Source organism: Leptolyngbya sp. AN02str (genome assembly GCF_050565595.1).
Classification (GTDB): domain Bacteria; phylum Cyanobacteriota; class Cyanobacteriia; order Elainellales; family Elainellaceae; genus Kaiparowitsia.
In genome coordinates this window covers 1-57,671 of the sequence record NZ_JBNXVR010000036.1, presented here as the reverse complement: position 1 = coordinate 57,671, position 57,671 = coordinate 1, and the positions used below count along the sequence as shown (strand labels likewise).

Below are 57,671 nucleotides of genomic sequence, written 5' to 3'. Positions count from 1 at the left end.
TGGAATAGATAAACAAACCCTTGGTGGATCTTGTGAGGGATGTACAGGGTGATTCCATTGAGGCGCATAGGTCAAGCGCACAAGTTAAGCACACAGGTGTAAAGCGTCCATGGATAGCCCCATGAACAGTGCAATGCATCTGGATGGGGCTATCAAGTCAACGCCTAGTTAAGCAAACACCAGCGATCGCTCAAATGGCAGCAAGGCCACCTTGACGTTTAGTGCTAAGGTTTTGAACAATTCTGCGGTGGTGCGGCTAATGGGTTCCTTTGAGAACAAGATCACCGCCATGAGATTGCCGGATGGCATCATTCCGCCAAAACCCAAAACCGACTCAATCCCAAACGTCTCTACAAAATCTTGGGCTGGTACATAGGGGCTGCCCAGCGCACTAGGAACATGAAATACATTAAAAGTGGTTTGCTCTAAATCCATGACGATGGCTGGATTGGGCGACAGCACAGTATCAATTTCCAACCCAAATTGGTGAATGAGTTGGGAAATCATCGGAATTTGAGACACCATGTGCTGGTCAATGAGAGGAATTGCCTGATGACCTCGTGAGCCTGTGCGGGTGCACCATTCGGGGCGATCGCCTGCGGTTCCCATGAGGGTCAGGCATTTCATGCTGGGATTGGGTTCTTGGTGCATGGTCTGCACAAACTGCTGTAGGTCTGGAGTCAGTTCACCATAATTGTGAGTTTTGAACAACCGGGCCAACGCAAGCGATCGCGCACCTGTCTCATCATTGCCAAATTGCTCGTAGAAATAGTGAACAATTCGGTTGGCGGCATCTTCCATCGTTTGGGCATGTTGACCCAATTTGCGCAGAGTTGAACCGCACTCGGTCATATCCTTCAGCGTGAACCGGGCCAAATCGTACATGGGCTTGTTCCCCACTCGTTAGCCTTCAAGATACCCGGAGGGCTTTTCGCTATAACACTTCCATATCGGCAATTGCTGACAATTCTCTCCCCACTTCTTTTAACGTCAGTTTTGGTTAAGAGCTTTTCTGAGGGTTGCGCGACGCGCAACCCTCAGAAAAGCCCAATTTTGCGTGCGCGTCGCGCACGCAAAATTGGGCTTTTCAGCTTATCCAAAACTTAGGTTCTTTTAAAACCCGATCGGGTAAACGTTTGTGGGTTTGTGCGCAAACATGAGCTTTCGGCTGATTCAGAACGAATGTCAGTGGGTGAAAGTTCGTGGTTTCTGGTTTCTCAGTCAACTTTGGGAATACTAAATGCGATAGCACTCATCGCTCAGAGTTCTGGCGTTGCTTTATGGATCAGCTGGATGCATTGACATTGGCCATGGTTAGCGGCAAGGGCGGTGTGGGAAAAACCACCCTATCTTGCGGGTTTGCGCGGCGCTGGGCGCATCAGTTTCCGGGCGATCGCGTCCTGCTGCTCTCGACCGATCCGGCTCATTCGTTGGGAGATGTGCTGAACATTTTGGTGCATGATACGCCGCAGCCCATGCCCGATCTGCCAAACCTACAGGTGCGATCGCTCGATGCTCAGGCGTTGCTTCAAGCCTTCAAAACCCGCTACGGACAAACCTTAGAGCTGTTGGTGGAGCGCGGCAGCTTTGTGCAGGGCGAAGACCTGACTCCGGTGTGGAATTTGAACTGGCCAGGCTTGGATGAGCTGATGAGCCTGCTGGAAATTCAGCGCATTTTGCGAGATGGCGAGGCCGATCGGGTGGTGGTCGATATGGCTCCTAGTGGACATACCCTCAGCTTGTTTCGGCTAATGGACTTTTTGGAAGAGTTGCTGCAAGCGCTGGAGTTGTTTCAGGAAAACCACCGTGTAATTCAGCGCAGCCTAACGGGACGCTACACGCCCGATGAGGCGGACGCGACTCTGGCCGAAATGACCGCCGATTTGCACGCCGGACGCCATCTTCTGCAAGATGCAACCCAAACAGCCTGCTTGGTCGTGGCGATTCCTGAACCCATGAGTTTGATGGAAACTGAGCGATTGTTGCGATCGCTCGCGGAACTTCACATTTCCTGTCGTGCGCTGTTTGTAAACCACAGTTTGTCGGCAACTGCGGCAGATCCCAACGATGAGATCGGCGCAACTCGCCTCTTAGAACAGCAGCACTTACTCAGCAAATTCCAATTTTTTGCAGGCGACAAGCCTGTATTTTTGATGCCACAGCAGCGCATCGAACCCATTGGCGGCTCTGCGTTAGATGCGCTCATTCAGCAAGTGGTTCCGTTAATGGTGTCCCCTAGCTCGCCAGCACCCAGGGTGACTACTATTGCCCTGCCGAAAAAAATATCGCCCAGCTTCGAGGATTTTATTGCAGCGGGCCGTCGCTTGGTCATTGTGGGGGGCAAGGGGGGCGTGGGAAAAACGACTGTGGCGGGGGCGATCGCCTGGGGAATGGCCCAGCGCCATCCCGAAGCCGCAGTGCGTGTCATTTCGATTGATCCGGCGCATTCCTTGGGCGATGCACTGGCCTATCAACTAGGGCATCAGCCCACGGCGATTACTGCAAATCTCAGCGCTCAAGAGGTGAGTGCCACCCACATGTTGGACCAGTTTCGTAACGATTACCTGTGGGAACTGGCAGCAATGATGAGCGGCGAAACGGCACCAGACGATGCCCTGCAGATTGCCTATCGCCCCGAGGCTTGGCGGCGCATTGTGGCCCAAGCCTTGCCGGGAATTGATGAGATGCTGGCCCTCATTTCTGTCATGGAACTGTTGGAGTCAGGCGAACAACAGTTGATTGTGTTGGATACTGCCCCAACGGGCCATTTGCTGCGGTTTTTGGAAATGCCGGTGGCGTTGGGCGATTGGTTGGGGTGGATCTTTAAACTGTGGATTAAGTATCAGGATGTGGCGGGCCGGGTGGACTTGATGGGAAGACTGCGATCGCTGCGCCAGCGAGTGATGCAAGCCCAGAAGAAGCTGACCGATCCAACCTACACCGAGTTTGTAGGAGTCACACTGGCCCAGGCTGCGGTTGCGGCCGAGTCGGCTCGGTTGTTGCACTCATTAACGGATAAGGGCGTCATTCAACGGTATATTGTTCACAATTGCTATGAGCCAGGGCAAAACCTGGTTGAGCCTGCGTTCGATGCATTAACCTTGATTCGGCTCGCTCGTTTACCCCGTGTGTTTCCTTCAGATTGTCGGTATTCCCCTGCGCCGTTGGGTCAAGTTCAACTGGCGGCAGATTTAATCTTCTTGTAGGTCATTTACACAAACGATGACTCCACCTTAGTCATGGAACTTGAGTTCCCTAGCAACTTACCAGATCATGAGTTTGGGCCTTACAACGGCTGTGTTCTGGTTCTGACTGCTGATTGGGCAGCCAGGATGCCAGAGGGTGGCTGAGAAGTCCCCAGTATTGCCGCTTGATCGAACCCTGTAACCTTTCCCAATTTGGGAGAATTTAGCTTGGAAGTCCTCACAACGAAGGGATTGAAGGAAGTCATTGACTGATGCAAGGTTTCAGATGCAAGTGCAAGGTTTCTGATGTCAGGTTTCTGAAATGCTTGCAACCCAGCAAGAACGGCAGTGTTGGCAAAGGCGTGGAGATATTGCCTGAGGATTGTCCGATGTCTGTCCTGAAGATCGAGTTTTAATCAACATGTCCCCCAACGTTGGATCACAACCTACGTCTATTTTGTGGCGACAGGTTTGGGGATTGGCTGCACTGTTGGCAGCGATCGCCTTTAGTTTAATGATGTGTCTCACGCAACAGCCGCAGACCTTACAAGACCTTGGGTTTAACCGATTGGTGTATATCTTGGGGCTAGCGCAGGGTGGGGCCAGTGTCGTGTTGGAGCCACTAATTGGTGTTTGCTCTGACTATTTGGCCCGTCGCACGGGGCATCGGTTTTCGCTGATGACCGTTGGGTTGGTGCTGACGCTGCTGGCGACGCTGGCGATCGCCCTGGGTTTGGCGTGGGTTGGCCGAGCATCCACCCAACCGCTGGCAGAGGCCGCAACAACGGTCTCTGCTGCACCATGGCTGATTCCTAGCCTGTTGTCATTTTGGTTGTTTGCCATCATGCTGCTGCGTGTGCCAGCGATCGCCCTTATGGTGCAGTTTGCTCCGCAGCGATCACTGCCGCTCATTACCACGTGGCTCATTGCTGTTGTGAGCCTAGTGGGTGCGGTGGTGCCCCTCATTCAGCCCGCGTTGCATACCGGAAACGCGATTGTCTGCTTTGCCATCGGGGCGATTTGCGTGCTCATGGGAGCCGGTTGCTTGTTTGCCTCGCGCCCTCGAAGCGGTATCTTTCCAGTGGTGGAGCATATGACTACGGTTTCGCCTGGGGTTGGCTGGGCAATTCTAGGGCTGGGAATTGGCGCAGGCATTGAAGCGACGACCCTGGTACAGGCATTCCCCATCGCCCTGCAAATCGAACTACCCAACATTCGCGCTGACTACATGATGTCTAGTCTGCTCTTAATTGGGGCGATCGCCGCCTTCCCCATTCATCGCACCACCCGACGATATAGTGAAAAACGCATGATGTTTTTGGCGCTGGCAGGCATTCCCACTCTCATGGGTATGGTGCTCATGACCACGGACTATCGGCTGGCGATCGCCTCCATGCCGCTGTTTGGAAGTGCCCTAGCCTTACTGTTTATTACTCAAATTCCTTACGTTTTCACCCAATTGCCCTTTAGCCGAGCGGGATTGTGCTCTGGACTGTACTTTGGCGGGTTAAGAGCTGGCACGGCCGTTGCTTCCGTATTTTCGGTCTACGTCAGTGGTATTGACCTCACCTCAGAACTTCTGTTAGCAGCGGTTGGCTTTCTCTTTAGCTCAATTTGCCTATTTCATATTCAGCCGTCGTCACCTCCTCCATCTGCTTGAGCGATCGCGCTCCCGGCCGTTAGAATACATCAATGCCCAAATGCTTATGAAATCTGGCTTTTGAAGATTTTGGGCTCTGTCTAGCCAGATAATTCTTCTCCCATACAATTAAGGGATTAAATCTTCTGCATGAAGGATGGCGCGGCGAACTGACGCAATCATTCATGCTTCAAACAGCGATTTGGGCAAAAGGTCTATGCTGAACCCAGTTTAGTCAGGGCTTACGCAGTTGAATGATGTTTGGAGCGATTAGCGCTCCAAACATCATTCAACCCCCTGGTTTTTCGGATGAAGGCGTAAGCCTGATTGGTAAAGACTTGGCAAATTTCATTCTTTTGGGTTGGTGGTTCACCAATGCCAGGGAATATAATTGAAATATTACAGATGTGGCCGTGTAGAGGCGCAGGCTCCTGAGAGATCCTGGACTCTTTTTCGGGAATACTGTATATAGTGTTAGAGAACTAGAATATGGAGGGCGTGTAGCTGGCCGCGCGAATTTTTATCGCTAGGGCAGCCTCCCGATAGTCTTTAGTTTCTACGTATCCCTTGCTAGCTCTTTAAGAGAGTCAGTTGGCCTTCTAAACGGTTCTGTTGAGTTTTGGTAACCCTTATGTTGCAGTCAGATCGCTATGGGGATGAGGTACGAGGCGATGGATTTAGCTTTCATGCTCATTCAGCCACTTACCCCGAAGACTGCAATTCATCTTTAGGTACCGATAACTCAGAGCTGGAATCACTACTTTCGGCCTGTCTTAGCCCCAACAAGCGAGCGGTTATTGCCACTCTGCTAGCAGCTTGGAACACCACTCCACAGGTACATCTGAAACAAACAGGTTGAAGCGTGCCCGATGAAAAATCTCTTCAAAGATTGCTAGAGCTTATTCGGCAACGCGTTGGAGATAATCAGCTGGAAATTGTGAAGAAGATTATCCTGGCAGAAACGGATGACTTCTTGCAACTAACAAGAATTGCTGGCCTAAGTCCACTAGAAGGCTACGCTGGAGCTAACTTAACCGCTGCAAAGCTAGCCAAGAGCGACCTAAGTGGGGCCGATTTAACCCAAACGCTATTGATTCGTGCGGATCTATCTGCAGCGGATTTGAGCAGTACGGATTGCACAAGAGCCAATCTGGCAAGTGCCGTTTTGAGCAAAGCTTTTTTCATTAGCGCAACCTTGAGTGGGGCAAACTTAACCAGTGCAGATGCTTCAGGTGCCAACTTTACCGGCGCTAAGCTGCTAAATGCTGTGCTCATGGGTGCCGATTTAAGTGATGCCAACTTCTTTTGCGCAGACTTGCGCTATTCAAACTTTACGGGGGCTTCGCTAAATCGAGCCAAGCTCCGAGAAGCAAATTTAATCTCAACCAATTTTCAGCGGGCAAACTTGACCAGTGCCGACTTGCGAGGTGCAACTTTGTTTGGCACGAATTTTTGTGGCTCAATTTTGTATCGCATTGATTTCACCGAAAGCGCGCTAGATAGCGTAGAGGTACGGGGTGCCAGGTTTCGCTACAATCTCGGAATTCCTGCAGAGCAAAAGCGATCGCTCATTCGCCGTGGTGCCATTTTTGAAGATTGATGGGGAGGAGCAGGGCGATCGCTTCTGCCGATACTCTAGCGACGTTCCACCACCACGATGGGATCAGCATCGGCCAGCTTTTGGGCCAGCGATTTGGGCTAGCTACAGTTCTGCTGCAAAGTGGTAGGGCGGTAGCGGGGTGTTAACCTCGACAGACCAGTGAGTTGCCTCGCGTGACCAGTTGGTTAGCAATGATTGGAGAATGCCCTCTTGGCTGGTGGGTAGCAGCACGTACAGGCGTTCCATCCCTTCTTTCGGTTCCCCAATCCGGCAGTCTGGAAAATGCTGGGCGATCGCACTCAGGAGAATTTGAAAACTCTCTTGCCGCTGCTGCTGTTGTTCTTGCTGAAGTTGGTAATGCTGCTTTTTGGCCAAGAAATAGCTTCTGCCAGATTCAGATCTGGCTGCTGAGGGTGGAGCCAAATCGATCGGCGTAAGCTGAACGGTGTACTCAGCTTTTCCTGCGAGTGCTTGTAGCTTGGCCAAATAGCGATCGCCCTGGCCCTGCAAATGATGCACCAATGCCTCGCGCGATACAAAGTAAGTGCCAAACCGCAGCGGCAATACCGTGGTTTGCGCAAACAGCGTTTGAATGACGTAATCATGTTTGATGACGGCTTGAAGCAGCACATCATCATCGTTTTGCAATGTATCCAGGTTGAGTGTTGGCTCTACCACTGCGGCGATCGCCCCTTCCACGATACATTCCACGGGCTTGGCGATTCCCATGGGCAGTGTTAAGGACTCGATCGACTGCACAAATGCAAACGCATACATAGCGAGTTTCGCAACGCGATATCTTCTCTATGGTATAGCGCTGCCTCGACTGATTGGCAGAGGATTGGTTTTCAGAACCCTGACTGAGCAAAGGTTCTTAGAAGGACATGTTCTGGCCGAAGGGCGATCGCCATGGAACAACCTGAGTTTTGGATAAGCCGAAGTGCCCATTTTTGCGTGCGCAACGCGCACGCAAAAATGGGCTTTTCTGAAGTTTGCGCGCCGCGCAAACTTCAGAAAAGCCCTTAACCGAAACTGACGTTGGAACAGCACAAGAAAGACCTGGCATGGCGAATCCCATCTTCCCTGCTGCCCCCAACGGAGACTAGGACTGACGCACTTCATCCGAAAAATCATTCCACTGCGTAAGTCCTGAACAACTAAGCCCGTTGAAAACCCACAACTGCTTTTTTCTTGCTCTTGGACTTTTGCTTGCCCTTCTCTAGGTTCACGACCACTTCTTGAAACAGGTTGTGCAAGTGAAGCGGAACGCTGGCCGTCTCTGGTAGTTCTGGCTCCACTGGCTTGCCATATTCTTCCAAAAGCGCAGTTAGATCTGTCGTTACCTGAAAATCGGGCCGCTGAAAGATCTTTTGAATCAAGGCTTCCACCGCCGTAGGATAACGCTCTGCCAACTGCTGCACCACAAACGATTTGATATCAGGATCTTTGATCAACTGCCGCAGCAAATCTTGAGCTTCCAGGGAGGTTTGCCATGTTTCACTGCTGAGCAAGGTGCTGAGCAGTTGAAAGGTGGGCACAAAAACCACACCCCACCGAGGATGGGACATGACAGTCACACTTTCGGCCCGCTTGAGATGGACTGGTAGCTCTACTTGGGGCAAGGCCATGCCAGTTGTTCCGGTTTTGGCGATCGCCTGATTAAGGACATTGGCATTGGCCCCCATCGATTGGGCGGCGGTTTCTAGCTCCTCGCTCGAAATGCCCGCTTCGGCTGCAAGGTCACTCAAAGACTTGGAGCCATCCAGCCCAGCCTGCTGGAGTTTTGCCTGCATGGTTTGCTGCTGAAACTCGCTTAGCTTGTGGCTCAGCTCTTCGCCTGACATAGAGACAACATCGCCGCCAAAAAATTCAATAAACTCTTGGTGATAGTCCTCCACCGATTGCCACGCAGCATCGAGCAAGTCAGGCGCATCGCCATACAGATAGGGCTTGTAGTTTTCTTTGAAGCTGCCGATCGCAACGGCGAGTTTGGGTTTGCCCAATTTGCCCAACGTAACCCACGGTGCCAAAAACAACCACTCTGTCTCTGAAACAGGAGCTAACTGAGCCAGCAAAATTTCGCTAGTTTTTAAGCGGGCGGCTTGTTGAGCTTCGGTGTTGCTGGTGAGCTGCACGGTATAGCGCTTTTCGGTTAACCAGTTGGTGAGGTGTAGGGTTTCTCCATCGATTGAGTCGATGGCAAACAAGCCCATAAAGCTGTGGTGCCACCGTTGCAGCAGAGCGCGATCGCCATCATCTGTCGTTTCAGCGTCGATAAAGTGCTGGAGCGGTGTTTTGCGATTGACCTGCCCCTCGGTGACAAAACGGCTAATCACAAAGTGACGCTTGTTCATATCGGCGTGCTTGGAAGGAGCAAGCTGCTTGGCGCTGTACGCTTCCAACGCGGCGGCTAAATCGCCTTCTGCTTCCAAGACAAAATTCATTAAATTCTCTTTTAGCTCGCTGGCTCTTTGCTTGGCGCTCACGTGCGTCCCTCATTGCTTCCCTCTCAATTTAAGGGTAGTCGCAAACTCCGGCAAAACCGGAGGGTTAGATTTTTATTAAGAAAGAAATCCGTCTCAAGAGAGAGAAATCCAAAGTTCCCATTTCATCCACGCAATGGATGTCTATTCGATCCCCAGGAGGAATGGCTTATTGACACACGAATTGTTTGTGGCTCCACCGTGAACGATGCAAGTAAGGAGGCCGATTGAGTCACCAAGCCTTGACTTGATGAGCGGTTACCCGTGGCTGTTTGCGAGGCTGGTTGGGCTTATGAGTTGTACGAGTGGGTGTGGTTAAGTTTGGCTGCTGGGTACCGATCGCCTTCAACTCTCCCCATCCTGGAGGCATGAATGATAATGGGGGTGTTCCCACGCGCTGTAAATTGGGAGCGAATGAATCAACGATGGAATCGACGGCTGAATATTACTGTGCGTATTGTGGCGAACCCAGCACCACCTTTGTGGACTTGAGTGCAGGTGGCACCCAGTCCTATGTGGAAGATTGCCAGGTGTGTTGTCGCCCCAACATTCTGTATATCCACATTGATGAAGAGACGCTAGAGATTGAAATCAACACCGAGTACGAGGGGTAGGCCAATGGTGATTGCGTTAAGTGCTGTCATTTTGTTAACGGCCATTGTTTTGATGAGTGGGTTGGCGCTGGTTCCGCTCTATCTGCTGAGTTTGCTGCACCTGCCTGCATGGATTGGTTTTGGGGTTGTAGTGACTCTGTTTTTCTGGTGCATGCACGATGAGTCTGCCGATGGCCTGTAATGCGTTTGTGGGTAGAACTCGTTGAGTCTCAAGTTTTGGGACACAACAAATTAGCAGAAGGGCGATCGCCCTTCTGCTGGCTACTGATTTGGTTGAACAAGGCGCAATCGAGGGAAATCGTCGTGGAGCGATCGCCCCCGATTGTTTAGGGTTTTGTTAGTCCGCAACCAGACTCACCGTTTCAGCCGACACACCCAACTGCTTGAGCAAGCGCTCGGCAATTTGAGAACTGGTCAGGCCCAACTCCACCATCGACTGCTCAGGAGTGGCATGATCCACTAGCACATCGGGCACCCCAATGCGGGTGACGGGTACAGCAACTTCGGCATCGAGCAACGCCTCTGCGACCGCAGAGCCAAAGCCACCGGGTAAGCAGCCTTCTTCTAGAGTGACCACACGCCCAATCTGCTTGGCTAAGGGAACGATTAGCTCTGTATCCAGCGGTTTGGCAAAGCGAGCGTTGACGACCGTTGCTTCCACCCCATGCTCACTCAAAATTTCAGCCGTCTGCATGGCCGTATGCACCATGGTGCCGTAAGCCACCATCAGCAAATGATCGCCCTGGCGCAAAATTTCGCCTTTGCCAATGGGTAGCGGTTCCCAGCCTTCCTCCATCAATGGTGCGCCAATGCCGCTACCGCGAGGGTATCGTAGGGCGATCGGGCCATCGGTGTGGTTTACGCCAGTAACGATCATGCGCTGGAACTCGGCCTCATCTTTGGGGGCCATGAGCACCATGTTGGGAATACAGCGCAGGTAGGCAATGTCATATAAGCCTTGGTGGGTTGGCCCATCCGCTCCTACAATTCCAGCGCGATCGAGACAGAAGAACACCGGGAGCTTTTGGATACCAACGTCGTGGACGATCTGGTCAAAGGCGCGCTGTAGAAACGTTGAATAAATTGCGGCAATCGGGCGCATGCCTTCGCAGGCCATACCGGCTGCTAGGGTAACGGCGTGCTGTTCGGCAATACCAACATCAATGTATTGGTTAGGAACGCGTTTTTGAAAAATATCGAGCCCCGTTCCGGTGGCCATGGCGGCGGTGATACCCACAATGCGGGAGTCATTTTCTGCCAGGGTCGATAGGGTTTCGCCAAACACTTTGGAGTAGCTGGGTGGCTTGGGCTTGCTGGAGGGCTTAGCCTTGCCAGACGCCAGATCAAATGGGCTTTGAGCATGGTAGCCGACCTGATCTTTCTCGGCGATCGCATATCCCTTGCCTTTGGTTGTGGCCACATGCACCAGCACCGGGCCAGGAAGCTGGTGAGCATGGTTAAAGGTGCTAATTAGCTCCTCCAGGTTGTGACCATCCACCGGACCCATATAGGTAAATCCCAACTCCTCAAACACTGCACCTACCTTGGGCACGGCAAGGCGCTTCATTCCCTCTTTGACCCGAGCGAGTTCGGGTGTGAGAGAACTGCCCACGAATGGAAGATGCTTGAAGTCTTCTTCCAGCCGATCGGTGAGGAATTGCATCGGTGGGCTGAGGCGCATCTTGTTGAGGTAGCGCGGAATAGCCCCAACGTTGGGCGAAATCGACATTTCGTTGTCGTTGAGCACTACCAGAAGCTTGGTATTGGGCAAGTGGCCTGCGTGGTTGATAGCCTCTAGCGCCATGCCTCCGGTGAGGGCTCCATCGCCAATGACAGCAGCTACTTTGTAGTTTTTGCCTTGGGCATCGCGGGCAAGCGCCATGCCGAGCGCAGCGGAAATACTGGTGGACGCATGGCCTGCACCAAAGTGATCAAACTGGCTTTCGCAGCGCTTGAGGTATCCTGCGACTCCGTCTTTTTGCCGTAGCGTGTGGAAGTTATCGTAGCGTCCGGTAATCAGTTTGTGGGGATACGCTTGGTGCCCGACATCCCAGACAACCTTGTCATGGTCTAGATCGAGCGTTTGATAGAGTGCCAGCGTTAGTTCCACGACCCCCAATCCAGGCCCTAAATGCCCACCCGAAGCGGCAACCGTTTGCAGGTGTTTTTCACGAATTTGGCGGGCAATATTCTGAAGCTGATGGATCGATAGACCATGCAACTGGTTGGGGTGGGTAACTTCACTCAGATGCATAAAACGATACCTTTCGAATTTTTTAGTAAAGCCGGGTTACTCTTCTCAGAGTAAAGCAATTCGGCGATTGATTAGCTTTACTTTGATCAGCATTAAGATTTCCCTATATAAACCATCGTGGATCTGATAGCGATGGCCCTGGCTCCAAAGTTCTATCTCGTTGCCTAGCGCTGAACAGAGCCTGACTCTGGGCAAAACGGATGGTTCTTTGGCGCATAACCCGCTCTCGGATTTGCTGGCTTATGTAGGATCAACCCCGAACTTCATTATTCTGACAGATGGGAGTGCTGTAAATTGTCTAGAAATAACTTCATGATGATTTGTAACTGCGATCGCTCCCCACAGGTTTCCTCGCTTCATTCTGCGATGGGCCTGTGAACTTTTGGACTGGTGCATGTGGGGTGTGTTGCGTGGCGGGTGTTCGTGCTGGACTTGTGAGGGGCGATCGCAGTTAATGACCAGCATCAGGAATCTCAATTTCGACAACTTTGTTGCGGGAACTCAAGCCCAGCTTGATGGTGATGTTGGCCTTTGGCACGCCATAGGTTTTGGCCAAAAGCTGAATCAACTCTTGATTGGCCTTGCCATCAGTCGGTGGCGATTTTAGCTGAATGCTTAAGCTGCCGTCAGCTTCCTCGCTGAAGTTCTGCTGTTTGGCATTGGGCTTGACTCTAACCTGTTTTTTAAGCACGGCCATGAAACGTACGTCCTGCGGGCAAGAATGTTAGCGAAGAGCCGTACGGCAAAACCTCCACAAGCCGCACGTTTTGATGTGCTTAAAATCCATCTTGCCAGGTGATGGGATCAGCTTGAACAATGGTGAGGCTTGAGCCGGGCCCAGTGGAATGGGTTGCAGAAAGCTGTCTTTAGAGGCATTTAGCTTGGCTACTGTGGTTTATCAGTATCGGTAGATTCTGTAGACCTGTGTTGTAAACCTGTAAGGAAAGCGAAAGATGATGCGTTCTGTTTTATCTATGTCGTTGGGGCTGTCGCTGCTAGGGTTGGTGTCATGCACTCAGTCGCCAGCACCAGAATCAACGACGCAAGCTGCCGATGGGGAAGCTGCTGAAACGATGGTGGCCGCCGAACCGGATTCAATGGCGACAGCAGAGGGTCAAGATTTGACCCAGCTCTTTAGCCGAGTGTGGCAATCGACGGATGAAAGTGCGGCACCGGGCAGCATTTATGTCTTCATGGCCAATGGCACTTTCTTGCAAACATCGTGTGTGGAGACTTATGCCATTTCGGGTTGGACGATCGACAAGGCAACGCCTAATGTGTTGCAGGTGAGCGAGAACGGAGAGGTGGCCTACACCGCCGAAATTGTGGAGCTAACGGATGTAACGTTGCAGCTGAAGCAAACGCTGGTGCGATCGGGCGAGACTCGAGATGTCACGCTGACAGCGGTGGAAGAAGAATTTGTCTGTCCAGATTTGCGACCTGTAAGCTAGGAATTTCCTTTAAAGGACCTCCTGCATTGAATCGTTGCGTGGCGGAGCGCGCAACGGTTCATGCTTCCAAAAAACATTTGGGCGGAAGGTCTAAGGAGCTACCTGTCGGCTGAACAGAGGGAGAGGGGGCGATCGCTCTCCTCTCCTTTTTGCTGATGAGAACTGGTGAGGACTGATGAGTGCAGAATTGGGCAACGGGCCAGTGAGCTTTAATAGTCGAGCAGAAAGGTTTCGTAGGTGGGGCGCTGGGGTGTTGTGGGGGGCAGCGGGCTGCTGCTAGCGGGGCGATCGCCCTGTTCCCGTAGGGTTTGTACGCTGCCTTCGAGAGCGGTGATGTGTTGGTCAAGTACAGTAAGGCGATCGCTCAGGATTTGCCGCCGTTCGTCGAGGCTATCGAGTTCTTGTTCCAGCCGCTTTTTCTCCACAACCAGCTTGTAGATATCTAGAAATGCTGCGGCTTCCGTTTTCTGGCGGGGCATGGTGCTGATTTTGGGGCGAATATGGCCTCGGGGTTGGGGACGACGCATAGAGCAATACCGAAAACAGTTGGCCTTAGTGTTCCCGATGGGTTGAAAAAATGCCGAGAGCCTGCAAACTTTTGTAATCTCGTGTGTTCAGCTACAGTCTGCAGGGTGGGGCTCACCAACAATGGGGGATGGTTCATCCTGTCATGTTTGGTAAAGCATGGGCACAAAACCCCGAATTATTGTCTGTGGGCTTGGCCGAGCGGGTTATCAAGTATTTCGCCTGTTGAAGCAGCAAGGAGCACTGGTCAAAGGCATCAACAATCGGCCGTTGCCAGAGCCCGATCCTGATGTCATCATTGGCGATTTGCGCCATGCAGCAACCTTGATTGCCGCTGGGGTGAAGGAGGCCGATACGCTAGTCCTAGCCAGCAGCGACGATGCACTGAATTTGGCGGTGCTGACGCAGGCTCGGGTGCTCAATCCGGCCATTCGCATTATCAATCGGCTGTTTAACACCAGCCTGGGCGATCGCCTCGACTTTACCTTGCCCAATCACGTGAGCATGAGTGTGGCCGGGTTGGCGGCTTCGGTATTTGCGTTTACGGCTTTGGGCAATCGGGCCATTGGTCAGCTCAAGCTATTTGACCAAACGTGGCCCATGCGCGAAGAGCACATCGACGACGACCATCCCTGGCTGGGGCGCAAACTCAGCAGTCTATGGGAAGACCGATCGCGCATGTTGATTTACTACTTGCCAGCCGATAACCGGATGGATTTGGTGTCGGCAGTGGTGGAGCAAAAGGTGCTTCAGGTGGGCGATCGCCTCATTCTGGCAACCACCCCCTTTGTCCGGAGCGATCGCCGCTCCTGGCAAGAAGCTGTGGTGCGGTTGAGCATTCGGTTTAAGCAGTTTTGGCAACACATTGGCCCTACCCTGGCGGGGTTGGCGCTGTTGCTCACCCTGATTTGGGGAGCCACGTTCATTTACTCCAATGCCAGTCTGCGGCACTCGTTAGTTGATTCGTTGTACTTTGCGGTGGGCATGATTACCGGAGCGGGCGGGCAAGAGCAGGTGGCCGAGGAAGCCTCTGATCAAATCAAGCTGTTTACCGTGACCATGATGCTGATTGGCACGGGGGTGATTGGCATTTGCTATGCGCTGCTGAATGATCTGGTGTTGGGTTCCCGGCTGAAGCAACTGTGGCAGGTGGTGCCACCACCCCGGCGCAACCATTGCATTGTGTGCGGTTTGGGCGGTGTGGGGATTCAAACCGCACGGCAGCTTCAGGCGAGTGGCTGCGAGGTGTTGGTGATTGAGCATGATCCCAACAATCGCTTTTTGAATACGCTGCGATCGCTCCGAATTCCCCTAATTGTGGGAGATGCCAGCTTACCTTCTACCCTGCAGGATGCCCGCATTACCGAAGCCAAGGCGCTCATTGCCGTCACCAGTAACGATGTGATCAATTTGGAAATTGCGCTGACGGCTAAAGGTTTGGCTCACAAACTGCCGGTGATTGTACGCAACCAAGACCCCCAGTTTGCACCGTTGGCTCAGCGGGTGTTTGATTTTGAGGCGGTGCTGAGTCCGGCGGATTTGGCGGCTCCCTCCTTTGCGGCGGCGGCATTAGGAGGGCGCATTTTGGGCAATGGTATGGCGGGCAACTGCCTGTGGGTGGCGATCGCCACTCTAATCACAACCGGGCATCCGTTTTTTGGAAAAACGGTGCAGCAGTCTGCAATCGAGGCTGACTTTGTGCCGCTGTATTTGGAATCGAAATACCGAGTAGCCCACGGCTGGACACTGCTAGAGGCGATTTTGCAAGAGGGTGATGCGCTCTATCTCACCATGCCAGCATCTCGGTTAGAGCTGCTTTGGCGGTCGAATCCTACTGCGGTGAGCGCCCAAGCCGAAGCTAGCGCTCTCGACTATCGCCTGTGGACGGTGGATAGCTAGCGGGTCAGCCTGCTGGTGCGATCGCATTCGAGGGCCAAAATCCCTGGCACGACCGATTCCCGCCACAGCTAAACCCCAAACCCCAAAATCATCTCGCGTTAAAATCAAAAGGCCCTTTGAGCAAAGCCCAAGGGCTAAGTGGGTCTGGATGACGCATTTGTATTGTGGGTAGGGTGCGAATCACCCTACCCACAATACAAACACACCAGATTTAGTGGTTTTGCGTAAGGCCTGTGTGTGAGAACGGCTGAGTAATTTTTGGGATGGCTGAATTCAATCGGTTTGCACGGTTGAAACCTCGTTGTGCTGGGTTGGTATTGAAATGATGATGCGTCGGGTGATGTTAGGATGGGCGATCGCGCTGCTGAGTGTGGTAGTGGGCTTGGCAGGCTGTACGCCAGTCAGTGCTGAAGCTCGACTCTTTTTGCCGCTGTCGCTGGAGTTTGTGGATGAGTATGTGTTACCCGATCAATCGCTAGCCGATCTGCCTGTGGGTGGCCTGTCGGCGATCGCCTATGACAGACCGCGCGATCGCTTCCACCTGTTGTCGGATGACAGCGGCACAGGGGCCGATTCTCGGTTGTATACCGCCCAAATTCGCCTGAATGGGAACGAACCAACGGCACCCCAGATCGCCAGCGTTGAGCTGGAATCGGTAACGCCTATTCGCACCACTGCCCAGGCAGACCCTACAGCCGAAATCTTGGATTTAGAAGGCGTTGCGCTGTCGCCTCGGCAAACTGTGTTGATAGCTAGCGAAGGTAATGCCGATGCCGGAATTGCGCCTGGCATTACCGAGTTTGAGCTTGCCACTGGCCAAGCGCTGCGATCGCTCCCCATTCCCCAGCGCTACATGCCCCAAACCGTGGATGGGCAGACCATGGGCGTTCGCCAAAATCTTGCGTTTGAAGCTCTAACGCTCTTGTCCAGCGGCAGCACCATTTCCGAAGGGTATGTGGAGCCCTTTCGCGTATTTGCAGCAACTGAATCGGCTTTAGCGCAGGATGTTCCGACCGATGCCAATGCACCCATTCCCATTCGGTTGCTGCACTATTTGATGGGCGAAGACCTGCCCACACTGCTGGCCGAGCACCTCTACTATCTCGATTCCAGCGCGGATCTATTGTTGGTGAATGGCCTGACTGAACTCTTGGCCATCGATCAGGGTGGTCACTTCCTCGCGCTCGAGCGAACTCTGGGACTGAACGGCTTTGGGGCGAAGGTGTATCAACTGGCGATCGCCAATGCCACCGATACATCTGGGATTCCCAAATTTGTCGGCGATCTCAGCAGCATTCAACCCATCCGCAAACAGCTCGTACTCGATTTGGCTGAACTTGGCCTTACCCTCGATAACCTGGAGGGAATGACCCTTGGCCCACGCCTGCCCGATGGCAGCCAAAGCCTTGTGCTCATTAGCGACAACAACTTTCGCCCTGAGCAAAAAACACAACTGCTGCTGTTTCGGCTGGATGGGCTGAACTAATCTGACCTGAGTTTTGGATAAGCCTCAGAAAAGCCCATAACCGAAACTGACGTTCATCTAGTGCTGATCATGAACCAGCAGCGATCGCGCCCGATGCCCCGATGAGTTGTGTTTCTGAGACCTCTGGCCAAGCGAGAGGTCTCAGAAAAAGATGAGTTGAAACAAACTTGGCGATCGCTAGCAATTACCGTTGCAGCTCGCTCCATCGCTGGCGCAGATCGGGAATGGAAAAGATTGCCTGAAACTGAAGACCCTTTTCGGCATAAAGTTCTGAGCCACCTTCTTGCCGATCCACCAGGGAAATAATGTGATTAACCCGGTATCCGGCTGCTGTTAACCGCTCTACTGCTTTCAATGCCGATTGCCCAGTCGTTACCACATCTTCTAGCACCACCACCGGGCTGTCGGGTGGCAGCGTGGGACCTTCAATAAAAGCTTGGGTGCCATGGCCTTTGGCTTCCTTCCGCACAATTAATGCCGTGAGCGATCGCCCCTCGTAAGCGGCAACGACACTCGTGGCCGTCACCAGCGGATCGGCCCCCAATGTAAGCCCCGAAACCGCGACCGCATCCTCTGGCAGCATCGACAGCAGCACCCGCCCCACTGCCAAACCACCCCAGGGATGGAGGGTAACCTGCTTGCTATTGATGTAGTAATTACTTTTTTGGCCAGACGTCAGGGTGAACTCTCCCTCGCGATAGGCCACCTCACAAAACAAGGTCAACAACTGCTGCCGTAGTGTTGGCAGGTCAATAGTGGCAACATCTGGCGCAAGGGATGGAGGAGTGAAACGGCTCATAGAAAGTTTGACAGTGAGACGATAGAAAAATCCTCCCAATCATAGAGCTTCCAGTGAGCATCTTGGCGAGAACCAACACGCCACGTTCTGCCATGCGGTTCTGCAAACTGCTGGTGTTGAACTCGTAGAAATAGGCTAGGATTGTCGCAAATCCAACCTTAAGAGCCACTTGGCAACGACGATCGCGCAGACATGATTGGAAGGGCGATCGCAACCGAGTCCAGGGTGCAGGGGTCGAACCTGCCTAAGGCGAATTATGAGTTCGCTGCCTAATCCGCTCGGCCAACCCTGGAAGAAAATGAAACACAATCTCTGGGTTAATTGTATCTTGAGGTTTGAATCTTGATACGATTCGCTCACCACCAAACTCATCCGCGTAGGAAAGACGTTATGAAACTCAACTCAACGGTTGCACTCACGCTGGTGCTGCTCTCGCTGATGGTGGGGGCGGGTGTAGTCAGTGCTGCTTGGGGCTATGCGCTAGGCCGCGAAGCCCTCAAAGGTGTAACCCAACCCGACGTGCGCCCAACCGTATTGAATGAGAACGGCGACCAACCGCGAACTGATACCAACCTAATCGTTCCTGAGTCAAAAATCTTAGAAGACGTTAAGGCTCGAACAGCCCAAAAAGCACCTTAAGCTCCAGCTAAACGAAGCTGCACGATGGAACAAAAATTCGTATTAAGACAATGCTGGCCTATGCATCCGTCGATCTGGGTGATTGGCAGCGTGGATCTAGCTTCTAGGCTGTAATCGTGGGCCTGCTATTGGCAAGCGTGCCGTGTGGCGAGCCGATGGGACCGTAAATGCCCATCAGGGTCGCGAATGAATGTTGTGATGAATGAGGTGTCGTGAGATGAATGGGTGATAATCAGATGTTGCGCTAGCATAAGCTGCTTTGGCATCTGGCTAAGGCAGAACGAACTGAACAATTGCTGGCTCTCACTTAGTAGATGCCCATTTCTAACCCTACGCTTTACCTACACATCTCCGGATGATTCCCCTTGCCCATATTCTTACTGTTGTTGAGCCACTGGTGTTGAGTGGCTCCGATATTACGTTTCGCCTCTTTTTGGTTCTGATCCTTATTGCCCTCAATGCCTTTTTTGTGGCGGCTGAGTTTTCGATTGTGTCGGTACGGCAATCGCGCATTAACCAGCTGGCCTCGGCAGGAGATGTGCAGGCAAAAACAGTCCAGGATTTGCAGCGCAGTATTGAGCGGCTACTGTCGACGGCCCAAATTGGCATTACGATTTCGGTGCTGCTGCTAGGCTGGATTGGCGAAGACACGATGACGGTGTTGCTGCGGTACTGGATGCAGTTTGCTCCGTTCCCTGGCTTGGTGACGCGCTATTTCACCGAGTTGGTGGCGGTGCTGGGGGCGTTTTTTATTGTGGCGTACTTGCAAATTGTGATGGGTGAGCTGTGCCCGAAGTCGGTAGCATTGCTGTATCCGGAGCAGTTGGCCCGGTTTTTAGGGCCTCCCAGTTTGGCGATCGCCCGGTTGTTTACTCCGTTGATTTGGGCGCTTAACCTCTCGACGCGGCTGTTGTTGCGCCTAGCCGGAATTCAGTACAGCGGCCAGGGTTGGTACAGCCGAGTGACCCCCGAAGAATTGCAGCTCATCATTCAAACTTCGAGTGCATCTCCAGGCTTGGATGAAGAAGAACGCGAACTGCTGAGCAATGTGCTGGAGTTTGCTGATGTGACGGTGCGCGAGGTGATGGTGCCGCGCATTAGCATTAGCTCTATTGCGGCAGAGGCAACCTTCCGCGAACTATTGCACGAAGTCGCAGAGTCGGGCCATTCTCGCTATCCGGTAATTGGTGAGTCGCTAGATGAAGTGCAAGGGATTATTTACTTCAAGGAACTGGCAGACCCGTGGGTTCGAGGTGAAATTGCCAATGATGGGGCAATTTCGCCCTGGGTTCGCCCCACCCAGTTTGTGCCAGAAAACTTGCCCCTCAATGATTTGCTTCAGCTGATGCAGCAAACGGGGCAATCCTTGGTGATGGTGGCCGATGAGTTTGGCGGTACGGCAGGGCTAGTCACGCTAAAAGATTTGGCCTCCGAGATTATTGGCTACTCGAATGAGCCTGAGGATGAAGAAGAAGAGCCAATGGTGCAGTATCTGGATGACAACACCATTCTGATACAGGCCCAAATGAACCTGGAAGAGGTGAATGAGCTGCTGGATCTAGAGTTGCCCGTGGCGGATGATTACCAGACGTTGGGAGGCTTTATGATTCACCAGCTGCAAAAAATTCCGATTGAGGGCGATCGCCTGCGGTATGACATGGTGGAACTCACGGTGGTTTCTGTGTCAGGGCCGCGACTGCACCAAATCCGGGTTGAACGCTTGGAAACTCCCTATATCGATGAGGGGGACGGGATTACCGAAGCGGGGGCGATCATTCCTGCGGAAACCCTAGACTCGCTCAATGTATACACTCCTCCCAACGATGATGGGTTATCTGATAGCTCTAGCCCACATTCGGACTAGGAGCGGGGTGAGATTCTGTTTCACCAAAGCTCTTGCGCAACAATGGCCTGAGAACGATGGACTTGGGGGGCTTTTGCTCAGCTTTTATGAGCAGGAGCCGATATATTGCGAAAATGGCGATCGCTGACAGAATCATCTGCTTAACTTCTGCCTAACGACAGTCAGGACTGACGCAGTTGAATGGTTTTTGGATGAAGTGCGTAAGTCTTGGACAGTTTCGGTTCAGGGTTTTTCTGAGGATTATGCGTTGAGCAGCCTTCAGAAAAACCCCTCTTTGATGCGCCTTGCGGATGCAAAAAGGGGTCTTCGGCTTATTTGAAGCTGATTCAGAACTGACGTTCTCTACATGGGGCTAAGGAGTCACAACTAAAATCAGGGTGTGAAACCGGATTACCTGGATTGGGGATGGCCCAACCTCTATCGAGAATCTGCACCTGATTTAGGGTTGATGACTAAGCTTGTTGGCTCAAGCTGTTGGTTCAACCAACTTGTCTTCGCCAGAAATGACTTTGGCAGAGATGATTTTATCGCCAGCGCGCAGCTTCTCCAACACCTCTTTGCCTTCAATCACATAGCCAAACACCGAGTAGCGGCCATCTAGCAAGTTTGCACCTGCTGGAGTGAGTTCCGGTTCAAACAAGAAGAAGAAGAACTGTGACGAGCCACCATTCACATCATCGCCAGGACGGGCCATGGCCAGTGCGCCGTAGGACGAGAAGGGTAGTACAGGCTGTTCTAAGAAACGACCCGCATCTTCGAGGGTGATGCCATAGGTGGGAACGGTGTCGCCCTTAACCAGCACTTCCAGGGGAATAGCTCGGTACTGCTTAGTTTTGGGATCGATGAAGCCAACCTCATCTCCCGGCGGGTCGCCAATTTGGAGCACGTAGGAATCTTCTTGTCGGGTAAAGGCCAAGCCATCGTAGAAGCCACGCTTGACCAAATCCACAAAGTTCCCAGCGGTAATGGGGGCGCTGTAGCCATCCACCACCATGGTAAGGTCGCCTTTGTTGGTTTCAACGGCGACTGTGGCGCGACCCTTGAGCTGAGGTAGGTTTTGGTATTCTTCAGGAACCTCGTAGGGGAATGTCTCCACCATGAGTTCTTCGAGCGCACCGACGAGGTCTAGCAGCTCAGCTCGTTTGTTCCAAATGCTGTCTTTGTCTTGCTCGTCAACAGCGGAGCGCATGGCGTTGATGCCCATTTGCATTTGGGCGATGAGGAATCCGGCTTCGGCTTTGCGATCGCCAGCAATGCTTGCCAAAAGCTGATCTTGCTTGGAAGAGAGGATGCGATCGGCCTGAGTCAGATTCGAGTTAATGCTGCTCAACCGTTTGCGGGAACGCAGCGCGGTGGAGGTGTCTTCTAGAACTTTTTGCAGTTGCCGTACGGTGTCGTTTTGGATGGGTAGTGCATAGCGCAATAAAGCCCGACCATCGGTAATTGCATTTCCTGCAGGCAAGGCTGCAATAACCGGGGCTGCAACTGCCGGACGGCTGGCTCCCCATCCTACGAGCATCAGGGATAGCAGCAGGGTCAGCACCCCAGTTTTGAACCAACGTTTGAAAGCGTGAATCATGGTAAACATCAGGTTGTTGCAGTTGAGATGGGCAAGCAGTCTTGCATGCTGGGCAATGGATAGAGATGGCTGCGCGACACGCTGGCAGGGTGACTCCACGACCTGTGTCAGCTTTACCCATTCCTGTTTATATTGCCATACAGCCTTACCTTGGAGCTGCAATGTTTACGTGGCGATCGCTATCCTTTTTCCAGTGATCCGCGTGTGACCCCAAGCTGGCTGTACAGTTTCAATTCTCGCCATAGTTGGGTGCCCGTTAGGTTGCCGCTTAACAATTGGCGATAGCGCTGAATGGTGCGGCTCACCTCGTTGGGCGATTCATGCACAAATTCAATGCGGAACTGCTGCACGCCCAGGTCTATCAGGCGGCGCACATATTCGGCTCCGGTTTGGGCAACCCCGTTAAACAGAGTATTGCGGCATCCGGCATCGGCTTGCAAGATGTGTTCTGTTCCGGTGCGATCGCGCAGTTTTACCTCATGCTGTTCGCAGGGGCGACCGCAGTTGGTGTAGTCGGTACCTTCGGAAAGGAAGGCGCAAAAGACGCAGTGCTCCATGTGAAACATGGGCATGTGCTGGTGAATGGTGACTTCGAACCAGTGGGGCGGTGCGGTGCGCAGCAGAGATTCCAACTGTTGAATGTTGAGGTCGTAGGAGGTGGTAAGCCGCTCCAGCCCAAATGTATTCAGAAAATAGTCGGCGGTGAGCGGGTTGGCGACGTTGAGTGAGAAATCGCCCACGCAGCGATCGCCCGCAAAATAGTGCAGCTGGTCGTAATTTCGGATGAGATACCCATCAGCTCCGGCATTGCGAACCTGTTGCAAAATCCAGTTCTCGCCCGGTTTGGTAATGCGGGACGGCGCGACAAATAGGGTGGGAGGTTGGGGGCGATCTCCATACTGCTTCACCAACCCAACCGCATCCCGATACTTGCGTGGGTCTTCAAATTCGCAGTAGAGCGTTTGAATTCCTTCCTCTAGGGCGGCCTGAAGCTGGGCCAGATTGCGCGTGAGAACAATCAGGTTTGGGGTTGCGACCTTGACGGGTTGAACGTTGGGCAACATCTCGCGCACGGTGGCGAAGGCGTTGAGCTGCCAGCGTTTGGGCTGGATGCGCTGGGCTTCGAGCTGAGCAACCAGATTGCGCCGCACCTGATTCAGTTCACGCAGCGGCAGCATCACAGAGCCGCTGAGGTGATTCTGCAAACTGCCCAGCTTGAAGGGGGTGCCGCCGAGTCGTCCCAACTGTTCCGACAGGCGATCGCTCGTGAGCGGTTGGTTATGAGCCTCGACCAAAGCCGTTTCGGATTCGGCCTGAGCGATGTGGCCTTGCTCGTCGCGGGCGATCGCCACCAGGGGATGTCCTACGTCGCCGTGCACCTCAATGAAGATAGGTCGCTGATATTTGGGTGTGTCTCCAGCGTAGGTTTGGCGTAGCGCTTTGTCTAGTTCGGGGTCGCTCGTTTTCCACAGGCGATCGCCCACGTGGATTTTTCGCAAGTCCAATGCGTTGCGGCCAAAGGTGAGGATGGTTTGCTGGCCCTGCCGATCTACGGTGTAGACGCGCCCGCCTTCTTCTTTGGCTGCGGGATGACCACTATCAAACACGACGCCATCGCCAGCTTTAAGCGGGGCTTGCAGATTGAGGAAGATGCGATCGCCTTGGATTGTGGTCACGTCTCCCAGATACACGCCACGCTTTTTGCCAAATCGAGCGTGAACCAGTTCCTGGTTATTGATGCCGCCCAGCCAGCCCGTGTAGAGGCCACGGGAGAAGGCCATTTCGAGGTCGTATTGGGAGGAGGGGTTAGGGGTTAGGGGCTGGGGGCTAGAGGGGGAGTGGGGAGTGGAGAGTGGGGAGTCGGAAAGAATAAGCGAATTTAGGGCTTGGCGGTAGACGCGGGTGACGTTGGCGACGTATTCGGGGGTTTTGAGGCGGCCTTCAATTTTGAGGCTCACGATGCCAGAGCGGGCTAGGTCAGAGAGGAGGGGCAATCCGGCTAGATCTTGGGGGCTAAGGAGATAGCGGCGATCGCCCAAATCAAACGGCCTGCCGTCCACAATCATGTCGTAGGGCATGCGGCAGGCTTGGGCGCACTCGCCCCGGTTGGCGGAGCGGCCACCCAAGGATTCGCTGGTGAGGCATTGGCCAGAGTAGGCGACACACAGTGCACCGTGAACGAAGACTTCTAGCGGCAGTTCGATTCCGGCATCGGCAATTTGGCTCTGAATTTTGCGAATGTCTTTGATGGAGCATTCACGGGCGAGCACAACCAAGTTGCAGCCTAGTTCCTTGGCAAAGGCGGCTCCGGCGGCACTGGTGACGGTCATTTGCGTAGAGCCGTGGATGGGAAAGTCGGGCGATAGGTGGCGAATCAGGCGGCAAATGCCCACATCTTGCACGATGGCGGCATCCACGCCAGCGGCGATCATGCTGCGCAGATATTGCTCGGCTTCGGCCAGTTCATCGGGAAAAATTAACGTGTTGACGGTCACATAGCCTTTGACGCCGCGCCCATGAAGAAAGGCCATGAGTTCCGGCAGGTCAGCTTCGGTAAAATTTTGGGCACGCATGCGGGCATTGAAGCGATCGAGCCCGAAGTAAATGGCGTCGGCTCCGTTTTCAACGGCGGCTTTGGCGCATTCCCAGGTACCAGCTGGGGCGAGCAATTCGGGCAGATGCAACGAGGCGGATTGGGGCGTGGGTGCCGAGAGCATGGTTGGTAAGGGAACGTGGGCCATTGCCGATCATAGCAAGGGTATAGGGAAGGGAGTGGGGAATCGGGAGTGGATTAGCGTCGGAGGGGGCATTGAGTAGCGCTTTGAAGGGGTTGGGATTGGGCCAATAGAGGTGTTGGGCTGCGTTGAGGGAGGGGTGAGTTGATACGCTGGGGTTAAGCTTGTGATGGGTGTGAGTGTTCGACGTGTTTGTTCCCTAACATGCGCTGGATGTGGCGTGAGATAGGGCGATCGCTCTCTGAGATGTGTTGGCTGGGGGATGCGGGATGGAGTTTCGGTTGGGGTTGGCCATTTGGGGTTACAAGGATTGGGTGGGGGAGATGTTTCCCGCCAAGACGCGCAGTGCCGACTTTTTGAAACTTTATGGCCAGCGGTTTTTTGCAGTAGAGGGAAACACCACGTTTTACTCGGTGCCGGATGCGGAAACGGTGCAGCGCTGGGCCAGTGAGGTGCCAGATGGGTTTAAGTTTTGCCCAAAGCTGCCGCGAACAGTAACGCATCAGGGCAAGTTGATGGATCACGTGCCAGAGGCGATCGCCTTTCTTGAGCGAATGGAGGGATTGGGCGATCGCCTGGGGCCAATTTTTGCGCAACTGCCGCCTAGCTATGGGCCAGAATATCTAGAAGATTTGACCGCATTTGTGCAAGCGTGGCCCCATGAGCGGGCGCAACTGGCGGTCGAGGTTCGGCACTTTGACTGGTTTTTGGGAAGCGAGGCGACAGAGCTGACGCTGCTGCTGTCAAATGCTGGGGTGGGGCGAGTGGTGCTGGATACGCGCCCCATTTACGAGTGCCCGGATGATCCGCAGTTGACCTCGGAGCGCAAGAAACCGCGCGTGCCTGTGAACCGCATTGCAACGGCAGACTTTTGCCTGGTGCGGTACATCAGCCATCCCGAAGTGGAGTGGAACGCGACCTATTTTGAAGAATGGGTGACGCAGGTATCGGCGTGGTTGGCCCAGGGCAAGCAGGTGTATTTCTTTGTGCACTGTCCGGTGGAGGCGCGATCGCCCGATAATGCCCGCCACTTCCAAGCATTGTTAGAACAGCAGAGTCCGTTGGTGCCGCCTCTACCGTGGGATCAGCTTGATCCTGAGCCATTTCAACTGCGGTTGTTTTAGCTGGTCGCTTCGAGATTTATCGGTCAACATACAATAAGTCATCAACACCATCCTTAACACCCCTTTGTGGGGATTGACTTAATCAGCATGACCGTAGCAACTCCTGAACCGTCTCTTTCTCCAAACGGCGCTCCTCAAAAGCTGAATCGCTTCGACTTCAGCTTGGTGCGGCGATTTGTGGCGATCGCCCAGCCCTATTGGTATCCCACAGGGCGCGGTGGCTGGGCCTTTTTTCCCCTCGTGGGCCTGCTGATTGTTTTTCTGTTTGCTGTATTGGCAACTTTGGTCAGTGCTGGAACGTTGCTGTCCCAACGATTTTTCCCCGAATTTATGGCGCAAACAGCCGGGGGGTTGGTGAGCCTTAGTCAGGCAATTTTTAGCGTACCGATCGTATTTCTGCTAGCAGCAGGATACGTGGTTCCGGCGATCGCCTTTTTCCTAGTGCGCGACAAAGTGTTGCTGCGCTGGCAGCAGTGGGCTTTTTTGGGAGGCTTGTTGCTGCTGTCGCTGTCCGTTAGCGGCATGAACGTCATCATTAGCTTTGTGGGCAACTTCTTCACCACGGCCCTGGCAGAAAAGGATGCGCCCACATTTTGGCGATTCTTTGGAGTGTATGCGGGTGTGTTTGCCATTGCAACGCCGTTTGTGGTGTACTACACCTACGTTGAAGGGCTGCTTGGCCTCCGCTGGCGAGATTGGATGACCGGCAAATTTTTGGGGCAATATTTTCGCGATCGCGCTTACTACGACATCAACTTCAACAGCGAAATCGACAACCCCGACCAACGAATTTCGCAAGATATTCGTTCCTTCACCGAATTCAGTCTGAAGTTTTTGCTGATTATCTTCGGTTCTTTCATCGATTTGCTGTCGTTCACCGGAATTTTGCTGTCAAAATCGCTGTTTTTAACGGTGTTTCTGATTGTTTATGCGATCGCTGGAACCCTAATCGTCACCGTATTGGGACGTCGCCTAATTTCGCTGAACTTCAACCAACTCAAAAAGGAAGCCGACTTTCGTTACGGGCTGGTGCATGTGCGAGACAACGCCGAATCAATTGCCTTCTACCAGGGTGAAGGGCAGGAACAGGGACAGCTACGGCGACGCTTTATCGAGGTTCTACGAAATTTCCATTTCTTGATTGGTTGGCAGCGAAATATCGGCTTTTTCCGTACGCCCTATCGCTTCCTCACTTACATTTTGCCGTCGGTAATTTTGGCACCCATGCTGTTTAACGACGAAATTCGTTACGGCGACATTACCCAGGCCAACTTTGCCTTCAGTCAAATTTTTGAGGCATTTGCGATTATTGTCACGCAAATTAACCAGCTCAGTGAGTTTGCGGCTGGGGTCAACCGTTTGGAAACTTTTACCGAAGCCCTCGACGAGTCGGTTAGTCCACATGCGAGAGACACCCAAATTTACACGGTCGAAGATGGGCACATTGCGCTGGAAGATGTCACCCTAATGACTCCTAAGGGCCAACGGATGCTGGTTCGCGATCTCTCGGTCGCCCTACAGCCTGGAGATGGCCTGGTGATCGTGGGCCATAGCGGTGCAGGCAAAAGCTCCATTCTGCGGGCGATCGCCGGTTTGTGGAATACCGGAGACGGCAAAATCGTTCGTCCCGACTTGGATCAAATGCTGTTTCTGCCCCAGCGACCCTATATGGTGTTAGGCTCCCTGCGCGATCAACTGCTCTATCCCAACTCCGGTGCCGCAGTTGATGACCAACAACTCCACGACGTGCTCAAGCAAGTCAACCTGGAGGATTTGCCCGATCGCGTTGGTGGGTTTGATGTTGATCTGGACTGGGCCAACGTCCTCTCGCTGGGCGAGCAGCAGCGGCTTGCCTTTGCCCGCCTGATTCTCAACAAGCCACGCTACGCCGTTTTGGATGAAGCGACCAGTGCCCTTGACTTAGCCAATGAACGTCGCCTCTACGAAAAGCTCCGCCAAGGTGGTTCCACCTTCATTAGCGTTGGCCATCGCCAAAGCCTGCTACGCTACCACGACCACGTCCTGCATCTCACCGGCGACACCTCCTGGAAGCTCACCCCTCGCGAAGAGTATCAGCCAGATGAAGGAGCGTTTGTTTAGAGGACATCTGAAAAATGCCGAAAACTTCGTGGATTGTTCGCACTCCTTGTGTTTCCCTCGCCCAAATTCGGGCGAGGGGACAGGGTTTGCAGCTTCTCTGTTCCTAAATTTGGGAGAAGGGTGGGGGATGCGGGCTATTTTCTGATCTCTCAGGCATCCTCTCATGGAGAGGTTACGAGTCGGAATTAGGGAGGACGTAGGGAGTGCGGAGTCGGTGGAAATGCGAACGGTTCGGGCGGGTTGGGTCGGCTTCTCAATCTGCGTTCCTTGACTCCGTGAGGGCAATTTAGCCCTCCGCTCTGTCCAAAACCTCGACGATTCCAGTTTCGCCATCAATGCGCACACGCTGGCCCGGTTGCAACCACTCTGTTGCGTGGGCAATATCCATCACGGCAGGGATGCCATATTCTCGCGCCACGATCGCCCCATGCGACAACCGCCCCCCAACTTCTGAAATAATGCCGCCAGCTTGAGCCAGCGCTGGTGCCCAGCCGGCATCTGTGTAGGGCACCACGAGAATGGAACCTTTCGTAATGGTTGGCGTATCGTCCAGTCGTTTGAGAATCACAACGGTTCCTTCGGCAATGCCAATGCTGGCACCCAAGCCTCGCAACTGCTGGGTTGGTTTGGTGTGCTTTGGCAAGATTTGGCGGAGAGCTGGAGGAGTGTTGCCATATACCAACCGTGGCACTTGAGAAACCTGGCGATCGCGCTCCCATTGCTCCTTGCGAGCGGCAATCAGATCTGGCAATTGGGTCGCCAATTCCGAATCGGTTTGGCCAATCAGCCGTTGAATTTCTTCGTTGCTGACAAAGAACAAGTCCTCTGGCTGAGCCAGCTTGTTGGTCTGCGACCATTGGTGCCCCAAGGCCACAAAGCTCCAGCGCAACTCTGCCAACAGTTGGTTGTACACCTCGGCTACCCGTCCTTTCAGATTGAGCCGTTGCTGCACAGTTTTGGGTGGAGTTTTGCCGTTGCTGCCGTTGGCGGTAGGGGCGGCGGGACTGCTGGCAAACTGCTCAATTAAGTTCCACACATAGTCGGGGTTCTCCCGCCAGCGCGGCACGGAAATATCGGTTGTGACATCGCTGAGATACCCGTACTGCTGCAAAAATTGCTCTACGCCAGGGGCGATCGCCTCCTTTCCTGCTTGCTGCATGTACGCGGCTAGTTGGCGTAATGCTCGTACCGACGCCACTTCGGGTGTATAGGTATTGTCCAGCATTGCCTCATCGACCTTAAAGAGCGATCGCCGCAGAGCAAAACTTAGCGGAGCCAAAATGTTGTAGTACGTGGCCCGCTTCAGTAGCGACAAAATCAGGTCAATACGCTGTTGAATCTCCTCAGGAGTCAATGTTGCGAGCGTTTGGGCCTGCAACTCTGCCAGGTGAGGCTGAAACAAGCGTTGATCCTCAGCCCGAAAGGTGGTGATGAGTTGCCACTCTTGCCCCGCCAGCCGCAGCAGCCCTGGCACATTCCGCAGAGTCGATCTCAGCGGTGGCTTGCTGAATTTGGCACCTCGCGTCAAAAACTCTAAGCTCTCTGGTGGTAGCCCCATCCGACGAAAAAGTTCACCCAGCAGCGAGGCATTAAAATATGCCGCTGAGTGATGCAGCGTAGCCGTTTCCGTAAAATCTAGCCCCTGAGCGCGATCGCCCAACACCACCGTAAACAATTCGCCCCACACGCCACAGGTGAGCGGTCGGTTAATCGACCATGTCAACGGTGGAATAAAACCAGGAATGACCTCTGCGGCAATCTTCCGTGTCCAAATCGGCAACAGGGTAGTGATGGGGCGCGACTGCAAAATCCAGATCTGCTGCCCGTCATAGCTCCACTCCACATCCTGCGGCACCCCATGGAAGCGCTGCTCCAAATGCCGTGCCAGGTATGCCACTTGTTGAATCAAGCCTGGTGGTACTTCGCCTTCGCCCTCCATGGGAAAGCTGGAATCTGTAGGCGATCGCCAGTCTTCTGCCTGTACTGCATCATCGGCCAACCACACGCGGTACTGCTCTGGGGTTACCCGGCCCGACACGACCGCACTGGCGCCACCGGGCAAGGCTTCAATCAAGACGGCATTGCCCTGCCGCTGAATTGGATCTCGGCTAAACGCCACCCCAGAAAATGCACCCTGAACCTGGGGCTGCACCAGCACCGCCATCCCTGACTCGGCAATCTGCTGTCGCTGGCGATACTGCACCGCTCGCGCGGCATTGTAGGAACTCTGGCACCGCAGAACCGCCTGCTCTAGGGCTGGCTGGCTAGTAATGTTCAAAAACGATTCGTATTGTCCGGCGGCAGAGGCCGACTCTGTATCCTCGCCAATTGCAGACGATCGCACCACTAGTGGATGATCGCCATCGGTATGCAGGGACGCGAACAAAGGAGCGGGATCATCGCCCGGTGGCAGCACCCAGCCCATGGGCACGGGATACCCCCACTGGCGCAGTTGGGCCAGGGTTGCGGCCTTTTGGCCCACTTTTTCGGCGCTCAAGCGTTGGTCTAAAGAAAGGAGCGCGCGATCGCCCCGAAAAAACTGAAACACCTGCTTCGACTCCTTTTGTGCAGCACTGGCCGACAAGTCCAAATCATCGGGAATGCGACGATACACCAGCGCCATCAAACCCGATAGCACCATAACCGCCACAATGCGTTCCCCCTGGTAGGGATGCAGCAAAATGGTGAGCAGTGGCAGCAGCGCCAGCACCCCGTACTTGCCCAACTGCCGCTCTCGCAAAATCGTAAAGCCAATGCCGCCAATTAGGGCTGTGAGCGCGGCAATGCGCCAATCGTGAACAATGAAGCCCCACACCACATTCGTGGTACCAGCCCCACCCCCCAGCCAAAACCGACCCGCCACCAGCGCGATTAACGCCACAATTTCCCAGGCCGGATCCGTCAAAAACTGACGGGCCAGCAGCACCGCCGCAATTCCCTTCATTGCCTCGGAGCATACGGCCAATATACCGACCCACTGCCCACCGTGGTAAAACGCTGCCGACACACTGGCATTGCCCGATCCCACCTTGGTCAAATCTTTGCGGGTGAGCGCATAGGTGAGCCACCGAATGAGCGGCAGCGCCCCCAGCCCAAAACATCCCAACAGCACGGCAACCAGCACCAAGGTGATCCTTACTCCATCTCGTTCGCACTTCCTCAGGGTATAGCACCCCCCCAACCAAGCAGGATTAATATTTCCTGAACCTGAGTTTTGGATAAGCTGAAGTGCCCATTTTTGCGTGCGCAACGCGCACGCAAAAATGGGCACTTCAGTTTTCGCGCCGCGAAAACTGAAGAAAAGCCCTGAACCGAAACTGACGTTTCCTGAAACTCTGGTGTGGCTTAGGTTTTTGTTAGAGAGAAATGGTTGCCAGGGGGAAGGTGCTTATTTGGCCCAAGTGTCTAAACCGGGTAGCCATGGCACGTCGGTAACGCCAGGATCGTGCCCCAACTGGTGCAAGAGCGTTGTGAGTTGTCCTCGATGATGGGTTTGATGATTGAACAGGTGGGTAACCAAAACCCAGGCTGGCAGCACGCGGGTTTCGCTATCGATGGCGCTGGTATATTCAAACGGTTTTTCTAACCATGCTTCGGAGATGGAAGCGGCCCAGTTGAGTAGGTCGCGATCGGTTTGCTCGCGTTCGTGCTGGAGCTCGGCAAAGTCTGCATACAGGATGTGGCCGATGGGCGGTAGCGAGGTGCGGGCATTGGTAAAACGCCCCAGCCAAATGCGATCGCCATGGAGTAAATGATTGAGCGTGCCATGAATGGAGTGAAAAAAGGCTCCTAAGTCACGAGTGCGATCGCCCTCCGAAAGCGTGGCACAAATGGCATATAGCTTGTGATTCATCCACTCGTTGTAGGTTGCCATAAGCTGGCAATAGGCTTGATTGATCATATAAGGTCGTGTCTAGGGTTTTTGATAACTAACCACGCGAATGTCTGCATCGCTGGGGTCTTGATTAAACATCAATACACCCTCTACATCCGACTGAGCCGGAACAAAATCAAAGGTGGTATTTGCGATCTCTTCTTGGTTGCCAGAACCAACGCTGCCTTCTACCGTGACCTCGGCGGCTGTGCCATCTCCTTGATTGGTAATAGTGATGGGGACGTAGTATGTCCCTGCTTCTTCTCGAATTTCTCCTTGCTCAATGCTGAAGGTAGGCGGCTTGAGCGACGGCTGAAGCCACAAAGACGTGACGGCTGCAATCACTCCTGTTAACAGCAGAGTCGAAACGCCCAGAGAAACCCATTCTGCTTGATTGCGAATTGGATGCTTGGAACGGTCAGATTGTGAATGGTCGGACATCGGTTATCAGAAGGGGTGGGTATCAAAAGTCGGTATTCAAAAAAACAGGACTGATGCAGTTGAACGATGTTTGGAGCGCTAAGCGCCAAAAAATATTCAACCCCCTGGTTTTTTGTATGAAGTGCATCAACTCTAAAAAAAGCTGAGTGCTAGACGGCGAGCCTGCCCGCTGCCCCGCCAATGGTGCAGGGTAAACCCAACACAATGGTATAGGTGAGCCATTGGTTGAAAGGATCACCAAAGCGCACAATTTGAAATAGCCACAACATGAGCATAGCCACCGCCAGAGACAGCAGGTAAGAGACTAGAGTTTCGCTCATAGGACTTTGAAAGAACCCAGACTGCGATCGCCGTCTTCGCTGCCCGCCAAAGTTTGCCTGGAACACAATGATGTAAGACAACAGGAGTGAACTGGCAATAATCGCCAACAATCGCCCTGGAGACACCCAACTTGAAATCATTGGAATTTCGTCGGTTGGGGCAATGGATGATCCAATGACGATCGCCCCCAAGATGGTTGCGCCAATATCGGATAGGGAGCTGCTCAAGGGAGATACCTTCTTATGCTTGGGCGATGAGTCAGCGTCTTGATTCTCCTCATCGGCACGTTGCAACACGTTGTTGGCGACACCAACACCAATGCTAAAGGGCAGCGTCACATTAATAATGCGTCCCAAAATGGCATCTAGCCCTGTTTCAAAGCGCAAGATACCCATGAGCATGAGACTGAGGGTGGCAGTTAAAAAGGCGATCGCCAACCCCTCAATGCTTTCGGTCATGATTTGCGATCGCGTCTGAGCTTGCTGATCGCGAAATCCGCCCCGAATGTTTAACAGAACCAGCGCAAAGTACGCCAGCCCCAGCATCAGCATCATGCGCGGCGGTGAGGTGAAATTGCCCTTCCACCAAACCTCCATGGTGTATAGAAACGGTGCACCAAACAGAAACGCCCCTGCAATGCCCCGCATTAGATCATTTAATTCTTGTCGCCAAATCTTGCCCTTGTACCCTGCCATGCGCTGTTGTATCCTTCGCAATCGTATCCTTAAGGAGCTATCGTCTTAGCCGATCCCTATTCCCCCCACGGCATAGCCCTAACCCATTTCTTGCACAAAGTCGCCCCGGCGGGAGAATGTTGAGCAGAACCTTAACGAACGGGGGGTCTTGGTGGCGATGCATGGCAGGGCGCGATCGCCCCAGAGCTGCACCAGGCAACTTGACCCGATGCTGAGCCCAACTTGGCGATGGTGCAAAAAATCCCCAAATGTACGGGCAGCCGTTCGCAAGTCGCAAGCGATACAATGACAAAAGTGAAGAAACGTATCCTCCACTACAAAGTTTGCTCTTGCACACCCGGCCTTTGTGTCTGCTTGGCCTGACTCAACTGCAGATCCCATCGCCGACCTTATTTCACACAATTCCGCTGTATGACCGCATCGATCCCTGGCTGGCAGCATTGTTTTGTTGAAACGAACCGCATCCGCTTGCACTGTGTCACTCAGGGCGAAGGGGAACTCGTGGTTTTACTGCATGGTTTTCCTGAGTTTTGGTATTCCTGGCGACATCAAATTCCCGCTTTGGCGAAGCGCTTTAAAGTGGTCGTGCCCGATTTGCGTGGCTACAACGACTCTGACAAGCCCAACAGCGGCTACGACCTCGACACCCTCAGTGCTGATATTCGCGGGTTGATTACCAGCTTGGGGTATACCAAAGCCCATATTGTGGGCCATGACTGGGGTGGCGCGATCGCCTGGCACATGGCCCAAGTGTTTCCCCAGTCGATCCATCGCTTGGCCTTGTTGAATGCACCCCATCCCCATCGGTTAATGCAAGAGTTGGTGGGCAACCTGGATCAACTGCGGCGGAGTTGGTACGTATTTGCGTTTCAGGTGCCGGAAGTGCCCGAATTGCTGATTCGTCAAAACTTGCGAACCTTTTTAAGCAGCATGTTGCAAGGGCAAGCTGTGCGCAAAGGGGCATTTACCAAGGCAGATACTGAAATTTATCGGGCCGCGCTGGAAAAGCCTGGTGCGCTCAAGGCTGCTATTAACTATTACCGAAACATGCTGTCGCCCCAAAATTTGCTGCGTCAACTGGGGCGATCGCAAACTCCTGTTAATGTGCCGACTCTGGTGCTGTGGGGCGAAGACGACGCATTTTTGAGCCAGCGGTTAACCGAACGGTTGGATGAACTGGTGAATGCGCCATTCCACGTCAAACTGATTCCCGAATGTGGTCACTGGGTTCAGCAGGAAGTTCCTCAAACCGTGAATCGCGAATTGTTGGCTTTTCTGGCATAACGTCAGTTTTGGTTCAGGGCTTTTCTTCAGTTTTCGCGCTGCACAAACCGTAGAAAAGCCCATTTTTTCGTGCGCGCTGCCCACGCAAAAATGGGCACTTCAGTTTATCCATTACTCACGTTGGCCTAGGGCGGATCTCATCACCCCTTGGCCTAACACGGCATCTACTCACAAAAACAGCAGCCCGTTACGGGCTGCTGCAGGCATGAGGAGTGACTTCTCTAAGTTAAAACGAGCTGTGATAGATGGCAGACGGGTTTCGGTTTTTGATACGGGCGAGCGCCCGCGTTGGTAAATGGCGTTTGCCACCATTAGGTTTCTGCCCGTGAGGGGCTGATGGGCTACTTATTGGTGAATAAGTTAGTAAACATCATTAAGATGCCGCCTGCAAAAATGGCGATCGCCAAGCCACCCACAATCGTATCCAAGTTCATCGAGTCAAGGCTGTCCATACCGATCGCTCCTTCGGCAATACGAGCTTCACAAGGCGCTGTAGCAATGCTGCCAAGCCTTGGGGTCGGGCGATCGCCCAGCCGCTAATGACCAAACACACCGTCGCCAACCCGCTCAAAATAAACGTGGGAATCATCACCACGCCAATGACAAACCACGTCACCACATGCAGCACCATCAGCGATGCGTACACTGTAGCCGCACTCGTCATCAGTTGAATTTGCTGGCGATCGCGCTCCAATCCTACAAAAATGAGCGTTTGCAGCGTCGCTAACAAATTGGCAGGCACCAAAAATGCGCAGATTGCGACACAGTTAGTGCGAGAAAACTCAAATAAAGATTCAATCACAGGCATTTTTAAAACCGTTATAAAACGCTGAGGTGACACATACGTCGCACAAGCAGGGCGATCGCAGGCAGAAACAGATGAGGCGAAACCCGATGTGAACTCAATTTGAACTCAGTTTGAACTCAAGGCATCACCCCATCATTCTCATGAGATTTGCGACGATCGCTATCGGCAAAAGGGGGGAGAAGCGGATCATCTCATCCTCAACTGATCTGGGTTTCGCGAACCTGAACAGACCCCAAATTACCAACTCAAGCTCTATTTACCACCGTAATAAAATGCAATTTCTTTCTCTTTTAATCCGGCAAATCCCGCATCAATCAGCTTTTGATTCAGCTCATCCTGGGCAATGTGCTTCGCTCCAATTCGCACAATGCGCGATCGCATCGTATTGCTCACTCCGCTGCGCTGCCGATTTCCCTCTAGCGCCATCACACTGGTATAGAGATCTAGCTTTTCGGTCGGAATGGGCGACCCATCTAAATCAATCCCACGGGCGATCGCCGCATCTACCTCATCAGCCCCTTTTGTCACGTTTTGTTCTGTAGACATTCCGCATCTCAAACAACGAACAGCCCCATTCTACCAAGCCGATACTCCGCCATCTTGCGGATTGATCTGCTTGTTATAAAAGATACACTCAAGCAAAGTATTCGTCACATGCATGCAGTATCGAAGAACCTCCCTCCTGCTGGGGCTTGGGTTGGCTGGTGCAACCGCACTCTCATACACGATCGCAGCCAGCGTTTTGATGAGCAGTTTCTTTGAACTGGAAAAGCAATCAACTCTGAAACATGTACAGCGTACCCTGCAAACCTTAGATACCGCTCTTTCCAATCTCAGTACCACTACGGGAGACTATGCCCGGTGGGATGACACCTATCAATATGCTCAGGATCTCAACCCAACCTACATTGACAACAACCTAAATGAGGATACGTTTACCTCGTTGGAACTCAATTTGGTTGCCGTCATCGATCGCTCAGGCCAGATTTTACATATTCATGGATACGATTTGGAGCAAGGCGTATGGGTGAATCCATCGCCAGCGATGCGATCGCAGCTAGTATCCTCATCGCTGGTGCACCGCACCCAATCCGCCACCGCCACTGTCGGAATTTTGAATTTGCCTCAGGGGCCGATGTTGGTGGCCTCGCAGCCCATCACCACCAGCGATGGCAGCAGCCCAATTCGCGGCAGCCTGATCATGGGTCAATGGCTCAATCGAGCCAAGTTGGATGCGTTTGAGCAGTTGACGCAAGTGTCGCTCGATGTGCGATCGCTCAACCAACCCATCCTGCCTAACGATTTTGCAACCGCCAAAACAAACCTTCTGGCCGATTCATCGCTCGATGCCCCGCTGGCTAGCTCAGTACAGGCCCTCAGCAGCAATACCATCGCAGGCTATCACGTGGTTTACGACCTCAGCAATACCATCGCAGGCTATCACGTGGTTTACGACCTCAATCAAACTCCCGCCTTCCTGATGCGGGTGAGCTTGCCTCGGGCAATTTATCGCCAGGGATTGCTGAGTTTGCGATATCTGGCGGCATCAATAGGCGTTATCGGCGGCCTTGCTGGCGTGGCCATTTGGCTAATGGTCAAAAAAACGCTGCACACCATCGCCGAGCGCGATCGCATCGAGCAAACCCGACTGCGCGAATCCGAGACAAAATACCGTCTCAAAGCCCAAGAGCTAGAACACGCCCTGGCCGAGCTGCAAAAAACGCAGACTCACCTCATTCAAAGCGAAAAAATGTCGAGCCTGGGGCAACTGGTGGCTGGCATTACCCACGAAATCAACAACCCCCTAAACTTTATTTCTGGCAATATTCGCCACGCCGAGGAGTATCTCCACCAGTTGTTTCATCTGCTCCAACTTTACGCCCAGCGCTACCCCACCCCTGCTGCCGATATCCACACCAAAATTCAAGAGCTTGATCTGGACTTTATCCAGCAGGATTTCCCCAATATTTTGCGTTCCATGAGCCTGGGTGCATCACGCATTCAGTGCATTATCAAGTCCTTGCGTAACTTCTCTCACCTGCATGAAGCCGGACTCAAATCGGTGGATGTTCACGCTGGCCTGGAAACGACGTTGCAGATTTTGCAGAGTCGCCTCGATGGCTCAGATGGGCGATCGCCCGCTATCCATATCCTCCGTCGCTACAGCGACATCCCGCCCATTCAGTGCTACCCCAGCGAAATCAACCAAGTATTTCTCAACCTGCTCACCAACGCCATCGATGCCCTGAGCGACCTTCCCCCACCAGCCACCCCAACCATCCGCCTCGAAACAGAACCCATCGGCAGCACTCACATCCGCATCTGCATTGCCAACAACGGCCCCCACATTCCTGCAACGGTGCAATCGCACATGTTCAACCCGTTCTTCACCACCAAACCCATTGGCAAAGGAACAGGACTTGGCCTCACCACCTGCTACCACATCATCGTCGATCGCCATCATGGAGTCATTGAATGCAACTCCATGCCCAATCAAGATGTCGAATTTACGCTCAAACTGCCCATGCTTCAGCCATCCTCATCATCTCCGAAATTGTGAGGCTAGCCATAGCTAACGTCAGTTTCGGTTAAGGGCTTTTTTTGGGGGTTGCGCGCCGCGCAGACCCAAAATGGGTACTTCAGCTGATTCATCACTCACGTTCACTAGAAAAACTAGAAAACGACTAAGTACCTTAACACTATTAAAAACCAGATCCTAAAACTCTGTGCCGCCCTCACAGCGGGCGGCACAGAGTTTTAGATTTTATTATTTAGTTATGGCTGATTACTGGGATAAGGAAGACCAACAGCAGCCGTCCACGGGGCTACACCCTGTTCATGGATTGTTCCAGGTCTGCACAAATATCCTCAGCATCTTCAAGCCCCACCGACAATCGAAACACTCCATCGCCTGCAAAATTGCGATAGTCGGCCAGTTGTGCTTGATTCAGCGTAAACGACGTTTCCAGCATCTCCTGAGTCGAAATGTAATAAATCAGGCTCCGCTGATGTCCCAGCGACACCGCATAGTGAACAATTTGCAAGTATTCAGCAAACGCTTGAGCAACGGCAACAGGATTATGCGTTTGAAACGCAATCATCCCCGAAAAGTTGCGCATCTGCCGACTGACTAACTCATGCTGAGGATGAGACGGCAATCCAGGATAAATCACTCGCTTGACCTGGGGCTGGGCCTCCAAAAAACGCGCAACGTTCAGAGCATTCTCCTCATGCGCTTTCATTCGAATAGGAAGTGTTGTGATCCCTCGCATAATCAGCCACGCATTAAACGGACTGAGCGCTCCCCCCAGATGAATCAGCAAATGGCGAAGGCCTAACATCTCGGCGCTTGCCCCCAGTACCGCTCCACCAATGGCATCGCCATGGCCGCACAAATACTTGCTCAACGAATGAATCACAAAATCTGCACCAAGCCTGAGCGGTTGAGTGGCCACGGGGGTTGCAAAGGTCGAGTCAACCGATAGCTTTGCACCAGCCGCATGGGCAATCTGGGCGATCGCCCAAATATCCGACAGCCTCACAATTGGGTTGCAGGGTGTCTCGATATGAACCAGTTTTGTATGGGGAAGAATCGCCGCCTGTACCGCATCCAAATCCGTTGTGTTCACTCGCGTCACCTGAATACCCAAACCAGGAATCAACCCATTCATCAACTCGGCTGCACCCACATACGCAACATCGCTCATAACCACGTGATCCCCCGGCTTGAGCAGATGCAACATCAGCGCTGAAATGGCTGCCATACCACTGCTAAAGGCGACACACGCTTCAGCCCCTTCTAACGCAGCAAGTTTTTGCTCAAGCTGCTGAACCGTTGGATTTCCTTCGCGGGTATAGAAAAATGGAGCCTGCTCCTGCAAATTCTCAGCTGAGAAGGGCGTATCGGCATCTGTCACAAACGACGACGACATGACAATACTCGGAGAAGAGGCACGAGTTGCTGAATCAGGTTTTTCTCCTGCATGAATGGCTGTGGTTTGCAATCCTCCAATGCTGGAGCCGTCTGCTGTCATTGAATAAAGTCTCCTGAATAAAGGCTCCTGCCTAGCCCTATCTTTCTTGTTCAACCGTCAATGGCTTGGCCCAACTAGATGGGGCGAAATGCGGAAGCAACGCCTGCAAGCTGCTCTAAGAGCAGTTCATGATTCCCGCATAAAGCGTGAGAACAGTCCAGCCACCCAGGCCATCGTTTCATCTCTTAATGATTTCTCGCTTCCATCTGGTGCCCTAGCGTACAAAATCTATCTAAAAGCAGAAACAGGCATAAAGAAAACCTGTGAGCCCCTGTCCTTTCCAAAAAAGTTGTCTACTCTGGTTAGTAACAACCCCAGCGTAATCCAGAAGTGAATATAGGCAGGTCTTATGGGACAAAGCTTTGGTCTAATTGGTCTGGCAGTGATGGGGGAGAATCTGGCGCTAAACGTTGAGCGTAACGGATTTCCCATCGCGGTGTATAACCGCACTGCGTCCGTCACGGAAAAGTTTATGGCAACGCGCGCGCAGGGCAAAAACGTTAAAGCCACCTTCTCGCTTGAAGAGTTTGTGCAATCGCTCGATCGCCCCCGCAAAATTTTGATCATGGTGAAAGCGGGCGCACCCGTCGATGCCGTAATTCAGCAACTCAAGCCCTTGCTTGAAGAAGGCGACATGATTATTGACGGCGGCAACTCTCTCTACACCGATACCGAACGCCGTGTTCAAGAACTGGAATCGACCGGGTTACGCTTCATTGGAATGGGGGTGAGTGGTGGCGAAGAAGGCGCACTCAACGGCCCCAGCCTCATGCCCGGTGGTACCGAGGCTGCCTATCGCGAAATTGAGCCGATTGTCACCAAAATTGCGGCTCAGGTAGATGATGGCCCCTGTGTGACCTACATCGGCCCTGGTGGCTCTGGCCATTACGTCAAAATGGTGCACAATGGCATTGAGTATGGCGACATGCAGCTCATTGCGGAGGCGTACGATATCTTGCGCAGCGTAGGTCGGCTGAGCGCTGCCCAACTGCATCAGGTATTTTCTGAGTGGAACACCACCGACGAATTGAACTCCTTTTTGATTGAAATTACAGCTGACATCTTTAAGAAAGTTGATACCGAAACGGGGCAACCATTAGTAGATGTAATCCTGGATGCGGCAGGCCAAAAAGGCACCGGACGGTGGACAGTTGAGACTGCGTTGGATTTGGGTGTAGGCATTCCCACGATTATTGCTGCCGTCAACGGGCGCATCATGTCTTCGATTAAGGAAGAGCGTGTGGCCGCTTCCAAAGAATTGACTGGCCCCAGCGGTCGCTATGAAGGCGATATTACTGCCCTGGTGAGCAAGGTGCGCGATGCGCTGTACTGCTCCAAGATCTGTTCCTATGCGCAAGGGATGGCACTGTTGGGCAAAGCCTCGCAACAGTTCAACTACGGCCTGGATCTGGGCGAAATTGCCCGCATTTGGAAGGGTGGCTGTATTATTCGGGCTGGATTTTTGAACAAGATTAAGTGGGCGTATGATGAGAATCCCCAGCTTCCTAACTTGCTGCTGGCTCCTGAATTTAAGCAAACCATTCTGGATCGGCAGGCGGCGTGGCGAGAGGTGATTATGTTGGCGGCGGAATACGGAATTCCGGTTCCGGCCTTTAGCGCCTCGCTTGACTACTTCGATAGCTATCGCCGTTCTGGTCTACCCCAAAACTTAACTCAAGCTCAGCGCGATTACTTTGGTGCCCATACGTTTGAGCGGGTTGACAAGTCTCGGGGTGAATTCTTCCACGCAGATTGGCTCACAACGGATGAAGAGCGGACTTTAGCCAGTTCTGGCCGCTAGAGCGATTGGACTGACTCCCACGTTACGAACCTCACGTTGACAAACCCTTGAGGGCGATCGCCCTCAAGGGTTTTTGTATGGAACTGGTGGGAGTGGTGCGGGAAAAAGTTGGCGATCGCAGGAGCTTAGGGATCGTGAGCTAGCTGTGAAAGCTGAGGGGAAGAATGCGTTCTAGCATCAGCTCTGAGGCAACCTGCGCCAAACGGTTGGGGTTTGTTGGGTCTGCCAAGAAGGGCACCGTCCCCAATACCGGAACACCAGTCAGGGACTGAATTAATGCAGTGGGAGCCCACTCTTCGAGCTGTTGTAGAGTGCAGGGTTGGGTGCAGTTGAGAATCAGCCCTTTGAGATGCAGCCGACACTGGCGAGCCAGGGCAACATGAGCCACAGCCTGCCCTACCGTACCCGTGGTGACGGGTACAACCAGCAGGGTGGGAACGCGCCAGTCCCACGCCAGATCCGCCAAAATGGTTTCGTGGGTGATAGGGGTTCCCAACCCACCCAGACCCTCTAGCAAAACCCAGTCCCGTTGTTGGGTCAGCGCTTCAAATTGCTGCCACAGCAAATCGAGCGGAATGGTGGGAGTGGTGCGATCGCCCATTGGGAGCTGGTCACCGGTGGTTTTGGTACAAACTGGCGATAGCTCTTGCGGCGATTGGTTGAGGGCAAATAGGCGAAGATAATGGTCGCGATCGCGTCCGTCGGTATCAATGGGTTTGTAAATGCCGAGCGATCGCCCTGCACAATAAGTTTGCCAATAGGCTGCAAGCGCGGTTGCAACCACTGTTTTTCCCACAGCGGCATCCGTGCCAGCAATCAGTAGCGCGTTCAAACAAACATCTCCCTATCGGTGAATTCGGCCAAAGAAAACCCTGGATGTGTGCGATCGCCCTCAAATACCAAGACGAGTACAGCGCCATAGGGTATCGTGCCAATGTATCAATCATTTGCACCCAGATCCCAAGTGGATGGCACTGTTTTGAGAACCTTGGCAGAACAAGGGACTTTCAAACACGATGGGCTGCTCGTGAATCGTGCGATCGCAACATCAATCCATTACGAAACCGCTATCCCAACATGAGATAGCTGATCCTATCATCGCAGAGATTTTTATTCTTGGGCTTGGTTTCTCAACGCACACCCCTCTCCTCAGATGGCGATGTTTCGCAGACAAGACTTACGCAGTTGAATGATGTTTGGGGCACTAAGCGCCCCAAACATCATTCAATCCCTGGATTTTTCGATGAAGTGAAGTCCTAACAGATTTTGATAATGGCTGTTGTGGAGACAGGACATCGGCTCGGCAACCATCCGCACGCCGTAGCGCAAAACCCGCGCCGACCCATCCTATCAAGACTGGTGGATGGATTTTGATCCGGAGGGATTGAGCCTGCTCAAAGACAGGGAGTCTGGGATTTGTGCAGAATTTTCAAGCTGGTGAACGATTTTGTAGGTGGTAGTCACGATTACCCAATAGCACCGGCCCAATAGCGCCAAAACTATGGGGATCGAGAATTCTTGTAAGCATTGGGATCACGATTCCCCTACGGCCACAGGGGTGGCGGCAGGCGCTGAGGGGGGGGAAGCTTGAGATAGGGCTTGAGTATCCATGCTGGTAAAAAAGCTGCGGGTCACAATGGCAGAAATTTGCTTTCGTAAAAATTCCTTGTAGCCTTGCCAAAAGGCTTGCACTTCTTGGGCTTTGGTATCGGGGTCAATGGTGGCAAGGAGCTGATCGAGCTGGGTCCAGTCCGAGCAGCGCGGACAGGGGAAGTTGGCTCCATACACCTGTAGCCAGTAGCTAGGAGCCACGAGCCGTGCAAAGTTACTGCGCCAGTAGCCCCAAGTCCACACTTTGTATCGTAAAAATTCCTTGGGTTTGATGATTTCCTTCAAGATGCCTTTGAGGATGTTGAACCGACTGGCATCTTCCACTACCGGAATAGCCCCCGCCTCCATGGCCTCGTAAACTCGTAGTGTTTCAACACAGCGGTTGCCACCGGGGGATAAGGCAAACACGGTGTTACTCATCAACTTGGCATAGCCTTCGAAGCTTAAGTTGCTGGAATCGTTGAAGGCGTTGCCGCTTATGTAGGCAATACCCCCAGGTAGGCGATTTGCACTAGCCATCATGTGTCGGCGAGAAATTTTGCCTGCAATTGATCCGGCAAAAGACCAACTGTGTTGGCGATCGCGCATGGGGCGATCGGGTGTGATGTGCTGATGCAGTCCTCGCTTATACCCCAGCGGGATGAAATAGACATGGGGATGCCGAAATGCATCATCTCGATAGAAATTCCGCAATACGAACGCTGCATCTGGGTAAAAGTCGATGGGATATGTGAACCACTCATCACTTAGATGAATGACGCCAACGCGATACCCGGCGGCCTTAAAGCGAGTTAAATATTGCTTGACTGATATGCCGTTGATGTCGTTGCCACTGGTTACCACAATGGCATTGTCCATGACGGCGCTATGTTGGCTATCCTCGATGGACTGCACATCAAAGTTGGGAAACAGGGAGTAGAGCCAATCACTTTCCAGTGTTGTTTCAGGGTTAACTTGCCAAATTAAGTGAATTTGCGGTTTCTTAGTCGGAAAAACGCTTTGGCTGTTTGTCATCCTGCTCTCCCTGAAAAGTGAAGATGCGAAGCACAAGCCTTTGTTTGCATTGGCGATCGCGAATCTATTTGCGATCGATCGCCATGTTCAAACTTCATGCCAGCTTTAAAAAACTGCTTTAGCTTGCTTACGTATGCAGACAAACTATCAATTTTTTTAGGAGGATTAGATGAAGCTCTGAAGAAAAATCATAAAGCTTCCGTTAATGTGTTGCCCCAAAGCGCTCAGCTTTTGCTAGGGCACGCAAAGTGGCCCTTGCAAAAATACGTGGGGTGGTATGAAGTTGGCTTCACGGATACCTAACGTTTGTGCTGGCGATCGCGATCGTTCTGATAAGGCGATTTCAAAGAACGACGGAATCCTATCGAGTCTGTCGTCCCCTGCACGGCAAGGAACTCAAACAACCCTTATGTCTAGCAGACCCGTTAACTCACGTTCACCCGCAACACAAAATTCACAACCCGATCGGCCACCACATCAATTGCAAATGAGCCGTTGGTGGTCGCTCGAATTTGGCGATCGCTCGAAGCCTGTCCATCGGGAGTGCGCAAATTCACAATGGCATCGCCTTGAAGCACCTCAACCGACATCACCTGCCCCGACTGCAAGCTCACCCAGTAACGCTTAATGCGCCGACTGGTGACCTGATCGGCTAGCTCCTTGCTTTGTCCCTGGTTGATGCTGACTTGCTCTTCTTCCACATTGGTGGGTGAGCCTTCCACGGGAGGTGGCGTTTCGACAGGAGGTGATTCGGGCTCTGGTTCGGGCTCTGGCTCCGGCTCCGGCTCGGGCGGTTCGGGTTCGGGACTGGGAGCCACTCCATCCAGCCGCAACCGCAGAGCGTAGTCAACTGACGAAACATCATCCAATGGCTGCACCTGGATGACATAGTTGCCCGCTTCACTCACCGTATTGCGCCAATCCAGCACGTTTTCCGAAAAGCCGTCTACCGGGCGCTGGTTTGGCCCCAGCACCGAGAAAACAACGCCATCTCCTTCCAAAACGGCTCCCAAAGTCTCGCCTGCTTGCAACGGCAGAATGTAGTTCACCCGCTGGTTTCCCTGTAAATTGCCTCGTAGGGTGCTAGAAGAGCCTGGGGCAAGGTTGACCCGTTGATCGAAAAAGACCGGGTCTGTGGGTGTAGGCGTGGGGCTAGGAGTTTGGGTAGGCGTGGGGCTAGGAGTTTGGGTGGGGGTGGGGCTAACGGTTTGGGTAGGCGTGGGGCTAGGCTGACTGCCCACATTGGAGCCGCCGTTCATGAGGGCGGTCACCACGGCCCACGACGCGATTCCGGTAATAATGGCCAACCCCAACCCCATGCCAATAATGGCCCAGGGATTTTCCCATGTGCTGCCATTTTGTGGTTGGCGGGAGGGTGCGGCGACGGGCATGGTGGCTCCAGGCCGCTTGGGGCTGTTGCCCTGCTGTCGGGCAGCGGCAACGGCTGTGGGATTGGTAACGGCTCTGCGTCCTACGGCCACAGTTTGCATTTGTGAAATATTGCCATTGGGCTGAATGGGAACTGCGCCGGGGGCGATAGGCGGCCCTGCCGTTGGCATGGGGTAACTGACAGGTGGCGGCGTGGGTACAGGGTTGGTGAGTACAGGAGCTGTACCCGGATTGTGGATAGCCTGTAGCGCTTTGGCGACTTCTGCAACCGATTGAAAGCGATCGCCCGGTCGATAGCTGAGCATCCGATTCAGCACTGCTGCAAAGGCTGGATTCACGTTGGTATAGCGCTGCCAATGCCAGTTTGTGGTTACGTCGTCGTATAGTTCTTGGGGTTCGCGTCCGGTCAGCAGCACCACGGCGGTGACGGCAAGTGCATACAAGTCACTATTGGGATAGGCGCGCCCAGTTTGCATTTGCTCGCTAGGGGCATAGCCTAACTTGCCTACCGTAGTTGCGCCGTAGCCGGTTTGCAAATGCATTTGGGTGGCGATCGCCTTCACCACTCCAAAGTCGATTAGCACGGGCAGTTGGTCGGTCTGCCGCAAAATAATATTGTCGGGTGCGATATCACGATGGATGATGCCTTTGGCATGAATATGGGCCAGGACGGGCAACAACTGCTGCATGAGCTGCAGCACTTCTGCTTCCGAAAACGCCAATCCCTGAGTTTTGCGCTCGGTCAGCAAATCGCGATAGGTCTTGCCATCCACATAGTCCTGCACGATAAACAAACGGCGATCTTCCTCAAATGTGGCGCGAAATTGAGGAATTTGAGGATGGGTAATTTGATAAAGAGTTTGAGCTTCGCGCTGAAACAGCTCTCGTGACTTGACGAGTGAGGAATCGCCCACTTGGCTGGGAATGAATTCTTTGATGGCGCATCGTTCGTTAAATCGGCCCAAGTCTTCGCCTAAGTAGGTGCGCCCAAATCCGCCCTGCCCCAAAATGCTGAGCAGTCGATAGCGGTTTTGCAAAACAAAGCCAGCCGAGAGAGGTGGTTGCATAGCCTCGTTAAATCATCCTCACGCACAACACACAATAAATTAACTACGATCCAGAACCCACCGTTTACGGAAAAACCCAAAATAAATGTCCTGGGAGGGCGATCGCACCCGATTCAATCGCATCCTACTGAATCGCACTCGATTGAATGCACCCTATTGAGTAGGCTGTCCCCATGAGTACGCCAAAAAAGGATAGATTGGGGGATTCTCATAGCCTAACCTGAGGGCCAACAGTCGAGTAACCCAGTATGAATTTTGAAACCAATCCTGTCAAACGTGAATGATGATGGGACGCTTTTACAAATGCACTCTGGGGCTCAAAGCCTTACTTTTGGAACGCAACCATCAATTTTAGACATTTCGCTTTAGCCCTTTCGCGCAAAGGGCTGTTTGAAACATGAGTCGTTGTGTGACCCAGCCATGCAGCGATTTATGCAGGAGCTTGTTTGCACAAAAGCTTGGGATGGTGAGGTCATGATGTTGGGTGGCAAAGCCCAGATCCTCCAGAGTCATGGCTGTTAAGAGACGTATCAGCCGCAGCCGCCACACCATTGCTGGCGCAAACAGGAGAATGGGTGAGCGCAAGTGTTGTGTTTTTTTGTCATGCCTGAGACGAGATTGGTATCATCTCTAGATAACCCTCACAATTCATCTTTTCGAAACCGATGCCAGCACGGCTGCAAATTAAAGCAGAAGACTGCTCACCCTTAGGGCAGTTTATTTTGCAGTACCTGGAAGACCAAGGAATTAGCATGAATCGCCTGGCCGAGCTATCAGGTGTACCCCAACCGCGACTACGTGGAGCCTGCTTTAAGGGCACCTGCCCTACCCCCGAAACATTACAAAAACTGGCTCGGGCAATCGGCAAACACCATTTAGAACTGTATACCCTGGCGTACGAAGGCCGTGTGGAGTCCTTGCCTCAAGATGCAGACGAGACCTCGCTCGACCTCCTCATGCGTGAATTATTTGAAACGGCCCGAGAGTTAGGGTTAACCGTGCCCAAGGTTCGGCCCTCCAAAGCCAAAATCCGCAAAGCGCTGCTAGAACTGGGATTTCTGGAAAAAGAAGACGAGTGTGCTTAGTCCAGTTCATGAGCGGATGAGCTGCGACAAAATAGTCGCACCGTGCGTACGTCCATCATGCTGGAAATCTTCAAGGGCGATCGCCATTGGATATGGACAGGACTTACGCAAGCCCACTAAATCTGGTGTGTTGGTGTTGTGGGGGGGGGGGGGGGGTAGGGTGCGAAGCACCCTACCCACAACACCAATGCGTAAGTCCAAGATGGAGTCTATATCCAGCAAAAAACCTGAAGATCGGACCTTGTGTTCCGAAACCTCAGGTTTCAGCTGCCTATTTCAATGAATTAGCGATTGGAGGAACTTTCTCAACGAAAAAGCCTATTTACGGTAGGGCACTGCGTTCAAGAAGTCGACATTGAGAGCCGACAACTGCTGAGGAGCTGCACCCCGAGGGCTGATGCTCCGTGCCATGTCGAGGAATTGTGCAGGGCTGCCAGCGCGAGCCTTCTGATCTTGAGGCTTGTAGCTGCGCACAGTTGCTTGCCAGACAAACTGAGGGAACCCAAGCTTGCCGCGGTAGTAAGCATCATAGCGGGGCGATTTGATGTTGAAGGGCAATTCGCCATTGGCGCGGCCGGGTAACACACGACGACGCTGGTAAGGCACCGTATTTTCGCCAAATGCGCTGATGTACTCGTCGCTGTTCAGCAGCTCGTCAACAAAACCCTTGACTCCCTTGGTCATAACCACAGCAGACCAAGCAATTTTTTCACGCTCGCTGTAAACGCGACGACCGAGCACTTTCTCAACGCAGTGTTCGACAAAGCGATAGTTACTGTTTTTGTTGTAGAAGCTATCGATAAAAGTCTTGGAGAGCAGCAATCCGCGAATGAAATCGCGAACGGTGATTTGGCCATTGCGGAGCTGAGACTCTAGAGCAACTTCCCGATCCCAGGCAAAGGCATGGAAGAAGATTTGACGATAGGCTGCTTCAATCAAATCATCAATTTCAGTGCGACTCAGCAGGTTATCGGTTGTAAAAACTTTAGGCTGCTCATCACCTGGGGCCACTTCAAAACCAGCAACCCGCTGATTATTAGTGGTTGGAGCATACTGTAATAGAGGAATAGCCACGTTATTTAAAGCCCCCTTTTTACACAACTTCATCAGTGGATTCATGTTCATCATAAGGGAGACAAAACCTAATTATTCGCTTTAGTCTGATAAAAATTACATAACTTAATCTGTTGCTTAATAAAAGCTGGAATGCTTTGTAGATAAGGAATAGAGAGGCGATCGCCCTTCAGTTTGTACCCAGCTCAACCATAAAAGCTGCATCCACTGCAGGTTCTAAAAGAAAGGCTAAGGGCTGCTCCATTTCAGAATGTGCAAAAAGGCGATCGCCCCCCGTTCGTTCACAGCACTGGTTTACGACGCTTATCTACCCTGCCGCTTCACCGGATGAACCGTGTCTTCGCGAATACTCAGCCTATCGGGAGCGACAGAACCCACTAGCCGAGTGGACTGGTTGCCGTTGCTGAAAGGGCCAATGCCAAAACCACCAGCATGATGAACACCACGCTTAGCCCTGCCACAACCGGCCAATTGGCTCGTCGCATCAACGTTTCAAAGTCAAACGGCTCAAACTGTCGGAACAACCCATCAGCCCGTTCCACAGATGTGAATTCGTAATGGCGACTGGGGCGGGGTAATTTGTCTCGGTAGTCTGTGCCATAGCGCGCCATGCGTTCAAACGGCAAATCCCCCTGAGCCCGCTGGGGCAAAATTCGACGCCGTTGATACGGAACTGTGTTTTCGCCAAAGTGGTTGTCATATTCCTCACTATTCAGCAAGGCTGTGACAAACCCATTCAAACCTTCAGTTGCCAAAACGATCGACCAGGCGATTTTTTCACGCTCGTTATAAACAGGGCGACCTAGCAATCTTTGAACACACAATTCCACAAATCGGTAGTTGTTGTTGACATCGTAATTCAGCCGTCGAAATGAATCTGATGTCACCAACCCATGAATAAAATCTTTCACCGTAATCTGTCTAGATTTCAGTTGAGATTCCAAAAAGATTTGGCGATTGCTAGCTAACATTTGCTGCTCGTGAAAGACCTGGCGATACGCCGCCACAATCAAGGCATCCATTTCACTGGCTGATAGCAAATTCTCAGTGGTATACACTCTGGGTTGCTCGTCACCCAATACCTCAAAACCTGATACTCGCTGGTTTTGAGCAGAAGGAGTGTATTCCAATAGGGGAAGGGACATATGTAGAAACCTCTATCTAAAACGATTGAATCGAACTCAGTTTCGTCACAATGCACAGAACATCTAATCGAAACAAGTGTTTCTGTTAACAGAGCCTATGCCTGTGTAGAAAACTGACCGTTGAAAGGTTGGTTCGGTGAAAGAAGCTGAACGGTTTTAAAGATGAGAAACGAGGACGTTTTGTAAAGTAAACGTCACCTTAAATATGAATTCTTGAAATTCAAGAACCTAATATTTAAGAATAATTCTGAATAGGTACTTTAGCTTAGTGATTGAACCATAAAGTATGAATTTGTAATACTCGGTTGCCAATTTTCTACCTCACCTTTCCAAAAGATGAGGGCATCAGGATTTGGTACACAAGGTGGATAAACCCGCAGCAGGTTTTCGGCCTGGGCAGATGCGGGCGGGGGTGGAATTTGGAAGCCTAAACACAGGTGGATTAGAGATTGGACAAATTGCTGATGATGCCCAGGAGACCCAGCGTGGGCGTGGGCATACTCGTGGACAACCGCCAAAAGCCAGTCTTTAGGCTGTAGGCGGCCGACATCGATTAAAATGGTGATGGGATTGGTTTGAAAATTGCAGAGGGCTTCTAACCGAAATGATTGGGCAAGAGGTGCTGCAAAAATTTGGATGGTAGGCTGCTCCCAGTCATGGAAGCAATCGTGGCAGTGTTGCAAATACACGTTGAGTTGTGCATTTACAAGGTCAATATTTTGGCCAATCCAGGTGCAAATGGGAATGCGATTTTCTAAGTCATGCACCACGTCAATCATCTCTGGATCAAGTGCAAGGCCGCGCACCCCGTATAGGTAATCTAGCCCTCGCGTGAATGGATCATTGCTGGTAGTGATGATTAATGGATTGACCAAAATGTACCGGAAGTTTTAGATCACTCAGAATTTATTGCTGCAATTGTATGACATTCAGAGGTGCATCTAAATTTTATGCTGCCTGGATTTTTTGATGGATATCATTGCTATGGGTGAAGAATGAGCTTTTCTTTTCCTTGGGATAAAGCACGGTAAATAGAGTGAAGCATTGACGGGCGATCGCATGTTTGAAACTCATGACTGATGATGCATCGCTGATGATGTATTGCGGTGTCGTTCTAGCCATGTGAATGGTGGTTGTGAAATACAATCATGAATCGATAGGCGGTGCGATGCATGATTCACGTATTTGCAACCTAAACAAAACAGCGTCAATTTCGCAATAGGACTGACGCACTTCATCCGAAGACCCAAGGGGTTGAATGATGTTTGGAGCGCTAAGCACTCCAAACATCATTCAACCCCTTGGGTCCTGAGCAAATTGACGCTTAGAACTTGAATAAATTTGTTTCAGGGCTGTTGCAAAGCGTTTAGCTGGGTTCGCTGCGTTGAGAAACGGCAACAGCTAAGTCTTTGTAGCGCCGTGGATCGCCTTCTGCTAACGAGGTGCCTCGCTCTTGCTGCTTGCGTTCATACAGCTTGGTAACAATGAGTTGCCAGTCGGTTTCAGACAAGGGTGACGGATGATTGGCGATCGCCTCGGTCGGTTCTGTCGGCTCTGTGTGCAGCATTTGCTGAGCTAAACAGGCCCGCGCCCGAATCGCCAAACTCTCGTCTTGGTTGGCAATGTGTTCAAGTAGCGCTGTGATTTGCGATCGCCACTCGTGCTGATGGGCAGAAAACGTGGTGGCAAGCGACTGCAAGCCCACCAGTGCCGAGTAACGAACAACCCATTCCTCATCATTGCAGGCGACAAACGTCAGCGCTTCTAATGCCTCTTCTTGAGCGATTTCCAGCAAATCGGACGGAAACCAATGCCACTTCATCGTTCCCAGCCCACGGGCCGCGGCACGCCGCACGCTGAGGGCAAAATCTGCTGTGGCGGCACCCAATAGCGTTGCCAATCCTCTTGGATCCCCAATGCCCGCCAGCGCTCGAATCGCCCAGGCGCGTGCTGTGTAGTTGTGAAGATCCAGCAACTCTAGCAATGCCGGAACGGCGGGCTCCCCAATTTGAATGAGCCCATCCACGGCAGCAACTGCAGCCCCGGGATTGTTGTAGCTGAGTGCCGCAATCAACGTAGGCACCGCTTCAGGATGGCAACTAGATGCCAGATTCTTTACCGCAATGAGCAAGCGACTGGAAGAGTCTGCATCTTCGACGGCCCGAATTAAGGAAGAAAGGCGATCAGTCATGGCGAACGTGAGGAGCAATAAGTTCTATTGTCGTGATTCTTTGCGCTTTCTGCTACAACAAGTCATCCATCAAGGTCATAACTTGAATCGCCTCATCGGATAAGGCTGGCAGGGTGGTGTGCTCTAACTGTTTTTCCAGCACGCCCTTCAGTGCGATCAGCTTGAGGCTGTTTTCGGCCAAGGTTTTGGCGATCGCCTCTGCGGCTGGGTAGTAGCCAATTGCTCCTAAATCGGCCAGGGCTGCCCGTCGTAGGGGCAGTTTTTCCCCATTCAATGCCTCAATGAGCTGCTCGGCATAGGCAGAGTTCTGCGTGAGCTCGTACATAGCGCGAGCTGCCGCAAACCGCAACATATCGACCGGGTGATTCAAAAATGGCACGATGGAGGGAATAGCTTCGGTGGCTCCCAACATGCCCAACGCTTCCAAAATCGCGTTGTAAGGCTGGCGCAACTCCGGGCTACCTGGCACGGGCTGGGTTTCGTTGGCCCCATCGGCTAACAGGTGGATCAGGATAGGAATGCAGTTGCGATCGCCCAGCATCGCCAACGATTGCGCAGCAGCCTCCCGCACATAAAAATCATCGCACTCCAAACATTGGGTGAGACCCGGTATGGCGCGAGGGTCGCCCAGTTTGCCGAGGGCTCGAGCGGCATTTCGTCGTAGAGGATAGCCTCCTTTGACGGTGCGATCGGCCTCATCCGCCAAACTGTCGATGAGGGCATCAATGGCTTCGGGCGTGGATACACGAAACCGCCCCAACCACCAGGCTGCGTAGTACCGCAACCCCAAGTCAGAGCCTCGCAAATTGGCGATCGCCTGCTCTACCGTTAAAGACGACTCATCACCGGCAGGCTCGCCTGCCAGTGAAAAGTTCTGAGAATCCTTAAAATTGGACTCTTGCATGGGTCTCACTTATTCTTTGCTAGCAACAGAGGCTTCGCTCTCAGCACCAACGGTCGAGATGTTCACGATTTTGCCGCCCATGCGGGTAATTCGCTGCATCTCTTCGTTCATACGGCTGTAGGGAACCGTGATAAACACACTGGCGCTAGAGCGGATTGGAAAGCCCATCCGGTCAGTTTCTTCATTCTGACGCAAACCAACAACTTCGTAGCGAAAGGTTCGATTACCTAACATGGTTCTTCTTGCTCCCAACAATTCGTAAGAATGGAGTTAACAGTAAGTAGGAAGAGAAAACTAGAGAAATCTCTTTGGGATGCCAAATTGGATGTACCAGAAACCCCGAACTGCATGCCTTGGCTCTACGAGTTCGGGGCTCTTTCAACATCTTAGAGAGGAGTAATGCTGGCGATCTTGCCACCCTGCCGCTGAACCCGCTGCATGTGGTTCGACAGCTCTTCGTAAGGGATGATGACTGCTTTGTTGACGCGGCGCACATTGGGATAGCCAGGACCCGCAATGCCAGCCACATCGACCCGGTACAAACGGCCCGAACCAAACGCCGTGGAGCCACCAAAGGTGCTATTCACAGGTACACCGCTCATGGAAGGACGGGTGTAGGCGCTACCCGGAGCCAACACGGGCGAAGCAGTACCCCGAGCAATTTCGGTAACCAGACGAGGATAGTTGCCCTGGAGCTGCGAACGGCTGCTGGTAGCATATCCACGATAGAGCGCAAACAACCGAGTAAAGCCTACAGTCCGCTGATCAACCCCAGTGGTGACTAGGTCGCGGTAGTAGGGAACAATGTTCTCGCCAAAGCTGGACTGGTACTCAGCCGAGTCGATGTAGGAATCGATGTCTGCATCGTAGCCCTTGGTTTCGTACAGATCCAGATGAGTGCTAATTTCTGACTGGTCGTAGGGTGCACGACCCAGAAGGTGCTTGTGGTTTAGCTCGGTAACGCGGCTGTGAAAGTTGTTGTGGAAGAACTTCTTCTTGTACAGCTCAGACTTCGCAACTTGACGAATGAATTCTTTGACGGTGATTTTGCCGTCTTTGAGGAGCGATTCGGGGATGACCAATCGCTCAGAGGCCATCAAGTAATCGTTACCCAACAGCTGACGATACACCGCACGAATAACGGCTTTGACATCGTCCTCAGATGCGTTGGGACGCAGTTCTACGGGAGCGGCATCGCTAAATGCCGAAGTTCCCAAACGAGATGCTTGTGCTGTAATAGGCACGAAATACTCTCCTTTCGTTCAGTGAGTTTGACTGAATTTGGCGGTACGGAAATTGACCCTTAGCCGATGGAATTGCTTCCATAGCCGGGTCAATTTCTGCATCGCCGCAGCTTGTGTGGTTACACAGGCTGAATGCTGACAACCCTGCTGCCCGCACGATTGAGCTGTTGCAATTTGTTCGACAGCTGGTCGTAGGACACAATCACTTCGGTTGCGCTTCTACGAACGGTGGGTGCAGATGAAGAGGAAGCCTGCACGGCGCGAATGCGAAACACATCGCCTCGGCGACCACCAACGGCACCGCTAAGGGCACCTGCACTGGGTGGTGAAATGGGAGAGGCAGTGTTGCGAGCCAGTTCCCATGCTAAGCGAGACTTGGTTTGCGACTGAGCGCGATCGCTGTTAGCATATCCGCGATAGAGTTGGAACATGCGGGTGAAGCCAACGGTCTTTTGGCCAACCCCAGTGGTTACCAAATCGCGGTAATAGGGAACAACGCTTTCCCCAAAGCTCTGCTGATATTCTGGCGAATCAATATAGGAGTTGATCTCGGCTTCATACCCATGGGTTGTGTAGAGATCAACATGAAAAGCAATTTCTGCTTCGTCATAGGGCGCACGCCCCAGCAGGTGCTTATAGTTCAGCTCAATGAAGCGGACTTGAAAATTGGGATAGAAAAACTTTTTACGATAAAGCTCAGATTGGGCGATCGCACGGACAAAGTCACGAACGGTAATTTGACCTTGGCGCAGCAGTGATTCTGCACTGGTCAAACGCTCACTTTGCATCACGTGCTCATTACCTAAAACCTGACGGTAGGCGGCCCAAATAGCGGCATTTACATCGTCCTCAGTCCAATTGGCGCGAAGCTCTACAGGCTCCCTATCACCAAATGCACTAATTCCGAGCCGCCCGGATTCCTTGACACCAGCCATAGTTGTTTCCCCTACATCATATATTTGTGGACGGGAGTGGACTACGTTTTCAGTGACCTATTGGCAAGCTGCGTTGATATAAAATTGCCCGGTAAGGTAATCAACCACTGCCCTACAGCGATAGAGCTGATTACCTTTCCGGGCCAAAGAACGCGAACCTAGCTCAGGGCGTTGATTGCGTAGTCAATGTAGGAGTTGGCTTCGGTGGCTGCGTCGCCAGTGATGCCGTGGTTAGCTTTGATGTGCTTCAGAGCTTCCACGTACCAGCTGGGGGACAGATCGAAGGTGCTGTTGATTTCAGCCAAACCAGCGATCAGGTACTCATCCATGGGGCCAGTGCCGCCAGCGATCAGGCAGTACTGCACCATGCGGAGGTAGTAGCCGATGTCGCGAACGCACTTGTCTTTACCACGCTGATCGGAAGCGAAGTTTGCACCCTGCATTTGGGTGGTGTAGGGAAACTTCTGGTAAACAGCGTTGGCTGCACCATTGGCCAGATCGTTGGCTTTGCTGGCCAGAGCTTTAGCAGCTTCCAAGCTGGCAGTGGCTTGACGCAGGCGGCCGAAAGCAACTTGCAATTCGGTGCTGCTCAGGAAACGGCCTTGAGAATCTGCAGACGAAACTGCTTCAGTCAATGGTGTCTTCATTGGTTTGATATCTCCCTAAATGTTCATTTTGAAGAGTTTTTTGTTGCAAGAAGCTGCCACTTAATTCGTGTGTTGCAACGCATTTGCTTTTATTAAATAAATGCTGCAACTTAGTGATTAAATGACCCACTAGTGTGGATTAACCAACTGCAGCAGCTGCACGATCAAAGTAACCAGAGATTTCAGACATCAACTGGCTGCAATCTCCACGAGTTACACCGTTGGGATCGTTGGCGATTGCGATCGCAGCTTCCTTCATCTTTTGAACACCAGCTGCTACGGAAGCACCGGGAACACCCAGAGCCAAGTAGGTTTCACGCAGACCGTTGAGGCAGCGATCATCCAGAACGCTAGCATCGCCAGTGAACACTGCGTAGGTAACATAGCGCAAGATGATTTCCATGTCGCGCAAGCAAGCAGCCATGCGACGGTTGGTGTAGGCGTTACCACCAGGAGCGATCAGTTGAGGCTGTTCAGCAAACAAAGCGCGAGCTGCGTTTGCAACGATTGCAGATGCGTTGCCGGTGATCCGGTTCACTGCATCGATCCGCTTGTTGCCATCTGCAACGAGAGCGCTCAGTGCATCCAGCTGTGCACCGCTAACATATTCCCCACGAGTATCCGCTTGGGAAACAACCTTGGTAAACGCGTCTAGCATTGATTTAATCTCCTAAATTGCCTTTACAGAGTGGAGCTTTAACCCCATGACTGAACAATCATCAGCCATAGCAAATGAGACCCTCTAAGAGCAGCAGTAGGAGAGAAGCAAACACGCTCTTTAAAGTAAGTCGAAATAACTGCACCTAACATTTAGTTGAAAAAGCGTTTTAGTAGCTTTTCTAACATCCTCTATCTCTTTAAAGTGCTTTGATGAAAATCATGAAAGCAGTAGGAAAAACGAGGATTAAATTGTTAGGCTTTCGAGTCAATTTGACTTAGCTTGTACTCGCTATCGCCTGCTCTTTCGAGACCTTTTTATACTAAGACGAATAGAACTCTAATCGTTTTAAGTTTTCACAAGTTCTTATTTCTTTAGCTTTCGCAACAATCTTGACGGGCTATCGCAGCTGAAATTAGAACTTGAGTTTGCTTGGAATCCTTGATTTACTGAGTTTTGTGGGCGATCGCCTCTTTTCTCAGTCTTGTTACACTGCTTTACAAACCACCGTGGATTTCCTGAGAGGCTAGGTATTTTGGCGCATTGAGTTGCTTGGTTATTATCCCTGACCTGAGCCTGATGGTCTACTCTGCAACGAACTGTGCTGATTCCGCATAAAGCTGATGCATTCCCGGTTTCGCCTGGTAAACGGGCTTGAACACTTGCCTATCGAGCGATCGGCGTCTTTTGGCTGCGATCGCTCGATGGGTAGAAATGTTTATGAGAGAGAAATGCCCGATGCGCCGGGGGCTCTCATAAATGGGTCGATCCCTCAAACCTCAACTCAGTAAAGGGTTATAGCGATTAGATCGTTTTTTGTGTTGATAGAAAAACCCATGTTTCCCCTTGGCTACTGCCGTGTTTTGGCTTCAATCTGTAAACATTAACAGGAATAATCTTGTAAATTTACACGCTTGTTGGTAAAGGCTTCTTAATGCTCTTGGCTTAACTAAATACTTGTACATCCATTAAATCTAGATTCAGATTAAGTGTGATTTTGCCCAATCTTAAACTTGCGTTAGCTCATTGAGTTTGAATCGGCTGGGTTGGCCTAAATTCGGATGTAAGTTGTGGGATGGACTTGTGAGCGATCGCTCCGATATTGGGTGTTGAGGCGGTTGTTTATACAGGCTGTTCTTTGTTCATGGCCTTTACGGAAGAGGCTCTGAATATCGAGCTGGCGCTGAGCTGCTGCTGACTATATATAGAGAGAGGTCAACAGGGAAGCGCAACACGCTACAGCTATAAGGGATAGCCGCAGATCCGAACGGTTGTATGGATGGCCTGGTTTTGTGGCGTTTTGTTTTACTGAAGACCCATCGCTCAACTTCTCCAAGTGGTATCAGGTCGATAATCTTCGCCTACCGTTTTAACCCCACATGAGTTCTGGATAAATGGACTTACGCAAGTCCACTAAATCTGGTGTGTTTATGTTGTGGGGGGGGGGGGGGGGGCCCCCCCCCCCCCCCCAAA

General features: G+C 52.5%; 48 protein-coding genes and 1 tRNA gene. 18 read left to right on the top strand and 31 right to left on the bottom strand.

Features of this window, described 5'->3' with window-relative positions; translation table 11 throughout:
- Positions 1 to 168: 168 nt before the first annotated feature.
- Entirely contained in the window at positions 169 to 885 is a 717-nt protein-coding gene (locus ACQ4M4_RS21670; RefSeq protein ID WP_430686552.1) for a hypothetical protein, read from the bottom strand.
- A 395-nt stretch (positions 886 to 1,280) separates the two neighbouring features.
- Here ACQ4M4_RS21670 and ACQ4M4_RS21665 point away from each other — a divergent pair, with 395 nt between their 5' ends.
- From ACQ4M4_RS21665 to ACQ4M4_RS21650, 4 genes are all read left to right on the top strand, one after another.
- Entirely contained in the window at positions 1,281 to 3,206 is a 1,926-nt protein-coding gene (locus ACQ4M4_RS21665) for an ArsA family ATPase (RefSeq protein WP_430686551.1), read from the top strand.
- Between the two features lie 400 nt (positions 3,207 to 3,606).
- Complete coding sequence (locus ACQ4M4_RS21660) at positions 3,607 to 4,845, top strand: hypothetical protein (RefSeq protein ID WP_430686550.1); 1,239 nt, start codon at positions 3,607 to 3,609, stop codon at positions 4,843 to 4,845.
- 610 nt (positions 4,846 to 5,455) lie between these two features.
- A complete protein-coding gene (locus tag ACQ4M4_RS21655) occupies positions 5,456 to 5,683 on the top strand; it encodes a hypothetical protein (RefSeq protein WP_430686549.1) in 228 nt (75 codons plus the stop codon).
- 3 nt (positions 5,684 to 5,686) lie between these two features.
- The gene (locus ACQ4M4_RS21650) at positions 5,687 to 6,424 is read left to right on the top strand and encodes a pentapeptide repeat-containing protein (protein WP_430686548.1); all 738 of its coding nucleotides are present in this window, start codon (positions 5,687 to 5,689) and stop codon (positions 6,422 to 6,424) included.
- A gap of 102 nt (positions 6,425 to 6,526) precedes the next feature.
- On the opposite strand, the gene ACQ4M4_RS21645 is transcribed toward ACQ4M4_RS21650, so the two are convergent.
- Both ACQ4M4_RS21645 and ACQ4M4_RS21640 read right to left on the bottom strand, forming a co-directional pair.
- Positions 6,527 to 7,201: a GvpL/GvpF family gas vesicle protein gene (locus tag ACQ4M4_RS21645; protein ID WP_430686547.1), complete on the bottom strand. Its 675-nt coding sequence runs from the start codon at positions 7,199 to 7,201 to the stop codon at positions 6,527 to 6,529.
- A gap of 380 nt (positions 7,202 to 7,581) precedes the next feature.
- Positions 7,582 to 8,868 (bottom strand): hypothetical protein, encoded by a 1,287-nt coding sequence (locus ACQ4M4_RS21640; protein WP_430686546.1) that lies wholly within the window; start codon positions 8,866 to 8,868, stop codon positions 7,582 to 7,584.
- 350 nt (positions 8,869 to 9,218) lie between these two features.
- Here ACQ4M4_RS21640 and ACQ4M4_RS21635 point away from each other — a divergent pair, with 350 nt between their 5' ends.
- From ACQ4M4_RS21635 to ACQ4M4_RS21625, 3 genes are read left to right on the top strand one after another with little or no spacing between them, the layout of a single operon-like run.
- Entirely contained in the window at positions 9,219 to 9,521 is a 303-nt protein-coding gene (locus ACQ4M4_RS21635) for a CPXCG motif-containing cysteine-rich protein (protein WP_430686545.1), read from the top strand.
- Between the two features lie 4 nt (positions 9,522 to 9,525).
- Complete coding sequence (locus ACQ4M4_RS21630) at positions 9,526 to 9,702, top strand: hypothetical protein (RefSeq protein WP_430686544.1); 177 nt, start codon at positions 9,526 to 9,528, stop codon at positions 9,700 to 9,702.
- A complete protein-coding gene (locus ACQ4M4_RS21625; protein WP_430686543.1) occupies positions 9,702 to 9,851 on the top strand; it encodes a hypothetical protein in 150 nt (49 codons plus the stop codon). Before ACQ4M4_RS21630 ends, ACQ4M4_RS21625 begins: the two co-directional genes overlap by 1 nt.
- A gap of 7 nt (positions 9,852 to 9,858) precedes the next feature.
- On the opposite strand, the gene dxs is transcribed toward ACQ4M4_RS21625, so the two are convergent.
- Together dxs and ACQ4M4_RS21615 are read right to left on the bottom strand one after the other, a co-directional pair.
- Positions 9,859 to 11,775 (bottom strand): 1-deoxy-D-xylulose-5-phosphate synthase, encoded by a 1,917-nt coding sequence (dxs, locus tag ACQ4M4_RS21620; protein WP_430686542.1) that lies wholly within the window; start codon positions 11,773 to 11,775, stop codon positions 9,859 to 9,861.
- Between the two features lie 451 nt (positions 11,776 to 12,226).
- Positions 12,227 to 12,472, bottom strand: a complete 246-nt coding sequence (locus tag ACQ4M4_RS21615) for a DUF167 domain-containing protein (protein WP_430686541.1) — start codon at positions 12,470 to 12,472, stop codon at positions 12,227 to 12,229.
- Positions 12,473 to 12,728: 256 nt separating this feature from the next.
- Here ACQ4M4_RS21615 and ACQ4M4_RS21610 point away from each other — a divergent pair, with 256 nt between their 5' ends.
- Positions 12,729 to 13,226: a hypothetical protein gene (locus tag ACQ4M4_RS21610; protein WP_430686540.1), complete on the top strand. Its 498-nt coding sequence runs from the start codon at positions 12,729 to 12,731 to the stop codon at positions 13,224 to 13,226.
- A gap of 209 nt (positions 13,227 to 13,435) precedes the next feature.
- Here ACQ4M4_RS21610 and ACQ4M4_RS21605 read toward each other — a convergent pair whose 3' ends face one another.
- Positions 13,436 to 13,753, bottom strand: a complete 318-nt coding sequence (locus ACQ4M4_RS21605) for a hypothetical protein (protein ID WP_430686539.1) — start codon at positions 13,751 to 13,753, stop codon at positions 13,436 to 13,438.
- Positions 13,754 to 13,910: 157 nt separating this feature from the next.
- On the opposite strand from ACQ4M4_RS21605, the gene ACQ4M4_RS21600 reads away from it, so the two are divergent.
- The gene (locus ACQ4M4_RS21600) at positions 13,911 to 15,650 is read left to right on the top strand and encodes a potassium channel family protein (protein WP_430686538.1); all 1,740 of its coding nucleotides are present in this window, start codon (positions 13,911 to 13,913) and stop codon (positions 15,648 to 15,650) included.
- A 322-nt stretch (positions 15,651 to 15,972) separates the two neighbouring features.
- On the top strand, positions 15,973 to 17,136 hold the full coding sequence (locus ACQ4M4_RS21595; protein WP_430686537.1) for an esterase-like activity of phytase family protein: 1,164 nt from the start codon (positions 15,973 to 15,975) through the stop codon (positions 17,134 to 17,136).
- 184 nt (positions 17,137 to 17,320) lie between these two features.
- Here ACQ4M4_RS21595 and pyrE read toward each other — a convergent pair whose 3' ends face one another.
- Complete coding sequence (gene pyrE, locus ACQ4M4_RS21590; RefSeq protein WP_430686536.1) at positions 17,321 to 17,935, bottom strand: orotate phosphoribosyltransferase; 615 nt, start codon at positions 17,933 to 17,935, stop codon at positions 17,321 to 17,323.
- A gap of 219 nt (positions 17,936 to 18,154) precedes the next feature.
- Positions 18,155 to 18,227, bottom strand: a tRNA-Ile gene (locus ACQ4M4_RS21585).
- 98 nt (positions 18,228 to 18,325) lie between these two features.
- Here ACQ4M4_RS21585 and ACQ4M4_RS21580 point away from each other — a divergent pair.
- Positions 18,326 to 18,574 (top strand): hypothetical protein, encoded by a 249-nt coding sequence (locus ACQ4M4_RS21580; RefSeq protein WP_430686535.1) that lies wholly within the window; start codon positions 18,326 to 18,328, stop codon positions 18,572 to 18,574.
- Between the two features lie 355 nt (positions 18,575 to 18,929).
- Complete coding sequence (locus tag ACQ4M4_RS21575; RefSeq protein ID WP_430686534.1) at positions 18,930 to 20,438, top strand: hemolysin family protein; 1,509 nt, start codon at positions 18,930 to 18,932, stop codon at positions 20,436 to 20,438.
- Between the two features lie 466 nt (positions 20,439 to 20,904).
- Here ACQ4M4_RS21575 and ACQ4M4_RS21570 read toward each other — a convergent pair whose 3' ends face one another.
- Both ACQ4M4_RS21570 and ACQ4M4_RS21565 read right to left on the bottom strand, forming a co-directional pair.
- A complete protein-coding gene (locus ACQ4M4_RS21570) occupies positions 20,905 to 22,116 on the bottom strand; it encodes a peptidylprolyl isomerase (protein WP_430686533.1) in 1,212 nt (403 codons plus the stop codon).
- Between the two features lie 80 nt (positions 22,117 to 22,196).
- Positions 22,197 to 24,734 carry a DUF3656 domain-containing U32 family peptidase gene (locus ACQ4M4_RS21565; protein ID WP_430686532.1) on the bottom strand — a complete coding sequence of 846 codons (2,538 nt, stop codon included), beginning with the start codon at positions 24,732 to 24,734 and terminating at the stop codon, positions 22,197 to 22,199.
- Positions 24,735 to 25,021: 287 nt separating this feature from the next.
- Between ACQ4M4_RS21565 and ACQ4M4_RS21560 the strand changes: the two genes are divergently transcribed.
- Together ACQ4M4_RS21560 and ACQ4M4_RS21555 are read left to right on the top strand one after the other, a co-directional pair.
- Positions 25,022 to 25,876 (top strand): DUF72 domain-containing protein, encoded by an 855-nt coding sequence (locus ACQ4M4_RS21560; protein WP_430686531.1) that lies wholly within the window; start codon positions 25,022 to 25,024, stop codon positions 25,874 to 25,876.
- Positions 25,877 to 25,963: 87 nt separating this feature from the next.
- Complete coding sequence (locus ACQ4M4_RS21555) at positions 25,964 to 27,976, top strand: ABC transporter ATP-binding protein/permease (RefSeq protein ID WP_430686530.1); 2,013 nt, start codon at positions 25,964 to 25,966, stop codon at positions 27,974 to 27,976.
- A 286-nt stretch (positions 27,977 to 28,262) separates the two neighbouring features.
- On the opposite strand, the gene ACQ4M4_RS21550 is transcribed toward ACQ4M4_RS21555, so the two are convergent.
- The 4 genes from ACQ4M4_RS21550 to ACQ4M4_RS21535 form a co-directional block, all read right to left on the bottom strand.
- Positions 28,263 to 31,100: a glycerol-3-phosphate acyltransferase gene (locus tag ACQ4M4_RS21550; protein ID WP_430686564.1), complete on the bottom strand. Its 2,838-nt coding sequence runs from the start codon at positions 31,098 to 31,100 to the stop codon at positions 28,263 to 28,265.
- Positions 31,101 to 31,364: 264 nt separating this feature from the next.
- Complete coding sequence (locus ACQ4M4_RS21545; protein ID WP_430686529.1) at positions 31,365 to 31,877, bottom strand: DinB family protein; 513 nt, start codon at positions 31,875 to 31,877, stop codon at positions 31,365 to 31,367.
- Between the two features lie 12 nt (positions 31,878 to 31,889).
- On the bottom strand, positions 31,890 to 32,291 hold the full coding sequence (locus tag ACQ4M4_RS21540) for a hypothetical protein (RefSeq protein WP_430686528.1): 402 nt from the start codon (positions 32,289 to 32,291) through the stop codon (positions 31,890 to 31,892).
- 149 nt (positions 32,292 to 32,440) lie between these two features.
- Positions 32,441 to 33,307 (bottom strand): TIGR02587 family membrane protein, encoded by an 867-nt coding sequence (locus ACQ4M4_RS21535; protein ID WP_430686527.1) that lies wholly within the window; start codon positions 33,305 to 33,307, stop codon positions 32,441 to 32,443.
- Between the two features lie 411 nt (positions 33,308 to 33,718).
- On the opposite strand from ACQ4M4_RS21535, the gene ACQ4M4_RS21530 reads away from it, so the two are divergent.
- Positions 33,719 to 34,591, top strand: a complete 873-nt coding sequence (locus ACQ4M4_RS21530; RefSeq protein WP_430686526.1) for an alpha/beta fold hydrolase — start codon at positions 33,719 to 33,721, stop codon at positions 34,589 to 34,591.
- A gap of 430 nt (positions 34,592 to 35,021) precedes the next feature.
- Here ACQ4M4_RS21530 and ACQ4M4_RS21525 read toward each other — a convergent pair whose 3' ends face one another.
- Together ACQ4M4_RS21525 and ACQ4M4_RS21520 are read right to left on the bottom strand one after the other, a co-directional pair.
- On the bottom strand, positions 35,022 to 35,399 hold the full coding sequence (locus ACQ4M4_RS21525) for a hypothetical protein (protein ID WP_430686525.1): 378 nt from the start codon (positions 35,397 to 35,399) through the stop codon (positions 35,022 to 35,024).
- A 252-nt stretch (positions 35,400 to 35,651) separates the two neighbouring features.
- Complete coding sequence (locus ACQ4M4_RS21520) at positions 35,652 to 35,945, bottom strand: small RNA NsiR4-regulated ssr1528 family protein (protein ID WP_430686524.1); 294 nt, start codon at positions 35,943 to 35,945, stop codon at positions 35,652 to 35,654.
- Positions 35,946 to 36,057: 112 nt separating this feature from the next.
- Between ACQ4M4_RS21520 and ACQ4M4_RS21515 the strand changes: the two genes are divergently transcribed.
- Positions 36,058 to 37,959 (top strand): CHASE4 domain-containing protein, encoded by a 1,902-nt coding sequence (locus ACQ4M4_RS21515; RefSeq protein WP_430686523.1) that lies wholly within the window; start codon positions 36,058 to 36,060, stop codon positions 37,957 to 37,959.
- A 265-nt stretch (positions 37,960 to 38,224) separates the two neighbouring features.
- Here the strand turns inward: ACQ4M4_RS21515 and ACQ4M4_RS21510 are convergent, their stop codons facing one another.
- Positions 38,225 to 39,433, bottom strand: coding sequence for a trans-sulfuration enzyme family protein (locus ACQ4M4_RS21510; RefSeq protein ID WP_430686522.1), 1,209 nt, complete (start codon positions 39,431 to 39,433; stop codon positions 38,225 to 38,227).
- Positions 39,434 to 39,782: 349 nt separating this feature from the next.
- Here ACQ4M4_RS21510 and gnd point away from each other — a divergent pair, with 349 nt between their 5' ends.
- Positions 39,783 to 41,234, top strand: coding sequence for a decarboxylating NADP(+)-dependent phosphogluconate dehydrogenase (gene gnd, locus ACQ4M4_RS21505; RefSeq protein ID WP_430686521.1), 1,452 nt, complete (start codon positions 39,783 to 39,785; stop codon positions 41,232 to 41,234).
- A 139-nt stretch (positions 41,235 to 41,373) separates the two neighbouring features.
- Here gnd and bioD read toward each other — a convergent pair whose 3' ends face one another.
- The 3 genes from bioD to ACQ4M4_RS21490 all read right to left on the bottom strand — a co-directional run bounded on the left by bioD (position 41,374) and on the right by ACQ4M4_RS21490 (position 46,315).
- Positions 41,374 to 42,066, bottom strand: coding sequence for a dethiobiotin synthase (gene bioD / locus ACQ4M4_RS21500; protein WP_430686520.1), 693 nt, complete (start codon positions 42,064 to 42,066; stop codon positions 41,374 to 41,376).
- A gap of 701 nt (positions 42,067 to 42,767) precedes the next feature.
- Entirely contained in the window at positions 42,768 to 43,859 is a 1,092-nt protein-coding gene (locus ACQ4M4_RS21495; protein WP_430686519.1) for a hypothetical protein, read from the bottom strand.
- A gap of 425 nt (positions 43,860 to 44,284) precedes the next feature.
- Positions 44,285 to 46,315 (bottom strand): protein kinase domain-containing protein, encoded by a 2,031-nt coding sequence (locus ACQ4M4_RS21490; RefSeq protein WP_430686518.1) that lies wholly within the window; start codon positions 46,313 to 46,315, stop codon positions 44,285 to 44,287.
- Between the two features lie 665 nt (positions 46,316 to 46,980).
- Between ACQ4M4_RS21490 and ACQ4M4_RS21485 the strand changes: the two genes are divergently transcribed.
- Positions 46,981 to 47,400: a helix-turn-helix domain-containing protein gene (locus ACQ4M4_RS21485; protein WP_430686517.1), complete on the top strand. Its 420-nt coding sequence runs from the start codon at positions 46,981 to 46,983 to the stop codon at positions 47,398 to 47,400.
- A 318-nt stretch (positions 47,401 to 47,718) separates the two neighbouring features.
- On the opposite strand, the gene ACQ4M4_RS21480 is transcribed toward ACQ4M4_RS21485, so the two are convergent.
- The 11 genes from ACQ4M4_RS21480 to ACQ4M4_RS21430 all read right to left on the bottom strand — a co-directional run bounded on the left by ACQ4M4_RS21480 (position 47,719) and on the right by ACQ4M4_RS21430 (position 56,198).
- Positions 47,719 to 48,528 carry a phycobilisome rod-core linker polypeptide gene (locus ACQ4M4_RS21480; protein ID WP_430686516.1) on the bottom strand — a complete coding sequence of 270 codons (810 nt, stop codon included), beginning with the start codon at positions 48,526 to 48,528 and terminating at the stop codon, positions 47,719 to 47,721.
- A gap of 323 nt (positions 48,529 to 48,851) precedes the next feature.
- Entirely contained in the window at positions 48,852 to 49,619 is a 768-nt protein-coding gene (locus ACQ4M4_RS21475; protein WP_430686515.1) for a phycobilisome rod-core linker polypeptide, read from the bottom strand.
- A gap of 260 nt (positions 49,620 to 49,879) precedes the next feature.
- Entirely contained in the window at positions 49,880 to 50,494 is a 615-nt protein-coding gene (locus tag ACQ4M4_RS21470) for a hypothetical protein (protein WP_430686514.1), read from the bottom strand.
- A gap of 73 nt (positions 50,495 to 50,567) precedes the next feature.
- On the bottom strand, positions 50,568 to 50,693 hold the full coding sequence (locus ACQ4M4_RS21465; RefSeq protein WP_430686513.1) for a hypothetical protein: 126 nt from the start codon (positions 50,691 to 50,693) through the stop codon (positions 50,568 to 50,570).
- Positions 50,694 to 50,985: 292 nt separating this feature from the next.
- Complete coding sequence (locus tag ACQ4M4_RS21460; protein WP_430686512.1) at positions 50,986 to 51,810, bottom strand: HEAT repeat domain-containing protein; 825 nt, start codon at positions 51,808 to 51,810, stop codon at positions 50,986 to 50,988.
- Between the two features lie 52 nt (positions 51,811 to 51,862).
- A complete protein-coding gene (locus ACQ4M4_RS21455; RefSeq protein WP_430686511.1) occupies positions 51,863 to 52,714 on the bottom strand; it encodes a HEAT repeat domain-containing protein in 852 nt (283 codons plus the stop codon).
- A 9-nt stretch (positions 52,715 to 52,723) separates the two neighbouring features.
- On the bottom strand, positions 52,724 to 52,948 hold the full coding sequence (locus ACQ4M4_RS21450; RefSeq protein ID WP_430686510.1) for a phycobilisome linker polypeptide: 225 nt from the start codon (positions 52,946 to 52,948) through the stop codon (positions 52,724 to 52,726).
- Positions 52,949 to 53,100: 152 nt separating this feature from the next.
- Positions 53,101 to 53,958: a phycobilisome rod-core linker polypeptide gene (locus ACQ4M4_RS21445; protein WP_430686509.1), complete on the bottom strand. Its 858-nt coding sequence runs from the start codon at positions 53,956 to 53,958 to the stop codon at positions 53,101 to 53,103.
- 119 nt (positions 53,959 to 54,077) lie between these two features.
- Complete coding sequence (locus ACQ4M4_RS21440; RefSeq protein WP_430686508.1) at positions 54,078 to 54,893, bottom strand: phycobilisome rod-core linker polypeptide; 816 nt, start codon at positions 54,891 to 54,893, stop codon at positions 54,078 to 54,080.
- A gap of 158 nt (positions 54,894 to 55,051) precedes the next feature.
- Complete coding sequence (gene cpcA / locus ACQ4M4_RS21435; RefSeq protein WP_430686507.1) at positions 55,052 to 55,540, bottom strand: phycocyanin subunit alpha; 489 nt, start codon at positions 55,538 to 55,540, stop codon at positions 55,052 to 55,054.
- A gap of 139 nt (positions 55,541 to 55,679) precedes the next feature.
- On the bottom strand, positions 55,680 to 56,198 hold the full coding sequence (locus ACQ4M4_RS21430) for a phycocyanin subunit beta (RefSeq protein WP_430686506.1): 519 nt from the start codon (positions 56,196 to 56,198) through the stop codon (positions 55,680 to 55,682).
- Between the last annotated feature and the right edge of the window lie 1,473 nt (positions 56,199 to 57,671).

What these genes read in the sequence shown, in the direction of transcription:
- ACQ4M4_RS21670 (WP_430686552.1), bottom strand. Translation starts at nt 885, where the DNA reads ATGTACGATTTGGCCCGGTTCACGCTGAAGGATATGACCGAGTGCGGT.
- ACQ4M4_RS21665 (WP_430686551.1), top strand. Translation starts at nt 1,281, where the DNA reads ATGGATCAGCTGGATGCATTGACATTGGCCATGGTTAGCGGCAAGGGC.
- ACQ4M4_RS21660 (WP_430686550.1), top strand. Translation starts at nt 3,607, where the DNA reads ATGTCCCCCAACGTTGGATCACAACCTACGTCTATTTTGTGGCGACAG.
- ACQ4M4_RS21655 (WP_430686549.1), top strand. Translation starts at nt 5,456, where the DNA reads ATGTTGCAGTCAGATCGCTATGGGGATGAGGTACGAGGCGATGGATTT.
- ACQ4M4_RS21645 (WP_430686547.1), bottom strand. Translation starts at nt 7,201, where the DNA reads ATGTATGCGTTTGCATTTGTGCAGTCGATCGAGTCCTTAACACTGCCC.
- ACQ4M4_RS21640 (WP_430686546.1), bottom strand. Translation starts at nt 8,868, where the DNA reads ATGAATTTTGTCTTGGAAGCAGAAGGCGATTTAGCCGCCGCGTTGGAA.
- ACQ4M4_RS21630 (WP_430686544.1), top strand. Translation starts at nt 9,526, where the DNA reads ATGGTGATTGCGTTAAGTGCTGTCATTTTGTTAACGGCCATTGTTTTG.
- ACQ4M4_RS21625 (WP_430686543.1), top strand. Translation starts at nt 9,702, where the DNA reads ATGCGTTTGTGGGTAGAACTCGTTGAGTCTCAAGTTTTGGGACACAAC.
- dxs (WP_430686542.1), bottom strand. Translation starts at nt 11,775, where the DNA reads ATGCATCTGAGTGAAGTTACCCACCCCAACCAGTTGCATGGTCTATCG.
- ACQ4M4_RS21615 (WP_430686541.1), bottom strand. Translation starts at nt 12,472, where the DNA reads ATGGCCGTGCTTAAAAAACAGGTTAGAGTCAAGCCCAATGCCAAACAG.
- ACQ4M4_RS21610 (WP_430686540.1), top strand. Translation starts at nt 12,729, where the DNA reads ATGATGCGTTCTGTTTTATCTATGTCGTTGGGGCTGTCGCTGCTAGGG.
- ACQ4M4_RS21605 (WP_430686539.1), bottom strand. Translation starts at nt 13,753, where the DNA reads ATGCGTCGTCCCCAACCCCGAGGCCATATTCGCCCCAAAATCAGCACC.
- ACQ4M4_RS21600 (WP_430686538.1), top strand. Translation starts at nt 13,911, where the DNA reads ATGGGCACAAAACCCCGAATTATTGTCTGTGGGCTTGGCCGAGCGGGT.
- ACQ4M4_RS21595 (WP_430686537.1), top strand. Translation starts at nt 15,973, where the DNA reads ATGATGATGCGTCGGGTGATGTTAGGATGGGCGATCGCGCTGCTGAGT.
- pyrE (WP_430686536.1), bottom strand. Translation starts at nt 17,935, where the DNA reads ATGAGCCGTTTCACTCCTCCATCCCTTGCGCCAGATGTTGCCACTATT.
- ACQ4M4_RS21580 (WP_430686535.1), top strand. Translation starts at nt 18,326, where the DNA reads ATGAAACTCAACTCAACGGTTGCACTCACGCTGGTGCTGCTCTCGCTG.
- ACQ4M4_RS21575 (WP_430686534.1), top strand. Translation starts at nt 18,930, where the DNA reads ATGATTCCCCTTGCCCATATTCTTACTGTTGTTGAGCCACTGGTGTTG.
- ACQ4M4_RS21565 (WP_430686532.1), bottom strand. Translation starts at nt 24,734, where the DNA reads ATGCTCTCGGCACCCACGCCCCAATCCGCCTCGTTGCATCTGCCCGAA.
- ACQ4M4_RS21560 (WP_430686531.1), top strand. Translation starts at nt 25,022, where the DNA reads ATGGAGTTTCGGTTGGGGTTGGCCATTTGGGGTTACAAGGATTGGGTG.
- ACQ4M4_RS21555 (WP_430686530.1), top strand. Translation starts at nt 25,964, where the DNA reads ATGACCGTAGCAACTCCTGAACCGTCTCTTTCTCCAAACGGCGCTCCT.
- ACQ4M4_RS21545 (WP_430686529.1), bottom strand. Translation starts at nt 31,877, where the DNA reads ATGATCAATCAAGCCTATTGCCAGCTTATGGCAACCTACAACGAGTGG.
- ACQ4M4_RS21540 (WP_430686528.1), bottom strand. Translation starts at nt 32,291, where the DNA reads ATGTCCGACCATTCACAATCTGACCGTTCCAAGCATCCAATTCGCAAT.
- ACQ4M4_RS21535 (WP_430686527.1), bottom strand. Translation starts at nt 33,307, where the DNA reads ATGGCAGGGTACAAGGGCAAGATTTGGCGACAAGAATTAAATGATCTA.
- ACQ4M4_RS21530 (WP_430686526.1), top strand. Translation starts at nt 33,719, where the DNA reads ATGACCGCATCGATCCCTGGCTGGCAGCATTGTTTTGTTGAAACGAAC.
- ACQ4M4_RS21525 (WP_430686525.1), bottom strand. Translation starts at nt 35,399, where the DNA reads ATGCCTGTGATTGAATCTTTATTTGAGTTTTCTCGCACTAACTGTGTC.
- ACQ4M4_RS21520 (WP_430686524.1), bottom strand. Translation starts at nt 35,945, where the DNA reads ATGTCTACAGAACAAAACGTGACAAAAGGGGCTGATGAGGTAGATGCG.
- ACQ4M4_RS21515 (WP_430686523.1), top strand. Translation starts at nt 36,058, where the DNA reads ATGCAGTATCGAAGAACCTCCCTCCTGCTGGGGCTTGGGTTGGCTGGT.
- ACQ4M4_RS21510 (WP_430686522.1), bottom strand. Translation starts at nt 39,433, where the DNA reads ATGACAGCAGACGGCTCCAGCATTGGAGGATTGCAAACCACAGCCATT.
- gnd (WP_430686521.1), top strand. Translation starts at nt 39,783, where the DNA reads ATGGGACAAAGCTTTGGTCTAATTGGTCTGGCAGTGATGGGGGAGAAT.
- ACQ4M4_RS21495 (WP_430686519.1), bottom strand. Translation starts at nt 43,859, where the DNA reads ATGACAAACAGCCAAAGCGTTTTTCCGACTAAGAAACCGCAAATTCAC.
- ACQ4M4_RS21490 (WP_430686518.1), bottom strand. Translation starts at nt 46,315, where the DNA reads ATGCAACCACCTCTCTCGGCTGGCTTTGTTTTGCAAAACCGCTATCGA.
- ACQ4M4_RS21485 (WP_430686517.1), top strand. Translation starts at nt 46,981, where the DNA reads ATGCCAGCACGGCTGCAAATTAAAGCAGAAGACTGCTCACCCTTAGGG.
- ACQ4M4_RS21480 (WP_430686516.1), bottom strand. Translation starts at nt 48,528, where the DNA reads ATGATGAACATGAATCCACTGATGAAGTTGTGTAAAAAGGGGGCTTTA.
- ACQ4M4_RS21475 (WP_430686515.1), bottom strand. Translation starts at nt 49,619, where the DNA reads ATGTCCCTTCCCCTATTGGAATACACTCCTTCTGCTCAAAACCAGCGA.
- ACQ4M4_RS21465 (WP_430686513.1), bottom strand. Translation starts at nt 50,693, where the DNA reads ATGAGTTTCAAACATGCGATCGCCCGTCAATGCTTCACTCTATTTACC.
- ACQ4M4_RS21460 (WP_430686512.1), bottom strand. Translation starts at nt 51,810, where the DNA reads ATGACTGATCGCCTTTCTTCCTTAATTCGGGCCGTCGAAGATGCAGAC.
- ACQ4M4_RS21455 (WP_430686511.1), bottom strand. Translation starts at nt 52,714, where the DNA reads ATGCAAGAGTCCAATTTTAAGGATTCTCAGAACTTTTCACTGGCAGGC.
- ACQ4M4_RS21450 (WP_430686510.1), bottom strand. Translation starts at nt 52,948, where the DNA reads ATGTTAGGTAATCGAACCTTTCGCTACGAAGTTGTTGGTTTGCGTCAG.
- ACQ4M4_RS21440 (WP_430686508.1), bottom strand. Translation starts at nt 54,893, where the DNA reads ATGGCTGGTGTCAAGGAATCCGGGCGGCTCGGAATTAGTGCATTTGGT.
- cpcA (WP_430686507.1), bottom strand. Translation starts at nt 55,540, where the DNA reads ATGAAGACACCATTGACTGAAGCAGTTTCGTCTGCAGATTCTCAAGGC.
- ACQ4M4_RS21430 (WP_430686506.1), bottom strand. Translation starts at nt 56,198, where the DNA reads ATGCTAGACGCGTTTACCAAGGTTGTTTCCCAAGCGGATACTCGTGGG.